This is a genomic window from Solimonas variicoloris DSM 15731 (assembly GCF_000382285.1).
GTDB lineage: Bacteria > Pseudomonadota > Gammaproteobacteria > Nevskiales > Nevskiaceae > Solimonas > Solimonas variicoloris.
In genome coordinates, this window is the sequence record NZ_KB907928.1 from 172212 (window position 1) to 227677 (window position 55466).

The following is a 55466-nucleotide window of genomic DNA, read 5'->3' on the forward strand; positions in this document are numbered from 1 at the left end:
GTCGAGGGCCTGAAGGCGGCGGGCGTGCAGCAGGACATGAGCTTCATCACCCAGCAGGTCGGCATGTTCAGCTACTCGGGCCTGAGCAAGGAGCAGATGCAGCGCCTGCGCAGCGAGTTCGGCGTCTACGGCGTGGACAGCGGCCGTATCTGCGTCGCCGCACTCAACAGCAAGAACCTGGACTACGTCTGCAAGGCCATCGCGGCGGTGATCTGAGCGTCATCGCGGCGGCCCGAAGTCTGGTTCGCTGACACTGGAAAGCCCCGGCCCGGCCGGGGCTTTCGCATTTCCGGCGCGGCGCTACGCTGCGCGGCAGGTTTGTCCTTGCGAGTTCGTCGATGCCCTCGTCTGCTGCCCTTCTTGCGCCGCCCGCCGATCCGCGCGCCGTGCTGCTGGTGATCGACGTGCAGAACGACTTCATGCCCGGCGGGCGCCTGCCGGTTGCCGATGGCGACGCGGTGGTGCCGCTGATCAACCGGCTGGGCGCGCGCTTTGCCCATGTCGTGCTGACGCAGGACTGGCATCCGGCCGATCACGCCTCGTTCGCCAGCCAGCATGCCGGGCGTCAGCCGTTCGAGCAGATCGCGCTGCCATATGGCGCGCAGACGCTGTGGCCGGATCACTGCGTGCAGGACAGCGCCGGCGCGGCGCTGCATCCGGACCTCGCGCTGCCGCAGGCGCGGCTGCTGATTCGCAAGGGCTGCCACCGCCAGGTGGACAGCTATTCGGCTTTCGTCGAGGCCGACCGCCGCACGACCACCGGCCTGGCCGGCTACTTGCGCGAGCGCGGCGTCGATACGGTCTATCTGGCCGGCCTCGCGCTCGATTTCTGTGTGGCCTGGTCGGCGCTCGATGCCCGCGCCGCGGGCTTCACGACGGCGGTGATCGACGACGCCTGCCGGGCGATCGACCTCGACGGTTCGCGCGAGCGTGCCTGGCACGACATGACGGCCGCTGGCGTGCGGCGCCTGCAGCTGCGCGATCTGGCGTCGGCCTGAGCCTGAGCGCCGGTCGCGCGCGCAGCGGGCGGCCGGCGGTTCAGGTGGACTTCATTTTGAGGGGCTACTTTCCCGACCGTTCGCGACTGCTCGCGGACAACCATGACCAGGGATCCAAGGAGAGTCGTCGATGAAGACGTACGGAGTCGCCACCAAGCTCGCGATCGGCCTGACGGCGGTCGTGCTGGCCGGTTGCCATCATTATGTGAAACAGGAGGATTACGACGCGGCCATTGCCGAGCTTCGCGCCAACGACGCGGCGCTGCGCAATGACCTCAATGGCCTGAAGAGCGAGCTCGACAGCCGCTTCGCCGCCTACGACGCCAAGATCTCGCAGCTGCAGGGCCGCGTGCGCGTCGATCTCGGTGCGCACTTCGACTACGACAAGGCGGCGCTGCGCGAGCAGGACAAGCCGGCCCTCGACGAGTTCGCCGCGGTGATTCGCGAGCACCACCCGAACGTGCTGGTCACGGTCGAAGGGTTCACCGATGCCGCCGGCTCGGCCGGTTACAACAAAAAGCTCGGCCTGAAGCGCGCCGAGGCCGTGCGCGACTATCTCGTGCAGACCGGCGGCCTCGACGCCGGCAAGGTGCGCGCGGTCAGCTACGGCAAGGACAAGAACCGTCAGGTCGAGCCGGGCGCCTACGGGGCGCAGGGCGAGGCCAATCGCCGCGTCGCGCTGGTCATCGACCATGCGCCGGCCGACGCGGCCGCGACGAGCGCCGGCGCCGCCGGCTGACGGCCGCGCAGCTCGTGGTACCACGGACCGGCCGCTGGCCGGTCTTTTTTTGTGCCCGGCGCCGGCCGCCTCACAGGCCTTGCGCGGTCCAGCTGTCGGGGCGGCGCCAGCGGCCGGGCGCCGTCTCGATCGGCGCTGCCGCCAGCGGCGCGCGCAGCAGGCCGAAGTTGCGGGCGCACTGCGCGGCCTCCCAGGCCAGCGGCGGGCGCGGGCGGCGGCGCAGCTGATCGAGCGTCGGGGCAGGCATCGGCATTGCGGCCGGGAGGCGAGGATCAGGAGCGATGCGGGAAAGCGGCGGGACGAAAGCGTCCGCGCCAAGCAGGTTGGCGATTTCCATATCGGTTCTCGGGCAGGGACTGCGGTCAGGTGCCGCACGGCGGCACATCGGTCTGGCTGTCGTTGGATGCGGATGGCGGCCGGGCGGTTTGCAGGCCCCGAAGCGCCGAGTCGACAAATGCGCGGCGATCGCGTACTGTGAGTACCGCAGTCGCCTCAAGCAGTGTCATCCGTTGGACATCCGCCACTCCGGTGGCATGAATTTCCCGATGCGTTCCTCTTGACCGTATGCACCCCGCGGGCGGGATGGCCCGTTTATCAATTTGTTGAAAGGAATGTATCCATGAGCAATGTTTCGACCGGCACCGTGAAGTGGTTCAACGACGCCAAGGGCTTCGGCTTCATCACGCCGAGCGAAGGCGGTGAAGACCTCTTCGCGCACTTCAAGGAAATCCAGGGCACGGGCTTCAAGACCCTCGCCGAAGGCCAGCGCGTCGAGTACACGGCGGCTCGCGGCCCGAAGGGCATGCAGGCCACCAAGATCCGCGCGATCTAAGCCGTCCTGAGCTGTAAAAAAACCGCGGCCCCGGCCGCGGTTTTTTGTTGTCCGGCGTTTATGTCCTGGCGTTGGCGAGCGGCAGCCGCACGCGGGCCCGCAGGCCACCACCCGGCGTCTCCTCGAGACGGAATTCGCCGTGATGCTGGCGGACGATGTCGGCGACGATCGCCAGCCCGAGGCCGGAACCGCCACCGTCGAGCGTGCGGGCATGGTCGCGGCGATAGAACGGCTCCAGCACTGCCTCGCGCTCGGCGGCCGGGATGCCGGGACCATGGTCGTCGACCCGCAGCTCAGCCTGCGCGCCGTCGCGGGCGAGATGAATCTCCGCGGCACCGGCGTACTTGAGCGCGTTGCCGACGAGATTGCTGAGCACGCGCGCCAGCCCGAGTGCCTGGCCGGACACGACCAGTGTCGCCGGCGCCTGCAGCGACACCTGACCGCCCTCGGCGTGGCGTTCGCGCCGCTCGCGCTCGGCGAGCGCGACCAGATCGACCGCCTCGGGCGGCGCGTCGCCGGCCGCTTCGGTGCGCGCCAGCGCCAGCGCGTCGCGCAGCAGCTGGTGCATGTCGTGCAGGTCCTGGCCGGCGCGCGTGCGCTGCTCCGGATCGTCGATCAGCTCGACGCGCAGGCGCAGGCGCGTCAGATAGGTGCCGAGGTCGTGGCTGATCGCCGCGAGCAGGCGCGTGCGCGCTTCGAGCAGGCGATGGATGCGCTCGCGCATGCGATTGAAGGCGTCGACCAGCTGGCGCACCTCGCGCGCACCGCTCTCCGGCAGCGGCGTGCCGTCGGCGTTCGTGCCGATGCGCTCGACTGCGCGGGCCAGCGCTTCGAGCGGGCGGATCTGCGCGCGCAGCGCCCACAGCGCGGCGAGGCCGATCGCGCCGACCAGCAGGATCGTCGCCAGCGCGAACGGACGGCCGAGCGTGCGCCGCAGCGTGGCGCCGCGGACTTCGGCCTCGAGCACGCGTCCGTCCTGCAGCGCGACCGCCACGCGCAGTGCGCCACTGCCGTCGCCGTCCTCGTCGCCGGCGCGCTGGCCGCTGACGGACAGCGCGTGGGCGCGCAGCGTGGCGGCGCCGCGCTGCAGCAGCGCCGCCACGCGCGGATGCTCGTCGTGGTCCTGCGCGCCGAGCGGGCCGGGGCGCAGACTGAGCCGGAAGTCGGGCGAGGTCGCGGCGCGCAGGATGCGGTCGCTGTTCGCCGGATCGGCTTCCAGCAGCTCGACGATCGCCGCCAGCCGGCCGGGCAGCGGCGCCAGCGGCGTTCGTCCGGTGTCGCTGGCGCGCTGCAGGTAGAACGCGCCGAGCAGGGTCATCGACACCAGCAGCAGGGTCGTCACCATCAGCACGGTGACGCGGAGCGCTAGACCGATCACGGCGCGACGCGCTCGACCAGCGGCGTGAACAGGTAGCCGCCGTTGCGGACCGTGCGGATCAGGCTCGGATGCGCAGGATCGGGCTCGATCTTGCGGCGCAGCCGCGAGGCGGCGATGTCGATCGAGCGATCGTAGATCTCCCAGCTGCGGCGCCTGGTGAACTCCATGATCTGCTCGCGGCTCAGCACGCGCTGCGGATGGTGCACGAACATCGCCAGCAGGTCGTAGTCGCCGGCGGACAGTTCGATCGGCGTGCCGTCGTCGCGGCGCAGTTCGCGCGCGCCGAGATCGAAGACGTAGCCGGCGAAACGCAGGCACTCGTGGCCGCTCGGCTGCAGCGTCGTCGCCGCGGCGGTGCGGCGCAGCACGGCGCGGATCCGCGCCAGCAGCTCGCGCGGATTGAACGGCTTGCCGAGATAGTCGTCGGCGCCGAGTTCGAGGCCGATGATGCGGTCGAGATCCTCGTCCTTGGCGGTCAGCATCACGATCGGCAGATGGCCCTGCGCGCGCAGGCGCCGGCAGATCGACAAACCGTCCTCGCCGGGCAGCATCAGATCGAGGATCAGCAGGTCGGCGCGCTGGCGGGCGAGGGCGACATCCATCTCGCTGCCGGAGCGCACCCACTCGGCCGCGTAGTTCTCGCGCTCGAGCAGGGCGCGCACCAGCGGGCCGATCTCGCGGTCGTCCTCGACGATGACGATGCGGGCAGCGAGATTCATGCGCGGCGGCTCCGGGACGTACATGCCGCTTTATAGCCGAGCGCAGAGGGCCGCGACACGCTTGTTACACGGCGTCACATGGCGTGCGGCGGCGGACACCTGCGTGCCGACGTCGCGCGGCACTCTGGCCGCACTGTTACCGACCGGAGCCTGCCCATGAACCGCCGTCGTCTGTTGCCCGCCCGGGTGGCGTGGCCCGTCGTCGCTTTGCTGCTCGCCGCACTGGCGCTGCCGGCGGCCGCCCAGCCGCCGGCCGACGCGCCCGGCGGCGCGCGCATGAAGGCCGTCGACACCGACGGCGACGGCGCGATCAGCCGCGACGAGGCCGCGGCCGCGCTGCACGCCGAATTCCGGCGGCTCGACCGCGATCACGACGGCGCGCTGCGCGAGGACGAGTTCGTCGCCGCGCGCCTTGAACGCTTCAGCGCGGCCGACGCCGACGGCGACGGCAAGCTGACGCGCGCCGAACTGCGCCAGCGGGCGCGCGCCGCGCGCGGTTCCTGAGCCATCACGCTTCGATTTTCCCCTTCCCCCAGCGGAGCTTCGCCATGTCCCGTTCCCTTCGTACTCCCCATTTCCTGACCCTCACCGGCGCGGCGCTGTCCGCGGTGCTCGCCTGCAGCGCCGTGCTGCCGCGCGACGCCGAGGCGCGCGAGCGCCAGCACAGCGTCTCGCGCAGCGGACCCGAAGGCCGCACGGCGCAGCGCAGTGCGCAGGTCTCGGCCCAGCCCGGCCACCGCGAGGCCGAGCGCACGCAGCAGGGCCCGAACGGCGCCACGCGCGAGGCCGAGCGCGGCTACGACGCCGCGACCGGCACCGCCTATCGCGACGTCACGGTCACCGGCGCCAACGGCCAGACGGTGACGCGCGGCGGCCAGACCGTCGTGCAGCCGGGCAGCGTCAGCCGCTCGCGCAGCGTCACCGGCCCGCACGGCGAGACCGCCTCGCGCAGCGCCACGCGCAGCTACGACGCGCAGACCGGCGCGCGCTCGGCCGAGGTGGTGAAGACCGGCCCGAACGGCGGCAGCGTGGTGCGCGAGGTCGAGCGCACGCCGGCTTCGGCGCCGTAAGCGGCAGGCCGGTGCGATGTTCGCCTCGTTCGCCGCCGGCGCGTCGCACCGGCCGCTGCTGCCCCTGCTGCTGATGCTGCTCGCGCTCGCCGAGCTGGGCTGGCTGGCCTGGCGCCGCCGCGGCGGCTACGACTGGCGCGAGAGCGCCGCGTCGGCCGCGGTGGCGTTCGGCAACGTCGGCGTGCGCGCGCTCAACGCCGCGCTGCTGGCGCCGCTGTTCGCCTGGGTCTACGCGCACCGCCTGTTCGATGCGGACCTCGGCGGGCCGTGGGCGCTGGCCGGTGTCGTGCTGCTGGTCGACTTCCTCTACTACTGGATGCATCGCAGCAGCCACCGCCTGCGCTGGCTGTGGGCCACGCACGGCGTGCATCATTCGACGACCGAACTGAACCTGTCGGCGGCGTACCGGCTCGGCTGGACCGAGCTGCTGTCCGGCGCCTGGCTGTTCCTGCTGCTGCCGGTGTGGCTCGGCGTGCCGCCGCTCGCGGTGACCGCGGCCTTCGCGCTCAGCCTCGCCTATCAGTTCGCGCTGCACAGCCGCTTGATCGGCCGGCTCGGACCGATCGAATGGGTCTTCAACACGCCGACCCATCACCGCGTCCACCACGCCTGCAACGCCGAACTGCTCGATCGCAATTTCGGCGGCATCCTGATCATCTGGGACCGCCTGTTCGGCACCTTCGCGGCGGCACCGGCGGCGCTCGAATTGCGCTACGGTGTGCCCGGCCGGCCGCCGCGCTACCACCCGTTCGCGATTGCGTTCGGCGAGTGGCGCGCGATGTTTGCTGACTGGCGCCGTGCGCGTGGCTGGCGCGCCCGGCTGAAGGCTTTCGTATGAACGCATTCGCGTCCGCTGCCGTGCAGATCCTGCTCGGGCCGATCTGCGCCGCCGTCGTCGCCTGGTGGCTGCATCGCCGCCGCCGGCAGCGCCGCCGTGCGCGCTCACGCGCGCGGCGCTGGGCGGCGCCGCTGTCGCTGCTGGCGCTGGCCGCCTGCGAGAGCACCGCCGCGCAGCGCGATCTTGGCGACTGGAGCGATGGCGTGCCGGTGCATCCGCTCGCCGTCACCGACGCGCCATGAGACGCGGCCTGCGCCGCGCCGCGCTGCTGCTGCTCGCCGTCGTGTTGCCGGCCTGCGCGGTGACCGCGGACGGCGAGGGGCGCGTCGAGCGCGAGCTGCGCTACACGCCGCCGGACTGGCCGCAGGCCCTGACGCTCGATGTCTACGAACCCGTCGGCGACGGGCCGTTCCCGGCGGTGCTGCTCATTCACGGCGGCGCCTGGCAGCGCGGCTCGCGCGCGCACATGGCGCCGGTCGCGCGCCAGCTCGCCGCGCACGGCTATGTCGCCGTCAATGTCGACTACCGGCTGGCACCCGCGTATCGCTTTCCGGCGCCGCTGCAGGATTTGCAGCAGGCGCTGCGCTGGACGCAGGCGAATGCGGCGCGCTACCGCATCGATCCGCAGCGTCTCGCGGCCTGGGGCTACTCGGCCGGCGCCAATCTGGCCGCCTTGCTCGGCGGCATCGGCACCGCGCCGCCGTACGGCGCGGCGTCGGTGCGGCTGCGCGCGGTCGTCGCCGGCGGCACGCCGGCGGATCTGACGCGCTTCCCCGACAACCGCATGGTCGAGGCCTATCTCGGCGCGCCGTGCTCGCAGGCGGCGGCGCTGTGCCGCGCGGCATCGCCGGCGCTGCAGGTCGACGCGCAGGATCCGCCGGTCTTCCTCTACCACGGCAGCGGCGACCGTCTGGTGCCGATCGCGCAGGCGCAGACCTACCGGCAAGCGCTCGATGCCGCCGGCGTGCCGAACGCGCTGTTCGTGGTGTCCGGCGCCGGCCATATCGGCGCGGTGCGGCATGGCGACGAGGCGGTGCGCGCGGCGCTCGAGTTCCTCGGCCGCCACCTGCGCGGCTGAACGCGCGACCGCCTTCAGTCCGGCGTGCCGGGCGCGTCGGCGTCCGCCGGCGCGTCGCCTGGTTCGCGGTGCAGCTGATCGAGGCGTTTGCGCGCGTCCTCGGCGCGCGCCGCATCGAGCGTCTTCTCGGCCTTGCTGCGGCCGAAGCGCACGCGATTCTCGGCCGCCTGCCGCTCGGCTTCGGCGCGCGCCTTCTTCTTGCGCGCCTTGTTGAAGTTGATGATCTCGGCCATCGCACGCTCGCCGCGGGGGAACGTGCCGAGCATAGCCAAAGACGCCGCCGGCGGCTCGTGCGGCGTCCTACGCGCCCCGTCCGCCGTGGCTGACATCGGTGTCGGGGGCGCCCGCGATGGCGGCGTGCCGCGGCGCGGCAAGAATGCGCCCGGGCCTTCACTTTCCTGCGCGCCGCCATGATCGACCCGCATACCGCCGACACTTCCAGCCGCCCGGCCAGCCAGTGGCCGATCGGTATCCGCCTGCGCTTCCGCCCGGATGCGAGCCTGAATCCGCAGTACGAGCATTTGCGCGGCAAGCCGCTGCTGGTGCTATCGCGCCTGCAACTGCTCGGTCCCAACGAACAGGGCTGCTATTCCTGGCGCCAGCAGATTCTCTCGCTGAGCACCGGTCGCGTCGGTTGGGCGCGCCCCGAGCAGCTGACGCTGCCGATCGACGATCCCGCCGAGGACGACGGCTTCTGAGGTCTGGCGAGGCCGCCGCGCGGCGAGGCGGTCGGAACCGATGGTAGGCTTCGCGTTCCCCCATCGGTTTTCGAGCAAGAGCATGAATGAAGGTCTCTTCCGTCTGCAGACGTCCGCGCAGCTGGCCGTGCTGACCGACGCCGTCGCCCTGCTGCTGGCGGACCACAGCGTCAGTGCCGGCGTGCCGCTGTCGCGCCTGCACGAGGGCATGGTCGGCTATCTGGCCGACGCGGTCCGGGCCCGGGCCGGCAACGACGCCGAAGCGACGCTCGGCCTCGAAGGCATGCTCGAGGAAGCCGCCGACGATCTGTTCTCGCGCGCCGCGCGCATGCTGGCCGAAGCCGCGAACTGAACCGATGCGCGCGCCGGCCCGGCACGTGCGCGGCCTGCGGGCGGCGGGGCTGCCGCCGCGCGCCATGAGCACGCGCTGCGCGCCCGTTCGCGGCGGTGCCGGCCGTCTGCCAGCCGTTTTCCGGTGGTGGTGCGGGCCGCGCTTGATGCGGGCCGCGCTGGCGCCCGTTCTTTGCGCCGCGCTGTCCGCCTGCGGCGGCCCGGCGCGGCTGTCGGTCGAGCAGGGCACGGGGCCCGATCCGCAGCTGCCGGCGCCGGAAAAAGCCCTGCTGCCGGTCGTCAACATCGCGCCCGCGATCGGCTGGCCGGCGGGCGGCAAGCCGACCGCGGCGCCGGGACTCGCGGTGCGTGCTTTCGCCGACGGCCTGGACCATCCGCGCTGGCTGTACGTGCTGCCGAACGGCGACGTGCTGGTTGCCGAGACCAATGCGCCGCCCAAGCCCGAGGACGATGCCGGCCTGCGCGGCTGGGTGGCGAAACAGATCATGAAGAAGGCCGGCGCCGGCGTGGCTAGCGCCAATCGCATCACCTTGCTGCGCGACAGCGACGGCGACGGCGTCGCCGACCAGCGCAGCGTGTTCCTGCAGGGCCTGCAGTCGCCGTTCGGCATGGCGCGGGTCGGCGACACGCTCTACGTCGCCAACACCGACGCGGTGCTGAGCTTCCCGTACGAGAACGGCCAGACGCGGATCGCGGCGGCCGGCACCAAGCTCGTCGATCTGCCGGCCGGACCGCGCAACCATCACTGGACCAAGAACCTCATCGCCAGCCGCGACGGGCGCCGGCTGTACGTGACGGTCGGCTCGAACAGCAACGTGGCCGAGAACGGCGTCGAGGCGGAAGCCGGCCGCGCGGCGATCTGGGAAGTCGACCTCGGCAGCGGCGAGGCGCGCGTCTTCGCGTCCGGCCTGCGCAATCCGAACGGCATGGCCTTGGAGCCGGACAGCGGCGAGCTGTGGACGGTGGTCAACGAACGCGACGAGATCGGTTCGGACCTCGTGCCGGACTACCTGACGTCGGTGCGCGACGGCGGCTTCTACGGCTGGCCGTACAGCTATTACGGCCAGCATGTCGATGCGCGCGTGCAGCCGCAGAAGCCGGCGCTGGTCGCCCAGGCGCTCGTGCCCGATTACGCGCTCGGCCCGCACACCGCCTCGCTCGGACTGGCCAGCGCGCGCGGCAACCGGCTGCCCCCGGCGTACGCCAACGGCATGTTCATCGGCCAGCACGGTTCGTGGAACCGCAGGCCGCTGAGCGGCTACCAGGTGATCTTCGTGCCGTTCGCCGACGGTCAGCCGCGCGGCCTGCCGCGCGACGTACTCGGCGGCTTCGTCAGCGCCGACGGCAAGGCCTATGGCCGTCCGGTCGGCGTCGCCCTCGATGCGCGCGGCGCGCTGCTGGTCGCCGACGACGTCGGCAACACGATCTGGCGCGTCAGCGCCGCATCGCCCTCGGCTGCATCGCCCTGAACGCGCCGCGCGAGGCCGCGAACAGAAAGACGGTCCTCGCGATCTGCTTCTGCGTGGCGCCGCGCTACGGGGCGGTCGCGGCGGCGTCGACTGCCGACTGCAGCACGCGGCCGACGCGCGAGCGCTGCGGATGGTCGCCGACCGGGATGCTCGCGATCTTCTGCTCGCTCGCGTAGTCGATGACGGCGATCGCGTCGTCGCCGGACATCGACACGAAGCAGCGCGTGCCGTCGCCGCTGTTGGTCGCCCAGTACGGCTTCGAGCCGCTGGCGACGATCTTGTACGCGAAGGTCTCGCGCGAGACGACGGCGACGTAGTCGTCCATCGTGCCGGCCACGCAGAGCTTGGTGCCCTGCGGATTCATCGCCAGGCCGTGATGCGCGCTGTCGAGCAGGTACTGCGAGCGCGGCACGTCGGGAATCGCGTTCGGCAGTTGCGCGACGCGCAGGATGCGGTCCTGCGCGAGGTCGTATTCGACGAAGCCGTGGAAGAACGAGAGCTGGAAGTAGAACAGGTTCTCGTCCGGCGCGATCGCCATCGGCCGCACTGCCGCGCTCATGTCCGGATAGCCGGCTTCGGCGAGTTTCTCGCCGATGTCGACCTTGTGCGTCACTTCCAGCGTGCCGGCATCGACGACCTCGAACACGCGCTCGCCCTTGGTGGTGTCGAAGACCGGCGCGTCGGTCGGCGTGAACACGGTGCCGATGCTGGCGTGGAAGATCCGCGAGCCGTCCTTCGAGTAGTTGTTCTCGTGCGGCTGGTCGCCGGACGCGAAGCTGCCGACGATCGTGCCGGTCGCGGTATCGATCACGTGGACCTGCTTCGAGGTCGAGGCCGAGACGGCGAGGCGCTTGCCGTCCGGCGAGATCGCCATGTGATCCGAGCGGTAGCCTTCGACCGGCGTGCGCCAGACGATCTGCCGCGTCGTCAGGTCGAAGGCGACAACGTCGGCGAAGCTCGGCCGCGACACGTACAGGTAGCGGCCGTCCGGCGAGGTGAAACTGTCGTCGACGAACTGGTCGTGGCCTTCGCCGATCAGCTGGCGCACGCCGAGGAACAGGGCGAGGCGCAGCGGGTTGCGGGTGATCTCCGCCATGCGCTCATCCTGGTCCGGGATGATGTCGAGGCGCAGCAGGCGCTCGTAGCTGCGGGTGTCGATGAAGTCGGCGGTGCCGTCCCAGTTGTTGCTGACGACGAGCACTTCACGCGTCTTGCCGGCGGCGGCGCCGGCGCTGTCCGAGCCGCCGCAGGCGGCGAGCGCCAGAACGGAAATGCCGCCCGCGAACAGGCGCTTGAGTGTGCTCATCATGGGCTTTTCCCCGTATCGGTTTTGTAATGCCGACATCGTAGGCATGCAGGAGCATCACGCTGCTAGTAAATAGTGCCCCTGCGCGTCGGCGGTCGGGGTGCGGACAGCGGCGCGCAAGCTCCGGATGTCGGCGTCGGGTGCGAGGGCGCAGGCTGGCGTCTCCCTGCTACTGGAGTCCGCCGTGTCCTTTCGCATCACCGGCCTGCCGGCCGCCCTCTTCCGTCCGCTCTACGGCCTGTCCGACGCGGCGCTGCTCGCGCGCGGTGTGCGGCGCTGCGTCGCCGATCGCCAGCCCGGCTTTCCCGATCGCATCGAGCTGCGCGACGCCGCGCCGGGCGAGACGCTGCTGCTGCTCAACTTCATGCACCAGCCCGCCGCCAATCCGTATCGCGCCAGCCATGCGATCTTCGTGAGCGAAGGCGCCGAGTGCACCTGGGATCGCATCGACGAAGTGCCGGCGCTGCTGCGCTCGAGGCTGCTGTCGGTACGGGCCTTCGATGCCGACGATCTGATGATCGACGCCGACGTCGTCGACGGCGCCGCGCTGGAGACGCTGATCGAGCGCAGCTTCGCCGATCGGCGCGCAGCCTATCTGCACCTGCACTACGCCAGACGCGGCTGCTACGCGGCGCGCGTCGAGCGCGCCTGAGCGCGTCAGCGCGTGCGGACCTCCGGTCCGGCGGTCCAGGCGCTGCCGGATTCCGGCCGCGCGCCGTTCGCGTCCTTCAGTGCGCCATCGGCACGTTGGGCGCCGACGGCATGGCCGGCGCGGTGGTCGACGATACCGGGCAGCCGGGGAGGTCGCCCGGCTGTGGTTCGCGCGCAGTGATGGCGTCCTGATAGGTGTCGCCGAAGCTCTTCCACAGCTGGTCGGCCTCGCCGCAGCGCGCGGCGAAGTCGAACAGCGCTTTCATGTGTTCCGGCTTGAAATCGAGGGCGCCGCCGAAGCGGAAGGCGTTCGGGATCGCGGTCAGCTTGAAGTCCATGCCGTAGTGCCGCGCCGTCGCGAAGGCCAGGCCCAGCGCCGCGCGCGTGCCGTGGGTGAGACTGACGTCGAAGCCGCGCACCAGGATCTTGCGCGCGCCGATGCGCGTGGTGCCCGGTTCGCGGCTGAGCTGGCCGTTGACCAGCGCGTAGACGCGCACGTCGCCGACGCGCGGCACGCCATCGGCGACCAGCGAGGCGATCTCCGGGCCGATGAACAGCGGCACCGAAGCGCCGCCGTCGACATGCATCTCGTCGTAGGTCTCGCCGTTCTCGCTGACGCGGATCATCACCGGCGGGAACACCACCGGAATGCTCGCCGAGGCGACCAGCACGTTGCGGAACAGCAGGCGCGCGTCCGAGCCGCCGCGCGCGGCGATTGCGCCCATGTCCCAGATCACCGCCTCGCCCTTGTCGAGGTCGGTGGTCTCGATCAGCAGCATGCGGCCGCGCTGGTACTCGTGGGCGACGGCGAGCAGCAGCTGGTCGGTGACGAAGCGGTCGACGAGATCGATCAGCGGCTGGCCGCGGTACATCGCCGGCTGGCCGAGCATCAGGCCGGTGAGGTCGCGTTGCAGCAGATCGCTGCTGCTGTCGCCGGTCAGCGCCTCGGTCAGCTGCGCGTCCCAGGCCGGGCCGAGGTAGGCGAGCGGCGCGATCAGCGCGCCGACGCTGACGCCGGTGACGAGCTGGAATTCCGGCCGCCGGCCGCTGCGGCTCCAGCCGACCAGCGCGCCGGCGCCGAACGCGCCGCCGGCGCCGCCGCCGGACAGCGCGAGGATGTTGATCGGGCCGTCGCCGGCGGCCGCTTTCATCCGTTGCAGGTTCTGCGCCGAGTGCTGGCGGAAGCCGTCCGGGCTGTCGTAGGCGAAGCGCACCGGCGCGTCGAATCCGAGCGGCAGCGCGGTGCTGAGCTTGCCGGGCGGTGCCGGCAGGCGCTCGATCGAAACGCAGCCGGCGAGCAGCACGAGGCTCGCGGTCGTCAGCAGGGCGGGGAGGCGGCGTCGGTCCATGGCAGGCCGTGTAAGCGGGAAAGGCCCGCGCACACTACCGAGTTTCGACGGCGCGAAAAAGGCTGCGCGTCGCGTGCGGTGCCGGCGGGCGCGAGTCGCGAGCGGTGATACGCTCGCGCCCCTCGTATCGCCATCCGCCATTGCCGTGAAGATTCTGCTGACGCCGTTCGCGCAGGCACGCCTGTTCCCGAAGTCCGGTCGCGCCAATACCCTCCAGGACACGACGCCGGAAGATTTCGAGCGCCATCTCAACGAACATGCGCCGTTCAAGGTGCTCGACGGCTACGCGCCGTTCTGCAAGCTGCACGTGCATCGCAACTGGACCTCGACGCGCTGCCTGACGGTGCCGATCACCGACGACAACCGCCACCTGCTGCGCTCCGCCTACGAGGCGCGCACCAAGCGCGAGCTGCCGGTGCTGGTGCGCTGGTTCGAAGGCCTGGAGGCGCCGGTCGCGAGCTACCTGGTCGTGATCCTCTACAGCCGCGAGCAGATGGCGCGCGAGGGCACGCCGATCGACGCCGACTGGGGCGTGGTCGGCTGTCTGGCGACGGCCGCGCCCGAGGAGATTCCGATGGCGCCGATCACGATGATGCGCAACGCCCTCGGCGTCGACGAAGGCGGCTCCGGCGTGCCGCTCGACCGCGAGGCCTATCGGCGCAGCGTCGAGTTCTGGGAGCGCAACGCCAACTGGCGGCCGTGACGCACGGGCGCTAGCGCGGATCGCCGCGGCGCGACATGACGCGGGTCATGGTGCGCGGCGGCCGTGCTGCCGAGACTCGTGCGCCCGAAGCCACGAGAGCGAATGCCGATGAGCGATCCCACGCCCTATGACCTGATCGGCGGCGAGAGCGGCGTGCGCGCCCTCGCGGTCGCGTTCTATGACGCCATGGATCGTCTGCCGGAAGCGGCGACGATCCGCGCCATGCACGGCGAATCGCTCGACGGCATCAAGCAGAAGCTGTTCGAGTTCCTGTCCGGCTGGCTCGGCGGCCCGCGGCTCTACTTCCAGAAATACGGCCACGTCTGCATCGGCAGCGCGCATGGCCCGTATCCGATCGGCGAGGCCGAGCGCGACCAGTGGCTGCGCTGCATGGACATCGCGCTCGACGAGATCGGCGCCAGCGACGAGGTTCGCAACATTCTGCACGCGCCGATGTTCCGCATGGCCAACGCCATGCGCGATCGCTGAGGCCGACGCCGTCGCGCGCCCTCGTGCCGCGGCGCCGGCGCGCGGCGTTTCACGGCGGCGCGGCGGGCGGCGCCGGGACCGGGCCGGCATCGAGACGTTCGGCGAGCGCGCGCAGGTGCCGCGCGAACGGCATCACCGTCTTGACGCTGCCGAGCGTGACCAGCACGCCGTAGCGGCCCGAGGCGCGGTCCAGCCACGGATAGGTGCCGAGCGCGCCGGCGCTGCTGACGCGCGTGCAGCGGCGCCCGTCCTGCTGCTCGCACCACAGGCCGAGCCCGTACGACCACGCCGGATCGATGCCCGGCGGCCGGAAGTTCTGCACCAGAGCGCTGCTGTAATCGGTGTCGATCGTGTCGATCGAGGCCTGCGACAGCAGCGTGCCCGGGCGCTGCAGCGCGATCAGGAAGCGGACGTAATCCTGCGCCGAAGTGTGCAGGCCGGCGGCGACATTGGCGCTCGGCAGGTCCGCGCCCTCGCGATACCAGATCGGGTGCGCGTAGAAGCTCGACGCCATGCCGGCCGGCGTGGCGACCTCGTCGACGAACAGCGTCGTCCAGCGCCGGCCGCTGACGCGCTCGGCGAGGTGGCCGCCGATCTGCATGGCGATGCCGCCGTAGGTGAAGGCGGTGCCCGGCGCATCGTGCATCGGCAGCGCGACCAGACGCGTGAACAGCTCGGCGGCCGGCATCTCCGGCGAGTAGTTCAGCGCGTGGCCGAGATCGGCGCCGGCGGTATGGCTGAACAGCTGGCGTGGCGTCGTGCGCGCCCAGGGGCCGCCGAGTTCCGGCAGATAGGCCGACAGCGGCCGGTCGAGGTCGAGCCGGCCCTGCTCGACGAGCCGCATCAGCACGACGGCGGACACCCATTTGCTCGACGAGGCGACCGGCACGACGCTGTCGAAGCCGATCGCGCCGACCTGCACGCGCGCCTGTTCGGCGCCGTCGCGGCCGACGATCAGCGCCGCGCCGTCCAGCTCCAGCGCCGTCGTCATCTGCTGCAGCGCCGCGCGCAGATCCTCGACCGACGCGTGCGCCGGCAGCGCCGGGTCCGGCAGGCCGCGTGTGTGCATCCGGATGCGCAGATTGCCGAGCAGCGCGCTGCTCGAGAAGCGCAGCAGCTCGGCGCCGTCGAGGCTGCCGTCGCCGTCGCGGTCGAACTGCGCGAAGTGCCGGCGCAGCAGCGGTCCGGCCTCCTCGGGTTCGAGCCGGCCGTTGCGATTGAAGTCGAGTTCGGCGGCGAGCGTGCGGGTCATCCGCCACTGCCAGAACAGCAGACCGCCGCCGGCGACGAGCGCCAGCGCGAGGACGGCGAGCAGGATCTTCTTCATCGCGGCGCTCCCGTTCGCGGCACTCGCATCGCCTGCGGCTGCGGCGCGCGCGGGACGTCCTGCGCGGCGGCGCGATGCGCGACGTGCGCGCGTGCTGTCCGGTGTTTCATGCCTGGTTCTCCTCCCGGTGCATGGTTGACGGTCTTGCCGTATTTATTGTGCACAATGTATGCGCATTTGCGGTCTGCGCGCCACTCCGTGTTCAGGCGCTAGCCCCTGCGGATTCCCCAGGTAGTTCGGATGTAACGTTCTGTTTTGCGGTCGTCCCGGAAACGGTGGCGGCCATTGACAAGCGAAGTTTTCCGGAAATATTGTGCACAAAAATTGGCAGGACCATGAGCCTGCCGGGAGGAGAGAGATGCTGGGTAATGCTCGCAACGGTGTTCGGGCGTGGCGCCGATGATCGACCGTCGTGCCTTCCTGCTGGCCGGGCTCGGCTTCGCCGGCGGCTGCGCCGGCTGGCGGACGCGGCCGGCCGCCGCCGCGCGCCGTGCCGAGGAATGGCCCTGCTACGCGGCCGACAACGCCGCCAGCAAGTATTCGCCGCTCGACGCGATCCATGCCGGCAACGCCGGCCGCCTGCGCGTCGTCTGGGAATGGGAATCGCCCGATGCGGCGATCCTCGACGCGCATCCGCAGCTCGGCCCCGGCGAGTTCCAGGCGACGCCGATCATGATCGGCGGCGTGCTCTACACCTCGACGGCGATGAGCCAGGTCGCCGCGATCGACGCGGCCAGCGGCCGCACGCTGTGGGTCTACGATCCCGGCACCTGGCGCCGCGGGCCGACCACGATCAAGGGCTTCCAGCATCGCGGCGTCGCCTGGTGGAGCGACGGCGAAACCTCGCGCATCTACATCGGCACCGGCGACGCGCGCCTGATCGCGCTCGACGCGCGCAGCGGCCGGCCGGTGCCCGGCTTCGGCCGCAACGGCGAGATCGACCTGCGCAGCGTCGGCCTGAGCCGGCCGGTCGAGCGTGATCCGGCCGATCTCTACGGCTGCACGTCGGCGCCGCTGGTCTGCCGCGACACGCTGGTGATCGGCGGCTACATCCACGACCGCGCGCTCAAGGACCCGATGCCGCCCGGCGACGTGCGCGGCTTCGACGTGCGCACCGGCGCGCTGAAGTGGAGCTTCCGCACCATCCCGCTGCCCGGCGAACACGGCGCCGACACCTGGCCGGACGGCGCCGCCGCGCGCATCGGCAACGGCAACATCTGGGCGCCGATGAGCGCCGACGACGAACTGGGCATCGTCTACCTGCCGGGCAGCTGCGCGACCGACAACCTCTACGGCGGCCTGCGTCCCGGCGACAACCTGTTCTCCAGCAGCCTGATCGCGCTCGATGTCGAGACCGGCGCGCGGCGCTGGCATTTCCAGACCGTGCATCACGACGTCTGGGACTACGATCTGCCGTGCGCGCCAAATCTGGTCGATCTCGACATCGGCGGCGCGCGTGTCAAAGCCGTCGCGCAGGTCACCAAGCAGGGGCTGTGCTTCGTCTTCGACCGCGTCAGCGGCACGCCGCTGTGGCCGATCGAGGAGCGCGCCGTGCCGCAGAGCACGATCCCCGGCGAGCGCAGCGCGCCGACCCAGCCGTTCCCGACGCGGCCGGCGCCGTTCGAGGCCAACGGCGTGACGCCGGAGATGCTGATCGACTTCAGCCCCGAGCTGCGCGCCGAGGCGCGGCAGATTCTCGAAACCTACCGCTACGGCCCGCTCTACACGCCGCTCGACCGCCGGCCGACGATCGTGCGGCCGAGCTGGCTCGGCGCCGCCAACTGGCAGGGCGCGGCGGTCGATCCGGACAGCGGCGTGCTCTACGTGCCCTCGCAGTCGGCGGCGACCGCGCTGGCGCTCGACGAGCATGGCGCGCCGGCGCTGCCGGACGGCGCGCGCGATACCGAGATCGCCGGCGCCTCGGTGGTGGTGCGCGGTCCGCGCGGCCTGCCGCTGTTCAAGCCGCCGTACGGCCGCATCAGCGCGATCGATCTGCGCCGCGGCGAGCTGTTGTGGACGCGCCCGAACGGTCCGGGCGCGACCGACAGTCCGGCGCTGGCGCCGTACCGGCTCGGCTGGATCGGTTCGCAGCAGCGCGCCGCGCCGCTGCTGACGCGCAGTCTGCTGTTCGTCGGCGAGGGGCCGCACGACCGGCGCTACGCGCAGAAGGTGCTGCGCGCCTACGACAAGCGCAGCGGCGAGGTGAAGGCCGAGATTGCGCTGCCCGGCCACACGCTCGGCGCGCCGATGAGCTACGCCGTCGGCGGCCGCCAGTTCATTGTCTACGCGATGGGCTTCCGGCAGCGGCCGCACAAGCTCGTCGCGCTCGCGGAGGTTTGATGATGATGACGTTCCCGCGATTCGCTGCGTTCGTCCTGGCCTTCGCCCTGCTCGGCCTCGGCGCCGCGCGTCCGGCGGCGGCCGAGGCGGTCAAGTTCTACATCATGGTCGACGTTCCGGACCCGACGCAGCTGCTCGCGCTCGACCGCTGGTACCTGCGCTATCACGGTCCGGAAATGCATCGCGCGATGAAGACCTGGCAGCGCAACTACGTTTCGTACCGCAGCGTCGCGGTGCCGGCCGAGGCCGAGCGCTACGGTGCGATCTGGCGCGGGCGCCTGACCGAAATCCAGTACGAGCGGCTCGAAGATTTCTACGAAGGCCGCCGCAACAATCCGTATCTCGATCTGCTGACGCCGCCGCCCGGCGGCTGGCGCAAGACCTTCTTCCGCACCGAGACGGCGACGCTGCCGATCAATCCGCCAGAGAACTATCTGGCGCCGGAGCCGTCCAGCGGCGTCGATCGCGGCTGGGTCGACCGCCCGCCGGCGACGCCGCCGAAGGACACGCCGTACCTGCGCTGGGTGCTGTTCCTGCGGCCACCGGCGGGCGTCGACGCCGAAGCCGCCGAGCGCTGGTTCCGCGAGGTGCACGTGCGCGAGGTCGCGCGCCTGCCGGGCCTGCGCCGCTACGTCGGCTATCGCAGCGTCGGCCGCGAATCGCGCTATTCGCGCGTCGTCGAGCTGTGGTTCGACGACTACGCCGCCTGGCGTCAGGCCTTCATCGAAGCGGCCCCGACTTTCACCGCGCCGCCCTGGGGCGGCACGTTCCCGTTCATGGATTCGGTGTCGACGTTCATCGGCGAAAACCCGGACGTCGATTTCATCAACGACCGGCGCGTCATTCCGTAGCGGCCGCCGGCCACAAGCGCAGATCCCGGACCACCGGGACAGCAAAGAAGGGGGAGAACATGGCTGGACAAGTGCCAGGGATGAGGCTGGCCGCCGCAATGGCGGTCCTGATGGCGGCGGGCGCGCTGGCGGCCTGCGGCGGCAGCGGCGGCATCGACGAGGCGCGCGCCGCGGCGGCGGCGACGCCGGTCGATACCTGCGTCAGCGCGCCGTCCGACGGCTACGGCGGACCGGGACCGTACGCGGTCGCCGTGCAGAGCGTCGCCAATCCCGAGCGTCGCGGCGCGGAGGTCACCGTGTTCAGCCCGCAGGACGCCGGCACCGCGCCGCGGCCGGTGATCTTCTTCGCGCACGCGTTCGCCGCCGGCGAGCTCGACACCTACATCGAGCTGCTGGAGCGGCTCGCCTCGCAGGGCTGGATCGTCGTGCACTCGCCGTACGGCTTCCTGGAATCGTTCCAGCTGCTGTCGCCGGGCAAGGTGCCGCCGGCCTACGACCAGCTGTGGGCGGGATTCGAGGCGGCCGTGACGCGCTATGGCGCCGAGCTGCACATGGACACCTCGCGCATCGGTTTCATCGGCCACTCGTTCGGCGGCGGTGCGTCGCCGGCGATGCTGACGCGCGCACTGGCGCGCGGCTGGGGCGGCAACGCGCGCTTCGTGTTCATCATGGCGCCGTTCCGCGTCTACGAGATCACGCCGGACGACTACGCGCGCTGGCCGTCGGATACGCGCGCGCTGATCGAGGTCTACGACGACGACGACACCAACGATCACCGCTACGCGATCGACGACATCTGGGCGCACCTCGGCACGATTCCCGACGCGCGCAAGGACTATCTGCTGCTCGGCAGCGCCACGCACGGCAGCTGCACGCTGCCGGCCGACCACGCGGTGCCGATGGCGCGCAACGGCCGTTACGGCCAGCTCAACGGCTTCGATCCCTGGGCGGTCTGGCGCCGCGCCGACGCGCTGGCGCGCTGCACGTTCGATGGCGACGCCACCGGCTGCGCGATCGCACTCGGCCGCGGCGATGCCCGGCAGGCCGACATGGGCAACTGGCTCGACGACGGATCGCCGCTGCCGCCGATCCAGAGCTTGATTCCACCGCAGCCGCGCAACTGCGGCGAGGGCGAGCGCTGCACGTTCCGACGCGACTAGAAGGCGCGCGGTTCCGACCATAACGACAGAAGGGGGAGAGTCATGCGCATCGAAACGATGAGCGTGCTGCTGCTGGCGTGCCTGTGTGCGGCGCCGGCGCTGTGGGCGCAGGATGGGGACGCCTCGGCCCCGGCGCTGTACGCGACGCTGCCGGTGCCCGACGCACCCGAGCCGCCGCCGGCGCTGGGGCCGGCGCCTGACGCGCCGCCGGCGCTGGAGGAAATCGTCGTCACCGCCGAGAAGCGTTCCGACCGCCTGCAGCGCGTGCCGCTGGCGATCACCGCGATCACCGCCGACCAGCGCGAGGAGCGCGGCATCAAGAGCGTCAACGACATCGCCGACGTCACGCCGGGGCTTTCGTACGACAAGGGCACCGGCAGCGATCGCATCAGCGTGCGCGGCATCGGCCGCCTGACGTCGGCGATCGGCACCGATCCCGGCATCGCCGTCTACAACGACGGCGTATTCACCGGCAGCGGCACGCAGATCCAGAAATCGCCGCTGTTCGTCGATCGCGTCGAGGTGCTGCGCGGGCCGCAGGGCACGCTCTACGGGCAGAACTCGATCGGCGGCGCGATCAACGTCGTGTCCAAACGGCCGTCGTCGCAGTTCGACGCGCAGGCGCGCGGGGCCTATGGCAGCTACGGCGCGTTCGAGCTCGAAGGCTTCGTCTCCGGGCCGCTGCGCGACGGCCTGCTCGGCCGGCTCTCGCTGAGCCAGACCGGGCAGCAGGATGCGCAGTTCGACAACGAAGGGCCGGCCGACGGCCTCGGCCGCGAGCAGCATCGCCTAGCCGAGGCGCAGCTGCAGTTCGGCGACGGCGCGCCGTGGCAGGTATGGACGCGCTTCTCGTACCGCGAGTGGGACGACCGCAAGCCGACCGCGAATCTGGTGACGCCGTACGTGCGCGATCAGTTCAGCAATGCCGTGTATCCGAATCCGGCGTACCGGTACGAACAGGAGAACCCGGGCGTCGGCAACTTTCACCGGATCAACACCAACCGCGACAGCGTCTACCAGATCAACGAGAACTACGCGGCCGTGCTCGAAGCGAGCTACGAGCTGGGCGCGGTGCGCGCGAAGTATCTCGGCGGCTGGCAGACGCTCAAGCTGCCGCTGCGCGGCGACTTCGATCGCACCTCGCGCGGCGACTTCCGTGTCGGCCTGCCCGGCGATCCGCAGACCTTCACGCTGCTCGATCCCGACGGCTACACGATCTCCGGCGACATGCGCAGCCAGACCGACGTCGACAAGACCTACTGGTCCAACGAGCTGACGTTCTCGGGAGAGGACGAGCGTCTGCGCTGGATCGCCGGGCTCTACGAATCCGGCGATCGCAGCACCACGGTCGGGGTGCTGCGCAATCCCGGCCAGCCGCAGTACGAGCAACCGCTGACGCAGGCTTCCGTGCTCGGCGTGCCGAGCGCGGCGCTGCCCAATCCGGCGCGCGACGTGCTGCGCACGGCGGCCGATCTCGACGTGCGCTCGTACTCGGGCTTCGGCCAGCTCGACTGGCATCTGAGCGAGCGCGCCAAGCTCAGCTTCGGCCTGCGCTACACGCGCGACGAGAAGAAGGCGCGCGAGCAGCTGCGCATCGTGCTGTGGAGTCCCAGCAACAATCCGCTGGTCAGCGGCCTGTCGCTGCATAACCTCGGTGCGACGATCAGCGATCAGCTCGACAGCCTGATCGGCCTCAATCCCGGACTCGATACCGGCGCGCTGCCGCCGACCGATCCGCTGTGCTGCACCGGGCGCGGCGACAACGAGCCGGCCTACGACATCACGCCGACGCTCAGTGGCGCGCCGGCGAGCACCAGCGGCCCCGCGGTGCGCCACCTGGACCGCTCATGGACCGGCCGCACCGGGCGTCTCGCGTTCGACTACGCGGCCAGCCGGCGCGCGCTCGTCTACGCCAGCTACGCGCGCGGCTACAAGGCCGGCGGCTTCCGGCTCGGCGGCTTTTCGCAGGACTACGACGTCGGTCCCGAGCATGCCGACGCCTTCGAGCTGGGCCTGAAGAGCGACTGGACGCCACTGCTGCGCACGAATCTCGCGCTGTTCTACACGCAGTACCGCGACGCGCAGGTGCCGCTGCTGTTCGACAACGGCGTCACCGCCGACAACCTGTTCATCAACCTCGAACGCTCGCGCAGCTACGGCGCCGAGCTGGAGAGCCAGTGGATCGCGCTGCGGGGCCTCAGCTTCAATTTCAGCTACAGCTGGCTGGTCGCTGAAATCCAGTCGGCGTGCTGCTTCGTCAATCTCGAAGTGCCGCCGGAGCAGCGCAGCCCGCAGGCGCTCGACGGCAATCGCCTGCCGTTCGCGCCCGAGCACAAAGCTTCGCTCAACGGTCTTTACCGCTACGGCTTCGAGCGCGGCGACCTGCTGCTGTCGGCGACTTACTCCTGGCGCGACAAGACCGACTATCAGGTCTTCAACGATCCGCGCGCGCGGGCCGACGCCTACGGCACGCTCGGCGCGCGCCTTGCCTGGATCGACCGCCGCCTGCCGGTGCAGCTCGCGCTGTTCGGCAGCAATCTGCTCGACGAGCAGCAGGTCACCAACATCGAACTCGGCACCGGCGCCGGCGTGGTGGGCTACGGCAAGGTCGTCAGCGTGTCCGATCCGCGGCTCGTCGGACTCGAAATGCTCTGGTACTTCCAGTGACGCCGGCCGGCCGCTGAGCCATCGCCCGGCCGCGTCCAAGAGACCGGGCGCGGCACGCATGCATCGGGCACGCTGCGCATCACTCGGGACGTGCCCCGACGCGAGCCGGCGCGGCGGGGCGCCGGCCGTCCTACAACCCCAGCGCACTCAGGCCCGGATGGTCGGCGGGACGCGGCGCGCGGCGGTCCCAGTGGAACAGGCGTTCCTCGGCACGGATCGGCCGCTCGTTGATGCTGGCGTGGCGATGGGCCATCAGGCCCCGCGCGTCGAACGCCCAGTTCTCGTTGCCGTAGGCGCGGTACCACTGACCGGAATCGTCGCGGTACTCGTAGGCGAAGCGCACCGCGATGCGTGCGCCGTCGTGTGCCCAGACTTCCTTGATGAGCCGGTAGTCCAGCTCGCGGTTCCACTTGCGGGTGAGGAACGCCACGATCTCGTCGCGGCCCTGGAAGATCTCGCTGCGATTGCGCCAGCGGCTATCCGCCGTGTAAGCGAGCGAGACGCGCTGCGGGTCGCAGCTGTTCCAGGCGTCCTCGGCGGCGCGCGCCTTCTGCGCGGCGGTTTCGGCGGTGAAGGGCGGCAGCGGCGGGCGGCTCTGCATGGCGGATTTCCTCGGGGTGGGCGATCAATGTAGACAAGTCTGTCTACATCGCCACTGTGGCAGGTGTAGACAGGTTTGTCTACCATGCGTCGCATGACGACCATCGCCCAGCTCGCCGCCATCCCCGAGGCAGAACGCGCCGCGCTGCCGCCGCGCGAGCGCATCCTGCAGACCGCCTATGCGCTGTTCTACCGGGATGGCATCCGCGCCACCGGCATCGACCGCGTGATCGCCGAATCGGGCGTCAGCAAGGTCACGTTCTACCGTCAGTTCCCGAGCAAGAACGACCTGATCCTGGCTTTCCTGACGCTGCGCCACGAACGCTGGATGGCCTGGTTCAGCGACGCGCTGCAGCGCCACGGCGCGAAGCGGCCGGGGCTCGACGCGCTGGTTGCCGCGCTCGGCGAGTGGTTCGCGTCCGAGGACTTCCGCGGTTGCGCATTCCTCAACAGCGTCGGCGAGCTGGGCCACACGCTGCCGGAAGTGCTGGAGGTGACGCGCCAGCACAAGGCCGACATGGCCCGGGCCATCGAATCGCTGCTGCCGGCGGGGGCGGGGAGAAAGCAGATCGCCGCCGCGGCCGTACTGGCGGCCGACGGTGCGATCCTGCATGCGCAGTACGAGCCGGGTGCTCAGGCTGCACTCAGGCAGCTCACCGCCATCGTCCACGGTCTGGGCGCATAGCGCGCGGCCGGACGGCGGCGCCGTCGCATGTTTCACGCGGGGCGCGACGCTACACTGCGCGGCCCTTCCCAAGCCAAGGCCTGCCAATGTCCGTCGATGCTTTCCTGAAGCGCCTGCGCGAAGCGCCCGAGCAGATTGAATTCTCCGAGACCATCGCCGTGATCGACGGCGCCTACGACTACACCCCGACCGCGTTCCGCAATGGCGATCTCCGCAACGAAGCCGGACAGAACGCCGGCTCGTGCAAGCTGTTCTCGTTCGCCCAGCTACAGGGCCTCACCGAAGCCGAAACGCTCGCCTGCTTCGGCCGCTACTACCGCGACGACGTCCTGAAGAATCCCGACGGCACCGATCACCAGAACATCCGCAATTTCATGCGGACGGGGTGGGCGGGCGTTTCGTTCGCACAGCTTGTGCTGCAGACGAAGCTGTAGAGGCGATACGGCGGCAGGGACTACGGCTCACAACCTCTGGGTCAGGCCGAGGCTTGTTGGCGGTTGATGCCCTCAAGGAAGCGAAGCGGCGCGGATTTCTTGCAGCTACATTGCGCGCCCTTACTCGCAGCTCGCGATGCGCCGCGAACCACTGAGCGCCGAAGGGCAGCAGGCGGAAGAAATTCCCAAAAATATTTACTCCGCCCCCTTTTCTCGCACCGCTGTTAGTTCAGAAGTAGCTTGTGCATGAACGCAGAAACTTCTGCATGTAATTCGGGCTTGTAACGGATTAATGCCTTGCAGGCTTCTTTCCAGACGTAACCTTGATCTTCGCCAAGGCGTTCTGCTAGGACGAATAGTTCTTCATGGGCGCCGTGCACAACGGCAGCAGCCACTGCTTCGGTGGCCGTATCTTCTGGGACAAATGAAAAGGCTTCTGCAATTGCATGATCGCCTAAGGCCTCGAGTGCCGTTAAGACGTATCGTTCTGGTGAGCTCTCCCCGGGTAAAAAATTCGTACGTTGGGCGAACCAGTCGGCCGCTTGAACATGATCTCGTTGTGCTACTAAGCCCTTGAATCTTGCCTCATGCTTAGAAAAAGTCGGCCTTTGATCGCCGTCTAAGAAGGCACAGACCCTGGCCGTAGGATCATCGGTAAAACGCGCTGCAAGTCGACTAATTACTGCTGAATGAGAGCCGACCGCGACAATTCTGGTGCGTGCCGAAAATGAGAAACCCAATGTGGCTTTAAGTAAGCTGGCTGCCACGTCGTCTTCCACATATGCGGTTATCTCGCCGCTGTTTCTATCTGCAAGGCGGCCTGCTGCGTATGCGGCCGCTACGCCAGTCAAAATTGATGTCTTCTCGTTTGACGCTGTGACTAAGAAACGGCCCTCCGGAGGAAGGCAGGAAAGGATAGTTGCAGAATGTGTGGTGCAGATGATTTGTATCTTGCGTACTAGTGCAAGCCGCGAGAGTTCGCGAATGAGATTGCGCTGCGCGGATTCATGAAGGCCTAGCTCTATTTCGTCGACAAGAAACAGAGTGCCTTCGGGTGCTGCCCATATCGCGGCAAAGAGCTCAAAGAGCGCTTTTTCGCCCGCGCCCATGTTGAACCCTGTATAGCTATTTCCGTTGCATTTAACCGCCGGCAGTCGGTACTTTCCGTAGTTGTGGATCTCAAAGTCGTCGTAGGGCAGGCTGAGTGTCCTCGACACCGACGTCCGCGTGTTGTCTTCCCAGCCAGCGCGTTCGTTTTTGGAGAAACGGTAGCGATAGCTTTTGTACACACTTCGCTCGGAGGGAGGGACGATCCGCTCTATGCCGAGATATGCAACTGGCCGCCGGACCCTTTTATCGTAGTCGTTCCATTTTCCGGCCCGCTTCTTTGAACGGACTTGCCTAAGAGCTCCGACACCATCTGGCGCCTGCGGATGCGGCTTCCAGCGGTTGTGGAATATTTCGTATTCGATCTCTATGCCATCGATAGCCAATTCGCTTCCCGACTGTATAAAGAAGTCCGAGAAGGTGTAATAGGGCAACCGACGATCAGGCAACTTCCAGCCATTTTTTCCGTTGTGGAATGCGCAAGCGGCAGCCGCGAGCAGCGTGCTTTTGCCGCAGCCATTTTTCCCGGCAATTGCTGAAATCGGATATTGAAACCTGATCTCGCAGGGTTTGAGTCCGCGGAGAGAGCCAGTCTTAAGTGTTACGGCGAAAAGGGAGGCCCGCGAAGGATCGCTAGTGAACCAGCCTAGGTTTTTCCGCTCCACATCAGAATAGCGATGGCTCATCGTCACGGCTTTTATGTGCGATAGGCATCCTTGCCGAGGGCTTCCCGTGGATTACAAAGTTGCCGAGTTATTTCACTAAAAATGCGTGAGCTGTGCGAGCACAGCCCACTATGGAGAGTGAATTTACCGTATGTTTGGCGGCTGAATTAGCTCCGCGCCGGACTTAATCCCAGCTTAAAGCCCCACCCGTCTGATACTCCGTCACGCGCGTTTCGAAGAAGTTCTTTTCCTTCTTGAGGTCGAGCACTTCGCTCATCCACGGGAACGGATTTTCGGCGCCGGGGTAGAGGGGCTTGAGGCCGATCTGGGCGCAGCGGCGGTTGGCGATGAACTTCATGTACTCGTTGAACATGCTGGCGTTCAGGCCGAGCACGCCGCGCGGCATGGTGTCGTGCGCGTAGCGGATTTCGAGGTCGGTCGCTTCCCGGATCATCTTCAGCGCTTCTTCCTGGAAGGCCGTCGTCCACAGGTGCGGGTTTTCGATCTTGATCTGGTTGATCACGTCGATGCCGAAGTTCATGTGCATCGCTTCGTCACGCATGATGTACTGGATCTGCTCGGAGACGCCGACCATCTTGTTGCGGCGGCCGAAGCTGAGCAGCTGCACGAAGCCGACGTAGAAGAAGATGCCTTCGAAGACGACGTAGAAGGCGATCATGTCGCGCAGCAGGCGCTGGTCGGCTTCCGGGGTGCCGGTCTGGAACGCCGGGTCGCCGAGCGACTGCGTGTACGGCAGGGCCCAGGCGGCCTTGTCGTGGATGCTCGGGATCTCGCGGTACATGTTGAACACTTCCGCTTCGTCCAGGCCCAGCGATTCGATGCAGTACTGGTAGGCGTGCGTGTGGATCGCTTCTTCGAAGGCCTGGCGCAGGATGTACTGGCGGCATTCCGGATTGGTGATCAGGCGGTAGACCGCCAGCACGAGGTTGTTGGCGACCAGCGAGTCGGCGGTGCTGAAGAAGCCGAGCGAGCGCTTGATGATGGTGCGCTCGTCCTCGGTCAGGCCCTGCGGGTCCTGCCACATGGCAATGTCCGCGGACATGTTGATTTCCTGCGGCATCCAGTGGTTGTTGCAGGCGTCGAGGTACTTCTCCCAGGCCCACTTGTACTTGAACGGCACCAGCTGGTTGAGGTCGGCGTGGCAGTTGATGATCTTCTTGTCGTCAACGCGGATGCGGCTGGCGCCCATCTGCACGTCTTCGAGGCCGGTCGCGCCGGCCGCCGCGGAATGTGCGGCATGCGTCATCGGCGGCACCGGCATCTTGGCGGCCGGGGCAGCGGGGGTGTTCGTGGCGGGGGTATCGTCCCAGGTCAGCATTTCTTCTCTCCATGTGCCGGGCAGCGTTGCCCGGTGGTCCGGTTGTTTGTTCGTGGCGCTTTGGCTGCGCCTGCGGCTTGTTAGGCCCTGAATGCCGGCATTTGCCGGCTTTTCCCCGGCCGGACACCGCAGGGCGAAGGCCAGCTTCGCGCGGGTGTGGCGGCAGCTAAGAGTGCTCCGCGGTCCCGGGCGAGTCAAGCAAAAAATACTACGGGTTGTGGCTCGACCCCACTTCGGCTTCTACATATTGTGATTGGTCACAAGTTTTCCCGGCCTTGCCCCCAACTTGTGCACAGCTTTGTCCTCAGGCGCCAGAATGGGGCGCCGGCGGAAGGGCAGGCTGCAAGACGGGGCGGGCGCGGGCGGATCGGCCGCCCCCGGGCTCAGGCCGGGCCGCCGTAGCCGCGGGCGACGAGCACGATCAGCAGCGTGATGACGGCGATCGCCGTGAGCTGCACATGCACCAGCACGCGCGTCGAGCGCAGCTCGGTCTCGGCGGGCAGAGCGCCACTGGCTTCCAGCGCGCGCCGCCAGCGGATGAAGCGCACGGTCGGCAGCAACGAGAGCAGGGCGGCAAGCACGAACAGGCCGACCATGCCGTGGAACAGGCCGTTGTGCCAGTAGTAGTCGGCGCCCTTGGCGCCGTGCCAGACGCGCGCCAGCCCGGTGATGAAGACGAGCGCGGCCATGATGCCGTACAGGCGGTCGACGCGCGGCAGCAGGCGCACGGCGTCCGGCGTGCCGCCGATCTTCAGCAGATACAACTCGGTGACGGCGGCGCCGGTCATCATCCAGACGGCGAGGTAGTGCAGCCACGGCAGGGCGACGGTGCTGGCCATGAAAGGCTCCGGTTGGTGGCTCGTCGAGTCTGGAAGGCCTTATGGCGGCGCGGAAGCGCGGGGCCGGAAGGCGCTGGCACAATGCGGTACGGGCCGCTGCGGCCGTTATGGAGATGGTACGTGAAGAATCTGCGGAAGTCGGCGTGGTGCTGGACGCTGGGTGCCGCGCTGGTCGCCGGCGGCGCGCATGCGGCCGACGCGACCGTGTCGGTCGCGCCAGTGACGGCGGCGCAAGGCGTGTCGATGCCGGCGCTGCCGAAGCTGCAACAGCCGGCGCCGCGGCTGTGGATTTCCGGCCAGCCGGCCCCGGCGCAGTTCGAGCAGCTGCCGGCCTCGGGCATCCGCCGCGTCATCAATCTGCGGCCGGCCGGCGAGACGCCGGATTTCGACGAGGCCGGGGCCGCGCAACGGCTGGGCCTCGTCTACCGCAGCCTGCCGATCGCCGGCGCCGACGATCTCTCGCTCGTCAACGTCCGCGCGCTCGATGCGCTGCTGGCGGAAGCCCCGGACACGCCGACGCTGTTGCACTGCGCGAGCGGCAACCGGGTCGGGGCGTTGATGGGGTTGCGCGCCGCCTGGCTGCAGGGGCGCCCGGTGAGCGATGCGCTGGCGATCGGCCGTGCGCATGGTCTGGCGTCGCTGGAACCCGTCGTTGCGCAACTGCTCGCGCGCGGCATCCAGACCGCGCCCTGAACACTTGCGCCGAGTCGGCGCGTTCGTCGCTTCGCCGGTTGTTTCAGCGTTGCGCTTTCGCGCAGGCCCGGGCGAGGGACGCCGCAGCGCGGTAACGCTGGCGCCGCGATCGGCCATGAAAAAGGCCGCCCCGAAGGGCGGCCTTTTCGTTTGCAGCAGGCGCTTCGACAACGCGCTTACTGGCAGGCCTCGCAGTCCGGATCGAGGATCGAGCAGACCTTGGCGCTGCCGGTGCCGGCTTCGAGTGTCGGCAGCACGATCGGCTCGGCATCGGCCACGACCGGCTTCGGCGCGGCCGGGGCGGACGGCTTGGCGGCGATGCCGCCGCCGGCGCCGGCCTTGCCGACGGCGTTCAGGCGGTTGTCCTGGATCGTCGTCTTCTCGGCGTGCGTGGCGCCCAGCGTGCGCAGGTAGTACGTGGTCTTCAGGCCGGACAGCCAGGCGTGCTTGTAGAGCTCGTCCAGCTTCTTGCCCGAGGGCTGCGCCATGTACAGGTTCAGCGACTGCGCCTGGTCGATCCACTTCTGGCGGCGGCTGCCGGCATCGACGAGGCGCTTGGCGTCGACCTCGAACGCGCACTTGTAGATCTCCTTCAGCTCCTGCGGGATGCGGTCGATCTTCTGCACCGAGCCGTCGAAGTACTTGAGGTCGTGCGCCATGACCTCGTCCCACAGGCCGAGCTTCTTGAGGTCGTTGACGAGGTATTCGTTGACGACCGTGAACTCGCCCGAGAGGTTCGACTTGACGTAGAGGTTCTGATACGTCGGCTCGATCGACTGCGACACGCCGGTGATGTTGGCGATGGTCGCGGTCGGCGCGATCGCCATCGTGTTGCTGTTGCGGATGCCGGTGGCGCGGATCTGCCCGCGCAGCGCGTTCCAGTCGAAACGGCCGGACTCGCGGGTGTCCTGCTGCAGGTACTGCTCGCCGCGCGCCTTGGCGAGGATCCGGATCGAATCGATCGGCAGGATGCCCTGATCCCACAGCGAGCCCTTGAAGCTCGAGTACGCACCGCGCTCGATGGCGAGGTCGGCCGAGGACTTGATCGCGTAGTAGCTGATCGCTTCCATCGACTCGTCGGCGAACTGGATCGCCGCTTCCGACTCGTACGGCAGGCGCAGCTTGTAGAGCGCGTCGTTGAAGCCCATCACGCCGAGGCCGACCGGACGGTGGCGCAGGTTGGAGTTACGCGCCGTGGCCACCGAGTAGTAGTTGTAATCGATGACGTTGTCGAGCATGCGCATCGCGGTGCGCACGGTCTTCTCCAGCTTGACGAGGTCGAGCGTGCCGTCAGCGCCGATGTGCGACGGCAGGTTGACGGAGCCGAGGTTGCAGACCGCGATCTCCTGGCCGGCCTTGGTGTTCAGCGTGATCTCGGTGCACAGGTTCGACGAGTGCACGACGCCGACGTGCTGCTGCGGCGAGCGCAGGTTGCACGGGTCCTTGAACGTGATCCACGGATGGCCGGTTTCGAACAGCATCGACAGCATCTTGCGCCACAGGTTGAGGGCGGGGATGCGCTTGAAGTTCTTGATGCGGCCCTCGTCGGCGAGGCGCTCGTACTCCGTGTACTTCCTCTCGAAGGCCTCGCCGATCAGATCGTGCAGGTCCGGCGTCTCTTCGGGCGAGAACAGCGTCCACGGGCCTTCTTCCATCACCCGCTTCATGAACAGGTCCGGCACCCAGTTGGCCGTGTTCATGTCGTGCGTGCGGCGGCGGTCATCGCCGGTGTTCTTGCGCAGTTCGAGGAATTCCTCGATGTCGCGGTGCCAGGTTTCCAGATACGCGCACAGCGCGCCCTTGCGCTTGCCGCCCTGGTTGACGGCGACGCAGGTGTCGTTGGCGACCTTGAGGAACGGCACCACGCCGTTGCTCTTGCCGTTGGTGCCCTTGATCCAGCCGCCCATGCCGCGCACCGGCGTCCAGTCGTTGCCGAGGCCGCCGGCAAACTTGGACAGCATCGCGTTGTCGTGGATCGCGCCGAAGATGCCGTGCAGGTCGTCCGGCACCTGCGTCAGGTAGCAGCTCGACAGCTGCGGACGCAGCGTGCCGGAGTTGAACAGCGTCGGCGTGCTCGACATGAAGTCGAAGCTCGACAGCAGCGTGTAGAACTCGATCGCGCGCGCTTCGCGGTCGATCTCGTTGATGGCCAGGCCCATCGCCACGCGCATGAAGAACGCCTGCGGCAGCTCGAAGCGCGTCTTGTTGCTGTGGATGAAGTAGCGGTCGTACAGCGTCTGCAGGCCGAGATAGTCGAACTTGCCGTCGCGGTCGGCGAGCAGCGCCTTGCCGAGCGCGTCGAGGTCGTAGAGCGCGAGCTTGGGGTCGAGCAGTTCGAGCTCGACGGCCTTGTGGATGTAGGCGCGGAAGTAGTCCGGGTAGATCGCCTTCATTTCCTCGAAGGTCGGCCGCGTCTCCGGCATGCCGAGGAACTTCAGCGCCTCGTGGCGCATGGCGTCGAGCAGCAGGCGCGAGGAGACGTAGGTGTAGTTCGGCTCCTTCTCGATGCGCGCGCGGGCGGCGAGCGTCAGCGCCTGGCTCAGCTCGGCTTCCGGAATGCCGTCGTAGAGGTCGCGCAGCGCGGCGACGACGATCTCCTCGGCGTTGACGTTGGCGAAGCCGGCGCAGGCCTCGCTGACGAGGCGGTGCATGCGGGCCTCGTCGAGCGCCACGACGCTGCCGTCGTCGCGCTTGACGCTGATCGCCGGCTTGGCGGCGTCGGCCGGCGCGGCCTTGGCGGCTTCGGCGGCGCGCTTGCGGGTCTGTTCCTCGCGGTACAGCACGTAGGCGCGCGCGATCTTGTGCTCGCCGGCGCGCATCAGCGCCAGTTCGACGTGATCCTGGATGTCCTCGATATGCAGCGTGCCGCCGCCGGCCATGTTGCGCGTCAGCGCGGCCTGCACCGACTGCGTGATCTGCTCGACCTTCTCGCGCACGGCGGCCGAAGCCGCGGCGGCGCCGCCTTCGACGGCGAGGAAGGCCTTGGTGATGGCGACGGAAATCTTCTTGGCGTCGAAGCTGGTGAGCTTGCCGTTGCGGCGGATCACCTTGATACCGCCCGGCGCGGTCGCCGCGACTTCCGCGGTGCTGACCAGCGTGTCCGGCGGGGTGCGGTGGCTTTCGACGGGCGAGGCGGTGGTTTGTGTCAGCATTTTTTGTGTCCCCTTCGAAATGAATCGGTCCCGGCCTGGGTTCCAGAGCGGGTGCCAGGTGCGCGCGTTCCTCGCTTATTTCCGTGGGAGCAGGGTGACGCGTGGCAGTGTCGCAAGACTAGGCTGCGCGCCTACGAGCGTCAACCGATTTTTCAACATGTTGTGTCTGGCCGAGTCATGAACCCCAATGGCTTGTGTCATCGCGGTGCAATACAGGTTCAAAACTTGTGCATAAGCTCGGGACAATCCGGCTTTGCCGACCGCAAACAGATACTTAGCGGCGCACGCCGGGCGCCGGGCCAGCGTCGATGCGGAATCGGCCGGCAAAAGCCCGGTTCCATGCGCGTTCCACTGGCTGCAGTGATGTGACAATAGATCGATCATCGTTGCATTGAATGTCAGTAAATCTCCGACGCCGGCGGTCTTGGGCGGCGAAACTCGCGTTCTCGGTCACAGGCTTCGCCCCGATACGGCGTAACGGCCGGTCGTTCCTTTCGTGACGCAGATCGCGCGGAGAAAGATCACGAGGCGCCTGTCGCGCAGATGGCGCCGGCGGCCAGGCGCGTGGCGGTCAGGGTCGCGGCCTGCCGCCACTGCACGCGACGACGGGTTCCCGCGGAACTGGCGTGCCGGCGGTGTCGCATGCCGGCACGGTGCGCGGCCGCACGGTCCAAACGTCGGGCGGTGGAGGCGGTCCGGCGGTCGCGCCGGGGGGAGAACGCCCCGGCGGCCGGCGCTCCTGGCGGGCTACGGCGCTGTTCGCCGGCTCAGGGCGCGGCCTGGCTGACGACGGCCTGGCTGACCACAGTGCTGGCCGGCGCGTCGCCGCCGGCGCTCGACCAGCCGCCGCCGAGCGCGCGGATCAGCGCGACGCTGGCGCGCAGGCGGCTGGTTTCGAGCCCGACGCTGTCGCGCTGCGTCGACAGGGCCGCGGTCTGCGCACTGGTCACTTCCAGATAGCTGGCGGCGCCTTCGCGGTAGCGCGTCATCGCATAGTCGACCGACTGCTGCGCCGCGGCGACGGCCTGCGCCTCGTCCTCGGCGGCGGTGCGGTAGCGCGACAGCAGCGCGAGGTTGTCCTCGACCTGCGCGAACGCGGCGAGCGCAGTGGCGCGGTAGCGGGCGCCGGCTTCGTCGAGCGCGGCGCGCGCCTGACGCACCTGCGCCTCGCGCAGGCCGCCGTTGAACAGCGTCAGCGCCAGATTCGGCCCGGCCGACCAGAACAGATTGGAGGCCTTGAACCAGTCGGTGCGCTCATAGCTGGCGTAACCGATCGTGCCGCCGAGGCTCAGCGTCGGGAACCAGGCGGCGCGGGCGATGCCGACGCCGGCATTGGCCTGCGCGGTGCGGCGTTCGGCGGCGGCGATGTCCGGGCGGCGCTGCAGCAGCGTCGCCGGCACGTCGGCCGGCACGTCCGGCAGGCTCAGGTGCGCGGTGCGCGGCGCGATCGCGAAGCTCGACGGCGAGGCGCCGACCAGCACGGCGATGGCGTGTTCGAGCACGGCACGGCGTGCTGCCGTGGTCGAAATCTGCGCCCTTGCGGTCTGCAGCTGGGTGCGGGCGCGGGCGACGTCGAGGCCCGACGCGGCGCCGGCGGCCTGCCGTGACTGCGTCAGCGCCAGCGCCTTTTCGTAGGCGACGACGGTGTCCTGCAGCAGCTGCTGCTCGATGTCGAGGCCGCGCAGCTGGATGTAGCTGTCGGCCAGCTCCGCCTGCAGCGACAGGCGCGCCGATTCCAGATCCGCGGCGGCCGCGGCGAGGCTGGCGTCGCCGGCCTTCACGGTATTGCGCACACGGCCCCAGAGATCGAGCTCGTAGCTGGCCGACAGACCGAGCGTGTTGTTGCCGTAGTAGTCGGGCAGCGCGCCGGTCGGCGGTTGCAGGTCCGAACTGCGGTCGCGTTCGACTTTGCCGCCGAGCGAGAAGCTCGGGAACAGCGCGGCACGCGACTGGTCGCGATAGGCGCTGGCCTGCTCGTAGCGCGCCAGCGCCGCGGCGAGGTCCGGGCTGTTCAGGGCGAGGCGTTCGGCCAGCGCGTTCAGCTCGGCGTCGCCGTAGCGCGTCCACCAGGCGCCGCGCGGCAGGTGATCGGCCGGCGCGGCCGGCGTCCAGCCGTCGGCGGCGACTTCCTTGTAATGCTCGGCGAGCGGCACGGCCGGCACTTCGTACTTCGGCGCGAACGAACAGGCGGCGAGCGCCGCCAGGCCCAGCGTGACGACGGCCGGGCGCGCGGCGGCGGGCGGGCGGCGCATCGCGCTCAACCCTTCTTCGCGGTGCCGGCCGGCGCCGCGGCCTTGTCGTCCGCCGGCTTCTCGGCGACGCGCACGGGGTCGCCTTCGAGCAGCGAGTCGGGCGGGCTGTCGATGATGCGGGCGCCGTCGTCGAGACCGGATACCTCGACGACCTTGCCGAGGTCGCGGGTGATCGTCACCGGCTTCATCGCCACCTTGCCGTCGGCGCCGAGCGTCGCGACCTGCATGCCGTCGGCGTTGAAGATCAGGGTGCTCGCCGGAATCGTCGCGCCGACCGCGCGGCCCGGCAGTTCGAGGCTGACGTCGGCGTAGCCGCCCGGCAGCAGCGCGCCGTCGGCGTTGTCGACCACCATCTGCACCAGCGCGCCGCCGGACGTGGCGCTGACCGCGCGCGCCATGCTCTCGATGCGGGCGTCGAAGTGGCGGCCGGGCTGTTCCGGCACGCTCAGCGTCGCGGCCTGGCCGATCTGGATCGACGGCACGTAGACCTGCGGCACCTGCGCGTACAGGCGCAGGCGCTGCGTGTCGGCGACGATGAACAGCGGGCTGCCGCCGCCGGCCGTGATCAGCGCGCCGACGTCGGTGTTGCGCGCGGTGACGACGCCGTCGAACGGCGCGACCACGCGCTTGAAGCCTTGCGTGGCGACCAGGCGCTCGAGATTGGCGCGCGCCGATTGGGCGGCCGCGTCCTTGACCGCAGCGTCGCCGGTCTTTTCGTCGACTTCCTGCTTCGATACCGCGTCGGTGCCGAGCATCGACTGCCAGCGCTTGGCGGTGCTGCGCGCCAGCTCGGCGTCGGCCTCGGCCTTGGCGAGATCGGCGCGCGCCTGCGCGAGCTGCTGGTCGAGTTCCGGCGTCTCGATTTCGGCGAGCACCTGGCCGGCCTTCACCGGCGCGCCGATGTCGACGGTCCAGCGCTTCAGGTAGCCGCTGGCGCGCGCGTACAGCGGCGCCTGCGCGTAAGCCTCGAGGCGGCCCGGCAGCTGCAGCGCGGCGGCGGCGCCGAGCGGCTGCGGCTGCACGACGGCGACCGTCGGAATGGCGTTCTCGGCGGTCCAGGCGCGCAGCTCGCTGGCGCTGCGCGCGCGCGTCGTCAGGCCGATCGCGACGATCGCCAGCAGCACGATGGCCGCGACGATCGCCGCGGTGCGCAGGCCGCGCGGCGCGGCGGGGGCGGTGTTAAGGGGCGACATGGGCTACTCCCGCAGGTGCGGACGGTGAGGGCGTGGCGCGGCCGTGGCGCGCGTGGACGATGCTGAAGACGACCGGCACGAAGATCAGCGTGGCGGCGGTGGCGAACATCAGGCCGCCGATCACGGCGCGGCCTAGCGGCGCGTTCTGCTCGCCGCCCTCGCCGAGGCCGAGCGCCATCGGCGTCATGCCGATGATCATCGCCAGCGCCGTCATCAGCACCGGGCGGAAGCGCACGAAGCCGGCTTCCAGCGCCGCCTGCACGGCGTCGCCGCTGTGGGCCAGGCGCTCGCGCGCGAAGCTGATGACGAGGATCGAGTTGGCGGTCGACACTCCCATGCACATGATCGCGCCGGTCAGTGCCGGCACCGACAGCGTGGTGTGGGTCGTGAACAGCATCCAGACGATGCCGGCGAGCGCGGCCGGCAGCGCCGTGACGATGACGAAGGGATCGGACCAGGACTGGAAGTTGACGACGATCAGGAAGTAGATCAGCACCACGGCGCCGAGCAGGCCGAACAGCAGGCCGGAGAAAGCCTGGTTCATCGTCTGCACCTGGCCGCGCAGCGTCACGGTCGTGGCGCGCGGCGCATCGCCGGCCGCGGCGTCGACGAGCTTCTGGATGTCGGCGGCCACGGCGCCGAGGTCGCGGCCCTGCGGCGTCGCGTAGAGGTCGACGACCGACATGATGTCGCGGTGCGAGACCACGGCGTCGGTGGCGCCGCGCCGGATCGTCGCCAGGCTGCCGAGGATCTGCGTGCCGCTGCCGGTCGCGATCGGCAGCGACTGCAGGTCGGACAGCGAGTCGAGCCGGTACTGCGGCACCTGCGCGACGATCGGATAGGACACGCCGTTCTGCGGATTCAGCCAGAAGGTCGGCGAGACCTGATTGGTGCCGACCAGCGAGATCACCATGCTGTTGGTGACGTCGCGGGCGGTCGCGCCGAGCTGCTGCGCGCGCGAGCGATCCATCGCGAGTTCCAGCGTCGGGTAGCGCTGCGACTGCTGGATGCGCGCGTCGGCGACGCCCGGCACCGCACGCAGCTGGCGCAGCAGCGTGCGCGCGTAGGCGTAGTTGGCGTCGCTGTTGGGGCCGCGGATCTGCAGGTCGATCGGCGCTGGCGCGCCGAAGTTGAGGATCTGGCTGACGATGTCGGCCGGCAGGAACGAGAAGGTCACGCCCGGGAACTGCCGCGGCAGCGTCTCGCGCAGCTGCTGCACGTATTCGGCGGTCGGGCGGTGTCCGGCCTTCAGCGCGACCTGGATGTCGCCGTCCTGCGGGCCGATCGTGCCGGTGTTGTTGTAGGTCACGTTGATGCCCGAGATCGGCAGGCCGACGTTGTCGGCGATCGCCGCCAGTTCGTCGGGCGGGATGATCTTCTTGATGGCCTCGGCGATGTGCGCGAAGGTCTGCGATGTCTCTTCCAGGCGCGTGCCGATCGGCGCGCGGGCGTGGATCAGGATCGCGCCGGAATCGACTGACGGAAAGAAGTTGCGGCCGAGCAGCGGTACCAGCAGGAACGACAGCGCGATGAAGGCGAGGAAGCCCGGCACGAACACGCGGCGCTGCCGCAGCGCCAGCGCCAGCAGACCGTGGTAGCCGTCGCGGAAGCGCTCGAAGCGCGCCTCGAAGCCGCGCTGGAAGCGCACCAGCGGATTGCGCGACGGCGGCAGCGCGGCGTCGTTGCCGTGCAGGTCGGTGTGCGGCGCGTGCGGCTTGAGCAGGTACTTGGCCATCGTCGGCACCAGCGTGCGCGACAGCAGGAACGAGCAGACCATCGCGAACATCACCGCCATCGCCATCGGCACGAACAGGAAGCGGGCGACGCCTTCGAGGAAGAACATCGGCACGAACACGATGCAGATGCACAGCAGCGACACGAACGCCGGCGTGACGATCTGCTGCGCGCCGTCGAGGATCGCGGTTTCGACGTCCTTGCCCTGTTCGAGATGCCAGTTGATGTTCTCGATCGTCACCGTGGCATCGTCGACGAGGATGCCGACCGCCAGCGCCAGGCCGCCGAGCGTCATGATGTTCAGCGTCTCGCCGGCCAGCGACAGCAGCGAGATCGCGCCGAGCACCGACAGCGGGATCGACACGGCGATGATGGCGGTCGAGCGCCACGAGCCGAGGAACAGCAGGATCATCAGGCTGGTCAGCGCCGCCGCCAGCGCGCCCTCGTGCAGCACGCCGTTGACGGCTCCGCGCACGAACAGCGACTGGTCGCCGATCAGGTCCATCTTCAGCCCGTCCGGCACCAGCGATGCCAGCGAGCCGACGCGGGCGCGAATGCCGTCGACGATGTCGAGCGTCGAGATCGCGCCGTTCTTGAACACGGTCAGCAGCACCGAGCGGCCGCCGTTGACGTGCACGATATTGGTCTGCACGGCGTTGCCGTCGTGCACCAGGGCAACATCGCGCATGTAGACGTTGGTGCCGCCGACCGCCTTGATCGGCAGGTCGTTCAGCTCGTCGAAGCCGAGCGGCGCGTTGTTGAGCTTCACCGTGTAGTCGAAGACGCCGATCTTCTGCGTGCCGACCGGCAGGATCAGGTTCTGCGCGGCGAGTGCGTTCGACACGTCCTGCGGCGACAGGCCGCGCGCCTGCAACTTGGCGTTGTCGATGTCGATCATGATCTGGCGCGTCTTGCCGCCGAACGGGAACGGCACTGCCGCGCCTGGCACGGTGACCAGCTGCGTGCGGATCGTGTTCATCGCCAGGTCGCCGAGGTTCTGCTCGGAGAAGCCGGCGCCGGACAGCGCGAGCTGGATGATCGGCACCGTCGAGGCGTTGTAGTTGAGGATCAGCGGCGGCGTGACGCCGGCCGGCATCTGCTTGAGCAGCGTCTGCGCGATCGCCGTGACCTGGGCGTTGGCGGTCTGGATGTTGACCGTCGGCTGGAAGAAGATCTTGACGATGCCGAAGCCGACCATCGAGTTCGATTCGATGTGCTCGATGTCGTTGACGGTGGTCGTCAGCGCACGCTCGAACTGCGTCGTCATGCGGCCCGCCATCTGGTCCGGCGGCAGGCCGGAGTACTGCCAGACGACGGCGATCACCGGAATGCGGATTTCCGGGAAGATGTCGGTCGGCGTGCGCAGGTAGGACAGCGGCCCGACGATCAGGATCAGCAGCGCCAGCACGACGAACGTATACGGGCGCGACAGTGCGATTCTGACCAGACCCTGCATGAGGTGATCCGTGTAGAGGCGGGCGGGCCCGGCAGTATGGGCGCGGGGCCTTAGCGCAGTCCTGTCCCGTTCATGAAGAAAAAGTCATCTGTGCGACGGCTCGCGCGGGTGACGCCAGACCGGCGCCGGCGCCGTTGCCGGCGCTGCACCGCGCGTCAGGCGGCGCCGGAGAGGTCGCGCGGCACGCAGTACAGCGACACGCGGGCACCGCCGTGCTCGCTTTCGCCGATTTCGAGGCGGAAGCCGTGCAGGCGCATGATCGCCGAGACGATGCTGAGGCCGAGGCCGGAGCCGGGCAGGTGGCGCATGCAGTCGCTGCGATAGAAGCGCTGCAGGACCGCTTCGCGTTCGCCGGGCGGAATGCCGGGGCCGCTGTCGACCACGCAGAGTTTGGCGCCGCCGTCGTAGGGGCGCAGGCGCATGCGGATCGCGCCGCCGGGCGGGGTGAACTTGACGGCGTTGCTGAGCAGATTGCTGATCGCCTCGAACAGCAGCTCGCGGTCGGCGGGGATCGCCGGCAGGGCCTCCTCGATCTCGATCTGCAGCTGCACGTCCTTGTCCTCGGCCAGCGGCGCGTAGAGCTCCTGCAGCTCGCGCACCGTCGCGGCGAGATCGACGTGGCCGAAGCCGGCGCGGCGGCGCAGGTCTTCCATCTCCGAGATGCGCAGCAGCGCGGCGAAGCGGGCCAGCAGCGCGTCGACGTCGTCGATGCAGCGCTCGATGGTCGCGGCGCGCGCATCGGCCGGCGCGGTCTGCGTGCGCAGCCGGTGCAGCTGCGCACGCAGGCGCGTCAGCGGCGTGCGCAGGTCGTGGGCGATGTTGTCGCAGACGCCCTTGACCTCGCCCATCAGGTGTTCGAGCTCGGCGAGCATGGTGTTGACGATCGTCGCCAGCAGATCGAGCTCGTCGCGGCGGCGGCTGACCGGCAGGCGCGCGTCGAGTTGTCCCTGCATGATCGGCTGCACGGCGGCCTCGATCGCGCGCACCCGGCGCAGCGGGCCGCGGCTCAGCAGGTAGCCGCCGATCAGGCCGGGAATCAGCGTCAGCGACAGCGCCCACAGCAGACTCTGGCGCAGGATCAGTCCGACCTGCTCGATGACGTTGGTGCCGCGCGCCAGCACCATCAGTTCGCCGCTCGGCAGGTACAGCGCGAGCGCGCGGGCCGGAAACTCGCCGTCGCGATCGCGCCGCTCGATGCCGTGCGCCAGCAGACGGACGCGGCCGTCGGACGGCAGGCCCTGCGGCGGTCGTCGCAGGTTGCCGCTCAGATAGCGGCCGTCGGGCATGAACAGCCCGTAGGCCATGACGCCCTGCAGATCGATGGCGCTGGCGGCCTTCATCGCCTCCGGCAGGCGCTCGCGTTCGAGGGTCGCGAAGTAGTGGGCGCGCTGTTCGAGGATCTGGTCGACGACCGTCGACAGATAGCTGCGCGTCTCCCAGTGCACGACGCCGATCAGCACCGCGCTCCAGACCACGAACAGCGCGCCGTAGATGACGATCAGCCGCGTCGTCGACGAGCGCCACGACAGGCTCAGCTCGATCGGCGCATCGCTGCCGGATTGTGCCGCCGGCGTGGCCGCGGTCGGTGCGCGCGCCGCCGCGGCCGTGGCGGCGCCGGTCTGCGACGCGACGCTCGCGGCCGGTTCAGCCGGCATCGGCGATCATGTAGCCGGAGCCGCGCACGGTGCGGATCAGCGGCGGCAAGCCGGGGTGGTCGACCTTCTTGCGCAGGCGGCCGATGTGCACGTCGATCAGGTTGGTGCCCGGATCGAAATGGAAGCCCCACACCGTCTCGAAGATCATCATCCGCGTCAGCACCTGGCCGGAGTTGCGCATCATGAATTCCAGCAGGCGGAACTCGGTCGGCAGCAGCTCCAGCTCGTGGCCGGCGCGCCGGGCGGTGCGCGTCATCAGGTTCAGTTCGAGGTCGGCGACGCGCAGCTCGGTGGCCGGTGCGGCGCTGCGCCGGCGGCGCATGAGCACCTCGACCCGGGCCGCCATCTCGTCCGGCGCGAACGGCTTGGTCATGTAGTCATCGCCGCCGGCGCGCAGGCCGCGCACGCGTTCGTCGACATCGGACAGCGCGCTGATCATCAGCACCGGCGTCTCGATGCCGACCTGGCGCATGGTGGTGACGATCGCCAGGCCGTCGAGGCCCGGCAGCATGCGGTCGAGGGTGACGGCGTCGTAGTGCGCACCGACCGCCTTGACGAGGCCGTCGCGACCGTTGTCGACCCAGTCGACCTGGATGCCATGCGCGCCGAGTTCGGCGATGATCTCGCGCGCCGTGACCTCGTCGTCTTCGATCGTCAGAACCCTGGACATGGTAGAAACTGCGTTGCCGGCCGAGACCTTACCCGAAGCCGCGCCGATTCCCAAACACGATCCGCATCTCTCCCGCCGCGCATGACCCAGCCCGCAGCCGACCCGACCGCCGATTCGAGCGGAGCCACGCGGCCGTCACGCAAGCGCGTGGCGGTGCGGCGCTGGTGGACCGGGCTGCCGGACGCCGCGCAGCGCAGCGCCGCGCTCGATGCGGCGATCGAGCGCCTGCGCGCCGCCGGCGAAGCCGAGCGGCTGGACGCGCTGCGCGGGCTGGTCGCCGCCGTGCGTCCGGCGCGTCCGCAGCAGGGCAACGTCGCGCGCGCGCAGCTGCTGAACCTGACGCAGCGCGTGCGCGAGGCGCCGCCGGCGCGCGCCGCGGTGCGCGACGCGCTGCTGTGGCTGCTCGGAACGCGCCAGCCACTGCGCCTGTTCACCGAATCCGGCGTGCTGCCGCAGGAAGGTCTGTTCGCCGGTCTGTGGCGGCGCCTGACCGACCGCCTGCTGCCGGAGGAATGGCAGCCGAACGAACTCAAGGATTGCCTGCATTACCTGTTCGACCGCGAGACCGATTACCTGTGGGTCGACGCGGTCGACGATGCCGTCTGGGTCGCGCTGCTCGACGCGCTCGACTTTTCCGCCGCCGGTCCCGAGCGGCCGACGATGGCGATGCCGATCCTCGAGGCGCTGCAGGTGGTCTCGTATCGCATCGCCGCGATCGGCCTCGAGCCCGAGCTGGTGCGCAACCACCCGGCGATCGAGCGCTACGAATCGCCGTTCCTGATGCAGAACGTCGAACTGCGCGACTACCTGGAGGAGCGCAAGCGGGCGCTCGCCGAGCAGCGCGCGCCGGCGCTCGACGACCGCCACCTGCTGGTGCTGCTCGAACAGTGCGGCGAGATCGTCGACAAGGTCCGCAAGCAGGCGGCGCAGAGCGGCGCCAGCGTCAGCCTGACGGTGCTGCTGGTGCGGCTGGCGCAGAACCTCGAGCGCCTGCGCCTGCTGCTGCGCCTGCTCGAAGCGCAGCAGGCGCACGATCTCAACGTGCTGCGCGTCGGCTTCTTCAAGGTCCTGGTGTGCGCCGAGAATCAGCGCAACAGCGTCGCGCAGACCTGGCGGCAGATCATCGAGCTGCTCGCCGCGCGCATCACCGAGAACGCCAGCAAGACCGGCGAACACTACGTGACCGCGTCGCGCCGCGAATACTTCGGCATGCTGCGTTCCGCGCTCGGGGCCGGCTTCATCGTGCCCTTCATGGCGATGCTGAAGATCGCGATGGGCGCCGAACCGCACTCGCCGCTGGCGACGGCCGTGCTGTACAGCCTCAACTACGGCCTCGGCTTCGTGCTGATCTACCTGCTGCACTTCACGATCGCGACCAAGCAGCCGGCGATGACGGCCTCGTACCTCGCCGCCAGCATCGCCAGTGCCGAGGGCCGCGACCGTTTCGGGCCGCTGGTCGAGCAGATCGTGCGCACGCTGCGCACGCAGTTCGTCGCGATCTTCGGCAACGTGCTGTTCGCGTTCGCGATCCCGGTCGCGGTGGCGACGGCGATCGAGCTCAACACCGGCCAGCACTTCCTGGCGCCGGAAGAAGCCCGACACCTGCTGCATAGCCAGAATCCGCTGGCGAGCCTGGCCTGGCTGCACGCGGCGATCGCCGGCGTCTGCCTGTTCCTGGCCGGGCTGATCTCCGGCTACTTCGACAACAAGGCGGTCTACAACCGCATTCCGCAGCGCCTGCAGCAGAGCCGCGCGCTGCACCGCTGGCTCGGCGCGGCGCGGCTGGCGCGGCTGGCGGCGTACCTGGAGAACAATCTCGGCGCGCTGGCCGGCAATTTCTTCTTCGGCTGCATGCTCGGTTCGATGGGCACGCTCGGCTTCATCCTCGGCCTGCCCCTCGACATCCGCCACGTGACTTTCTCGTCGTCGTACGTCGGCTATTCGCTGGTCGCGCTCGACTGGTCGGTCGGCTGGAAGTACGGCCTGCTGCTGGCGGTCGGCGTGCTGGGCATCGGCCTGATCAACCTGACCGTCAGCTTCGGTCTGGCGCTGTGGGTCGCACTGCGCGCGCAGCGCGTGCATTTCGACGATCGCCGCGAACTGCTGCGCCGGCTGTGGCGGCGCTTCCGCGCGCGTCCCAGCGAATTCTTCTGGCCGCCGAAGGACGCCGATGCGGCCCGTCCGCCGCACTGAACGGCGCGCGTCCTGACGGGCGCGCGCCGTTCAGTGCGGCGCCGCGTGCAGCCAGAGCAGGCCGAGCATGATCGTGGCCATCGCGGTCGGTGCGTGGCGGCGCAGCGGCGGCAGCGGCAGCCGCTGCACAGCGAACCCGAGCCCGCGCAGCGCCAGCAGCGCCACGCTGGCCACCGACCAGTAGCCGAACGCCGTGACCGGGTCGCGCGCGGCGTTCCACAGCACGAGTGCGGCGGCGTGCAGCAGCAGCGCGGCGAGGCCGCGTTCGAGGCGCGACGACGCGTCGGCGCCGCCGGGCAGGCACACGCCGGCGGCGGTGAGGCCGAGCGCGGCCAGATCGACGGCGCTCATGGCGTCGCTGCGGGCGGTGCGGGGAAGCGGGGGATCGACACGGCGGACCTCGCAGGCAGCGGCGCGCGCTGCAGCCGAAAAGGAGGCTGCCGGCGGCGCAACGGCCGCGAGGTGGCGAAAGCCGGGAGGAGGCCCGGTCGCAAAGATGATAACGATTTTCATCTGCGAGGCAAGCGGGGCGATGCGCTGACCGCCGTGCCGGCACGACGGCGCGCCGACGGCGAATGCCCGGCCGCGGTGCAGTGGCTATGCTCGTCAACAACGGAGGAATGAAGCCATGAGCCTAGCCGCGCAGTTTCTGACGCACAGCGTCGACAACCAGGCCCCACCGCTGGTCGACTACAACGCCTATCTGACCGACCCGGCGCTGCGCGAGGCGGTCGCCCGCGAGGGCGGCGGCTGGGCCGAGGCGCATCTGTCGGCCTATGGCGCCGTCGCCGGCGGCGAGCTGATCGCCCTCGGCTTCGCCGCCAACGAGAACAAGCCCAAGCTCAAGGCTTACGACCGCTACGGCCATCGTATCGACGAAGTCGAGTTCCATCCGTCGTATCACCGCGTGATGCAGCTCGGCATGCAGTACGGCGTGCACGCCTTTGCGTGGCGCAATGCCGACAAGGCCGGTGCGCACGTCGCGCGCGCGGCGATTTCGTATCTGCACAACCAGGCCGAGTCGGGCACCAGCTGTCCGCTGACGATGACGCATGCGGCGGCGCCGGCGCTGCTGCACGAACCGCAGCTGGCGCAGCGCTGGCTGCCGCTGATCCATTCCTACGAATACGATCGGCGCGTGCTGCCGGCGGCCCAGAAGAAGGGCTGCACGATGGGCATGGGCATGACCGAGAAGCAGGGCGGCTCGGATGTGCGCGCCAATACCACGAAGGCCTATCCGCTCGGTGGCGGCGTCTACGAGATCGTCGGCCACAAATGGTTCTTCTCGGCGCCGATGTGCGACGCCTGGCTGGTGCTGGCTTATGTGGAGGCGGGGCTGAGCTGCTTTCTGGTGCCGAAGCTGCGGCCGGACGGCTCGCGCAATCCGATCCGCATCCAGCGCCTCAAGGACAAGCTCGGCGACTGGAGCAACGCGTCGAGCGAAGTGGAATTCCTCGGCGCCTATGCCGAGCGCGTCGGCGAGGAAGGCCGCGGCGTGGCGACGATCCTCGAGATGGTCTCGCTGACGCGGCTCGACTGCATGATCGGTTCGAGCAGCCTGATGCGGCAGGCGCTGGTGCAGGCGGTACATCACGCCCGCTATCGCAAGGCCTTCGGCAAGCGCCTGATCGAACAGCCGCTGATGCAGAACGTGCTCGCCGATCTCGCGCTCGAGACCGAGGCGGCGACGGCGCTGACGATGCGTGTCGCGCGCGCGGTGGACGCCTCGTCGCGCGATGCCGGCGAAGCCGCCTTCGCGCGCATCGCCACCGCGATCGGCAAGTACTGGGTCTGCAAGCGTTGCCCGCCGCTGGTCAACGAGGCGCAGGAATGCCTCGGCGGCGCCGGCTACGTCGAGGAAACCAACCTGCCGCGGCTCTATCGGCAGGCGCCGCTGAACTCGATCTGGGAAGGCAGCGGCAACATCCAGTGCCTCGACGTGCTGCGCGCGCTGACCAAAGAGCCGGAGTCGCGCGAAGCGCTGTTCGCGGAACTGCTCAGCGCGCGTGGCGAGCACGCCGATCTCGATCGCGAGATCCACTGGCTCGGCCAGGCCTTCGACGATCGCGCGACGCTGGAGCTGCGCTCGCGCATGGTCGTCGAGCGCACCGCGCTGGCGCTGCAGGCGGCGATCCTGCTGCGCGCCGGCCTGTCCGACGTGGCGGCGACCTGGTGCAGCAGCCGCCTCGGCGGCGAGCACGGCCTCAACTACGGCACGCTGCCGGCGCAGGCGTCGTTCGGCTCGCTGATCGAGCGCGCGTTCCCGGGCTGATCGTTGCGCCGTCTGCTGTCGCGCGGCGGCACTCGTGCGCTGCGCGATGGTCCGCGCGGCGGAGCGCCGACGCCGGCTGTTAAAGCGGCGGCCCAAAGAAAAACCGCGCAAGAGCGCGGTCATCTGGACGGCGTTGGACGCCGTTGCGGGATTAATGGTCGGGGCGAGAGGATTTGAACCTCCGACCACTTCCACCCCAAGGAAGTGCGCTACCAGGCTGCGCTACGCCCCGACGCGAGGCTTGAAACGGGAAACAGCGGGGCGCGCAGTGTAACGAAGGGCGCTCCGGTTTTGAAGGCGAGCGGGCGCCTTATTCCGGGAACAGCCGCAGCAGCGATTCGAGCTCGTCGCGCAGATTCTTGATCTCCTGCACGCGGGCCGGCATCGCCACCTCGATCGTGCGCGGCTTGCCGACCGCGACGACGGTGGTCGTGGTGCGCACGCCGTCATGGCCGTTGCGCGGCATTTCCTTGAGGCGCTGGCGCGCGCCGCCGATCGTGAAGCCCTGTTCGTAGAGCAGGCTGCGGATACGACGCACCATCTGCACGTCGTCCTGCTGGTAGTAGCGGCGGTTGCCGCGCCGCTTCACCGGCTTGAGCTGCGGGAATTCCTGCTCCCAGTAGCGCAGCACGTGCGGCTTGACGTCGCACAGTTCGCTGACCTCGCCGATCGCGAAGTAGCGCTTGCGCGGGATCTCCGGAAGGGCGGCGAGCGGCTTATCGGCGGGTCGCATCGGCTTCCACTCGCAGGCGCAGCTTCTGTCCGGGGCGGAAGGTGACGACGCGACGCGCGGAGATCGGAATCTCCTCGCCGGTCTTCGGATTGCGGCCCGGGCGCTGGTTCTTCGAGCGCAGCTCGAAGTTGCCGAAGCCGGAGAGTTTGACCTCCTTGCCGGCTTCGAGGCGCTCACGGATTTCTTCGAAGAAAAGATCGACGAATTCCTTTGCCTCGCGCTTGTTCAGCCCGAGATCCTCGAACAGCGCTTCCGCCAGTTCGGCTTTCGTCAATGCCACGAACTTCTTCCCCTTGTTCACTACTGTCGAATCGTGGCCCCCAGATCACGCGCCAAAGCTTGCGTGATCGTAGCGCTCGCCGTATCGATCTCTTGCAAAGTTAGGGTGCGCGAGGCGTCATTGAAAAGCAAGCCCAGCGCAACACTTTTGTCGCCGTCGGCGAGACCCTTGCCGCGGTAAATATCGAAGATTGTCGCCTGCGTCAGGAAGGTGACGCCGGCGCCACGGACAGAGGCAAGAATCCGATCGGCAGCGACCTCTTCCGGCACGACGATCGCGAGGTCGCGGCGCGACGAAGGGAACTCGGACAGCGGTGCGGCCCTGGGCACGCCGACGTCGCGGATCGCTTCCCAGTCGAGCTCATAGACGAGCGGCGCTTCCGGCAGATCGAGGTTCTGCACCAGCTGTGGATGCAGTTCGCCGATCCAGCCGCAGACCCGCTCGCCGCGGCGGATACGCGCCGCGCGACCCGGGTGCAGGGCCGGATGGCTCGCGGCCTCGAAGCGGTATTCGGCGGAGGCGTTGCCGAGCAGGGCGAGCACCTCGGCCTTCACGTCGTAGAAGTCGACCGGGCGTGCGGCGCTGGCCCATTGCTCGGGCAGCGCGCGTCCGGCGGCAAGGCCGGCCAGGCGCGAAGTCTCGACGATTTCGCCGTCGCGCTGCGTGAAGCAGACGCCGGCCTCGAACAGGCGGACGCGATCCTGCTGGCGCGCGCGGTTGTAGAGCCAGGCCGGGATCAGGCCCGCCCACAGCGTCGTGCGCATCACCGACAGGTTGTCGGCGATCGGGTTGTCGAGCGCGATCGCCGTGACGTCCGGATTGAGCGCCTGCTGCAGCGACGGCTCGACGAAGGCCAGCGTCACGACTTCCTGCCAGCCGCGGGCGGCGACCTGCTCCTTGACGCGCTGCAGCGTGCGCTGCGCTTCCGGCGGACGCGACGGCGCGAGCTGGGCGGCGTAGGGCCTGGCCGGGATGCGGTCGTAGCCGTACAGGCGACCGACTTCCTCGATGAGGTCGGCCTCGATACGCAGGTCGTAGCGGTAACTCGGCACGCGCGCGATCCAGGCGTCGCCGACTTCGGCGCGCAGCATGATGTTGAGGCGGCCGAGCAGGGTCTCGATGTCCTTGGCGCCGACCTCATGGCCGAGCACCTGCACGAGGCGCGAGCGGCGCAGGCGGATCGACACGGTTTCCGGCTGGCTGCGGCCGGCGTGCGTGACCGGATGCGTCTCGCCGCCGCAGATCTGCAGCACGAGCTGCGTCGCGCGCTCCAGCGCCTGGCGCTGCAGGCCCGGATCGACGCCGCGCTCGTAGCGGAACGAGGCATCGGAGAACAGCTTGTGGCGACGGCCGGTGCCGGCGACCGCGGCCGGCGCGAAGCAGGCGGACTCGAAGAAGATGCGCGTCGTGCCGCCATGCACCGACGTCGACTGCCCGCCCATGACGCCGGCCAGCGCGATCGGACCGGAGTCGTCGCAGATCAGCAGTTCGCGGTCGCGGCATTCGACGAGCTGCTCGTTGAGCAGGCGGATCTCTTCGCCGCGCTGCGCGCGGCGCACGCGGATGTTGCCCGACAGCTTGTCGGCGTCGAAGGCATGCATCGGCTGGCCGAGCTCGAGCATCACATAGTTGGTGATGTCGACGACCGGGTGGATGCTGCGGATGCCCGAGCGGCGCAGGCGCTCGCGCATCCAGTCCGGGGTACGCGCCTTCGTGTTCAGGCGCGAGATCACGCGGCCGGCGTAGCCCGGGCAGTCGTCGAGGTTCTCGAGCTCGACCTTGAGCTGCTGGTGGCCTTCGACCACGGTCTGCGGCAGATTGGGGCGCTTGACCGGCGCGCCGTACAGCGCCGAAATGTCGCGCGCCAGGCCGAGCACCGACAGGCAGTCGCCGCGGTTCGGCGTGATTTCCAGATTGAGGATCTTGTCGGCGAGCTGCAGGTGCTCGGTGATCGGCATGCCGGGCCGGGCGTCGGCATCGAGCTCGAGCAGGCCCTCGGACTTGTCGGACAGCGCCAGCTCCTTGGCCGAACACAGCATGCCGAAGCTGTCGACCCCGCGCAGCTTGGCCTCGGTGATCGCCAGCCCGCCCGGCAGCACGGCGCCGACCAGCGCGCACGGCACCTTGATGCCGACGCGCGCGTTCGGCGCGCCGCAGACAATCTGCAGCAGCCGGCCCTCGCCGGCGTCGACCTCGCAGACCTGCAGGCGGTCGGCCTGCGGATGGCGCTCGGCCTTGACGATGAGGCCGACGACGACGCCCTCGATCGTTTCGGTCATCGCCGGCTCGATCTCGAGTTCGAGGCCGCCCATCACCAGACGCTCGGCGACCTGCTCGATGGTGGCTGCCGGGTTGACCCATTCGCGCAGCCAGTTTTCGCTCAGTTTCATGATCTCGATCCTGTGTTCTTCGTTGGCGACGGCACTTCAGCGGAACTGCTCGAGGAAGCGCAGATCGTTGTTGAAGAACAGACGCAGGTCGTCGACGCCGTAGCGCAGCATCGCCATGCGTTCCATGCCCATGCCGAACGCGTAGCCCGAATATTTCTCGGAATCGATGCCGACGGCTTCGAGCACCTTCGGATGCACCACGCCGCAGCCGAGCACCTCCAGCCAGCGCCAGCCGCCGTCGGGCAGCGTCCACTTGATGTGCACGTCGGCGCCGGGTTCGACGAACGGGAAGTACGACGGACGGAACAGGGCTTCGACGTCGCGCTCGAAGAAGCGCGACAGGAAGTTCTGGATGTCGTACTTGAGGTCGGCCAGCGATACCTTCTCGGCGACGTAGAGGCCCTCCATCTGATGGAACATCGGGCTGTGCGTGCGATCCGAGTCGACGCGATAGACGCGGCCCGGGCAGATGATGCGGATCGGCGGCTGCCGCTTCTGCATCGTGCGGATCTGCACCGGGCTGGTGTGCGTGCGCAGCAGGCGCGCGCCGTTCAGCACGTAGAAGGTATCCGCCATCGCCCGCGCCGGATGCGCGTCCGGAATGTTGAGCGCGCCGAAATTGTGGAAGTCGTCCTCGATCTCCGGGCCCTCGACCATCTCGAAGCCCATCTCGCCGAAGATTTCGGCGACGCGGTTGATCGTGCGCGTGATCGGATGCAGGCCGCCGCCGGCTTCGCCGCGACCGGGCAGGGTGACGTCGATGCGCTCCGAAGCCAGGCGCGCTTCGAGTTCGGCGCTGGCCAGCGCCAGGCCGCGCGCTTCGAGCGCCGCGGCCAGCGTTTCCTTGGCGCGGTTGACGCGCTCGCCGTAGGCCTTGCGCTCGTCGGGGGCCATGCCGCCGAGTTGCTTGAGCAGCTCGGTGACGCGGCCCTTCTTGCCGAGCAGGTCGACGCGCAGCGCCTCGAGCGCGCGACCTTCGCCGCAGGCGGCGATGTCGGCCTGCGCCTGCTGCACCAGTTCTTCGAGTTGGTCAGTCATGTCCGGGTTCTTGAAAACGAAAAAGGGGAACGGCAGGGCGCCGCTCCCCTTTCGCAACAGCTTTGGTCAACGACAGAAGGCTGTGCTTAGGCGACGCCGAGCTGGGCTTTCGCCTGGGCCACCAGAGTCGCGAACGCCGCCTTGTCGTGAATCGCCATGTCCGCGAGGACCTTGCGATCGAGGGCGACGCCGGCCTTGGCGAGCCCGTTGATAAATCGGCTGTACGACAGGCCGAGTTCCTTGGCCGCCGCGCCGATGCGCACGATCCACAGCGAACGGAATTCGCGCTTCTTGACGCGACGGTCGCGGTAGGCGTACTGGCCCGACTTGATGACCTGCTCCTTGGCGGAGCGGAATTGGCGCGATTTGGCGCCGTAGTAGCCCTTGGCCTTCTTCAGGACTTTCTTGTGCTTGGCGCGGGCGGTAACACCACGTTTGACGCGTGCCATGTGCTATCTCCTCGCTTAAGCGTACGGCAGCATGATGCGGACTTCGCGGACGTCCGACGCGTGAATCTGCGCCTCGCCACGGAGCTGACGGATGCGCTTGCCCGACTTCTTGGTCAGGATGTGGCGCTTGTGCGAGTGAGAGCGCTTGAAGCCGCCCTTACCAGTCTTGGAAAAGCGCTTGGCCGCGCTCTTCACGGTTTTCATCTTCGGCATGACTAACTCCTTTTCTCGAACCACATTGCCGGTTTCACGTCCTTGCCAGGGAGCTGACCGGGCCTTCCCCGACGGGGAAGGACTTTTTCTCGAGTTCGGGCCTGGCTGCGACCCTGTCCCGCTTCATCGGGGATGACTCCCCGCTGATCGTGCGGGCCGGCGTGCCGGCCCGCGTGTTCTCACTTCTTCTTCGTCGACATGACCATCACCGACTGGCGGCCTTCCATCTTCGGATGCTGCTCGACGGCCGCCAGCTCGGCGAGTTCCGTCTTCAGGCGTTCCATGACCTGCATGCCGAGTTCCTGGTGCGCCATCTCGCGGCCGCGGAAGCGGACCACGATCTTCACCTTGTCGCCTTCTTCCAGGAAGCCCTTGATCTGGCGCAGCTTGGTCTGGAAGTCCGCGTCCTCGGTGCCGGGCCGGAACTTGATCTCCTTGATCTGGATCTGCTTCTGCTTCTTCTTCGCAGCGTGCGCGGCCTTGTCCTTCTGATAAAGGTACTTGCCGTAGTCCATGATCTTGCAGACCGGCGGCTCCGCGTTCGGCGAAACCTCGACCAGATCGAGACCGGCTTCCTCGGCCTTGGCGATGGCGTCGCGCGTCAGCATGATGCCGACTTGCTCACCATCATCCGCAATCACGCGGACCCGCGGCGCCGTGATCTGGTGGTTGCGCCGATCTTCACGTTCAAAAGCGATGCGACATCTCCTGATGTATCCGCCCACCGGGGACGGACCGGATACTCGTGCGGTGGACAGGAAATGCCCATCCGGTTCGAGGACAAGGGCGCGCATTCTACGGACCTGCGGTCCTTCTCTCAAGGGCAATCAAGCGCTTCCGCCTTGCCGCTCGTGCTCCCTGATGGCGGCCATCAGCCGGCCGGCGGCCTCAAGCGCGGCGGCCGGCGGGCCGCTAAGAGGGCATGCGGTACGGGTCGGGACGGCATCAGGATGGGTGCCGCCGCAGCCATTTTCGACAAGGATCATCGGGATATCCGGCTCTTGCGCCCCAGAACCCCCTCCTGGCTCGTCACCTTCCTGGTGGCCGTCGTGCTGCCGCTGCTGGCCTGGACGCTGTGCCTGTGGCTGGCGCTCGGGCCGCTCGCCGCGCCGCTGCATGATCTCGATCAGGCCCTGCGGCCGCCGGCGCCGGCCGCGCAACGGGGCGCGCCATAGGCAGTGCGGAGCGGGCGTGCGACGATCGCCGCCTCACTTGCACGTCCGAAATGCCATGAACGATGTCATTGTTTCCGCCCGCCTCCCGGCCTCGTTGCCGCACAACGAAGTGCAGGTGGTCGAGGCCGGCGAGGGCAACTACGTACGTCAGCTGCGGATGGGCTCGCACTTCGCGCTCGCCGACGAGCCGCTCGACGTCGGCGGCCGGGACGCCGGTCCCAATCCGTACGAGTATCTGCTCGCCGCGCTCGGCAGCTGCACCAGCATCACGCTGCGCATGTATGCGGATCTGAAGAAGCTGCCGCTGACGCGCGTCACCGTCCAGCTCAAGCACCGCAAGATCCACGCGCGCGACTGCGCGGAATGCGCCGGGCAGGCGGCGCCGAATGCCAAGATCGACGAGATCGAGCGGCACATCGTGCTCGAGGGGCCGCTCAGCGACGAGCAGCGCCAGCGCCTGCTGGAGATCGCCAACCGCTGCCCGGTCCATCAGACGCTGATGTCGGACATCCGCATCACCACGGCGCTCGTCGCCGAGTTCTAGGCCGGACGCACGGGCAGCAGGCCGCCGACGAGCAGGCCGGCCATGCTGAGCAGATAGCCGAGCGCCACATGGCGCGCCGCGGTGCGGCCGCCGATGCCGGCGACCAGGCCGAGCTTGAAGATCAGGTTGGCGCCGAACGCGGTCAGCACGACGCCGAGCGCGGTTGCCGCGGCGACCTGGCCGCCGCCGAACAGGCGCAGCGTCGACAGGGTGATCGCATCAACGTCGGTCAGTCCGGAGATCGCGGCGACCGCGTAGAGACCGCCGGTGCCGAAGCTGTGATGGGCGGCGGCGGTGACGACCAGGACCAGCGCGAACAGCGCCGCGAAGCCCAGCGCCGCCTTCAGCTCGGCAGGATTGGTCACGCTCATCGCCACCTCTGGCTGTTCGGCCGGCAGGCGCCGCCACAGCCACAGCGGCGCGATCAGGCCGCCGGCGAGTCCGCCGGCGATGACTGGCAGCAGCGACGGCAGGATTGCCGGCGCGGCGATGCCGGCCAGCACGGCGAGCCGCAGCAGCACGGTCTGGTTGGCGAGCAGGATGCCGAGCGCCGCCAGTTCCGGCGGCACGCCGGCGCCGCGCGTCTGGCGCGACAGCGCCAGGGTCGTCGCGGTGCTCGACACCAGGCCGCCGAGCAGACCGGTGATCGCGACCGCGCGGTGATCGTCGAACAGGCGCAGCGCGGCGTAGCCGCACAGGTTCATCGCGCAGATCAGCACCGCGAACTGGCCGACACGCGCCGGATTGACGGCCGCGAACGGCCCGAAGCCGCGATCCGGCAGCAAGGGCAGCGCCACGAAGGCGAGCACCGCGAACTGCAGGAACGACAGCAGCTCCTCGCGCGTCAGGCGGTGCGTGATGCCGTGCAACTCGGTCTTGAAGTAGAGCAGCAGGGTCACGACCACCGCGATGGCGACGGCGATGTAGGTGGCGTGATAGACGAGCATCGCGCCGAGCAGGAAGCACAACACGAAGGCGATGCCGGTCGTCGTGCCGGGGTCGCGGGCGTGCTCGGGATCGCGCAGGTCGGCGGCCAGCCACAGCGCGACGACGCCGAGCAGCGCGACCGGCAGCAGCCACGGCGTTCCGCTCTCGCGCGCCAGCCAGGCCGCGGTGGTGCCGGACAGCGCGATCAGCGCGAAGCTGCGCAGGCCGGCGCTGCCGGCGTCGGCGCGCTCGCGCTCGACGCCGATCAGCAGGCCGATGCCGAGGCTGATCAGGTACGCGCGAAGGATCGCAGGGTCGTCCACGAGCGGGCCTTCTCGGGCGGGACTTCGAGCACCACGCGCACGCAGCCCGGGTCGTCCGGGTGGCGTTCGCGGTGGAAGCCGAGGCTGTGCGAGAGCGCCAGCATCGGCGCGTTCTCCAGCAGCACGTCGCCGTAGATGCGGCGGATGCCGCGCTGCGCGCCGTAGTCGAGGATCGCGCGCATCAGCTGGCGACCGAGACCGAGGCCGGCGAAGTTGTGGTGCACCAGTGCCGCGAACTCGGCTTCGCTGCCGGTCGGATCGGACACCAGCGTCGAGACGCCGGCGAGCTCCCCGGGCCGCGAGTCGGCTTCGGCGACGAAGGTCATCTCGCGGTCGTAATCGATCTGCGACATGCGTGCCGCCATCGTGTGCGTGAACTGGCGGATGTAGCGGAAGAAGCGCAGGCGGATTTCCTCCGGGTCGAGCTCGGAGAGCATGCGGATCAGCGCCGGTTCGTCGGTCGGCCGGATCACGCGCAGCAGCATCTGGCGCTCGCCCTTGAGCGGGGCGACGCGCGCCAGCGCGCTCGGGTACGGCGCCAGCGCCAGGCGGTCGCGCTCGCTCGGCGGTTCGGCTTCGGCGACCAGGCGCGCGTAGCCGATCTCGGCGATGCCGTCGGCCGGCAGCAGGCGCACGTCGGCCTCGAGCAGGCGCGGCTGCTCGACGGCGAGCTGCGACAGGCGCGCGACCGCGGTCGCGTAGTCCGACGCGCGCAGGCCGAGCGGCGCGTTGACGCGCGAGCCGAGGCCGATCTCGCCGAGCATCGTCGTCGCCAGCACGTCGTCGACCGGCGGCAGGGCATAGGTGGTCGGTGCCGCCGCCGACGCCGGGTCGAGGCGGACCTCGATGTAGACCCCCATTTCCGGATGGCGCTTGAGCTTGACGCGCAAGCCGCGGCCGGCCGCTTCGGCCCAGGCGGCCGGCTGCAGGCCGTAGCCGCTCAGCAGCTCGGCGGCATCGGCGGCCGGCAGTACCCAGCTGCCCTTGAGCTTGGCCGGCACCGGCAGCGCCGGCGGCTCGCGGCCGTGCGCGAGCGGGTCGAGCGTCGGCGTCCGCATCAGCAGTTCCTGCGTGCGGCGATGCTCACGGCGGTAGCGCAGCGCGCGCGCCGCGGCCTCGACCGAGGCGAACGCGGCGATGCCGCCTTCGGCGCAGCGGCGCAGCGCCGGCGCGGCGCGGGCCTGGCCGAGGAACACGACGACCAGGCGCTCGCGCAGCCGCGCCGTGACCAGGCGCTGGGCGAAGGCTTCGTCGTCGCGGCCCGGTGCCGGGCTGCGCACGAACATCACCATGTCGACGCCGGGCGCGGCCAGCGTCGCGCGCAACGCGTCGAGGGTCTGTTCGTCGGAGGCGAGGCCGACGTCGAGCCACTGCGCGCCGCTCTGCACTTCAGGCAGAAGCTCGCGCAGCTGGGTCCAGGCGCCGTCGCTCGGTGCTGCCGG

The 55466-nt window shown here is 69.3% G+C and carries 53 protein-coding genes and 1 tRNA gene (2 of these 54 cut by a window edge); 26 read left to right on the plus strand and 28 right to left on the minus strand.

Annotated elements, in window-relative coordinates:
• From H149_RS0107030 to H149_RS0107040, 3 genes are all read left to right on the plus strand, one after another.
• On the plus strand, positions 1–216 hold the end of the coding sequence (locus H149_RS0107030) for an amino acid aminotransferase (protein WP_020649038.1). It extends 981 nt beyond the left edge of the window; the window shows 216 of its 1197 coding nt (coding positions 982–1197); its start codon lies beyond the left edge, outside the window; the stop codon is at positions 214–216.
• 122 nt (positions 217–338) lie between these two features.
• Positions 339–998: a bifunctional nicotinamidase/pyrazinamidase gene (pncA, locus tag H149_RS0107035; protein WP_026352952.1), complete on the plus strand. Its 660-nt coding sequence runs from the start codon at positions 339–341 to the stop codon at positions 996–998.
• A gap of 130 nt (positions 999–1128) precedes the next feature.
• Positions 1129–1737, plus strand: coding sequence for an OmpA family protein (locus H149_RS0107040; protein ID WP_020649040.1), 609 nt, complete (start codon positions 1129–1131; stop codon positions 1735–1737).
• Positions 1738–1807: 70 nt separating this feature from the next.
• Here H149_RS0107040 and H149_RS0107045 read toward each other — a convergent pair whose 3' ends face one another.
• Positions 1808–2074 (minus strand): hypothetical protein, encoded by a 267-nt coding sequence (locus H149_RS0107045; protein WP_154654676.1) that lies wholly within the window; start codon positions 2072–2074, stop codon positions 1808–1810.
• Between the two features lie 282 nt (positions 2075–2356).
• Here H149_RS0107045 and H149_RS0107050 point away from each other — a divergent pair, with 282 nt between their 5' ends.
• Positions 2357–2569 (plus strand): cold-shock protein, encoded by a 213-nt coding sequence (locus tag H149_RS0107050; RefSeq protein WP_020649042.1) that lies wholly within the window; start codon positions 2357–2359, stop codon positions 2567–2569.
• 58 nt (positions 2570–2627) lie between these two features.
• Here H149_RS0107050 and H149_RS22065 read toward each other — a convergent pair whose 3' ends face one another.
• Entirely contained in the window at positions 2628–3947 is a 1320-nt protein-coding gene (locus H149_RS22065) for an ATP-binding protein (protein ID WP_020649043.1), read from the minus strand.
• Positions 3944–4666: a response regulator gene (locus H149_RS0107060; RefSeq protein ID WP_026352953.1), complete on the minus strand. Its 723-nt coding sequence runs from the start codon at positions 4664–4666 to the stop codon at positions 3944–3946. Before H149_RS0107060 ends, H149_RS22065 begins: the two co-directional genes overlap by 4 nt.
• A 78-nt stretch (positions 4667–4744) precedes the next feature.
• Between H149_RS0107060 and H149_RS23120 the strand changes: the two genes are divergently transcribed.
• The 5 genes from H149_RS23120 to H149_RS0107085 are packed head-to-tail and all read left to right on the plus strand — an operon-like array spanning position 4745 to position 7652.
• The gene (locus H149_RS23120) at positions 4745–5170 is read left to right on the plus strand and encodes an EF-hand domain-containing protein (protein WP_154654677.1); all 426 of its coding nucleotides are present in this window, start codon (positions 4745–4747) and stop codon (positions 5168–5170) included.
• A 44-nt stretch (positions 5171–5214) separates the two neighbouring features.
• Complete coding sequence (locus tag H149_RS0107070) at positions 5215–5736, plus strand: hypothetical protein (protein WP_154654678.1); 522 nt, start codon at positions 5215–5217, stop codon at positions 5734–5736.
• A gap of 16 nt (positions 5737–5752) precedes the next feature.
• On the plus strand, positions 5753–6574 hold the full coding sequence (locus H149_RS0107075; protein ID WP_020649047.1) for a sterol desaturase family protein: 822 nt from the start codon (positions 5753–5755) through the stop codon (positions 6572–6574).
• Complete coding sequence (locus H149_RS0107080; RefSeq protein WP_020649048.1) at positions 6571–6816, plus strand: hypothetical protein; 246 nt, start codon at positions 6571–6573, stop codon at positions 6814–6816. Before H149_RS0107075 ends, H149_RS0107080 begins: the two co-directional genes overlap by 4 nt.
• Positions 6813–7652, plus strand: coding sequence for an alpha/beta hydrolase (locus H149_RS0107085; protein WP_020649049.1), 840 nt, complete (start codon positions 6813–6815; stop codon positions 7650–7652). Before H149_RS0107080 ends, H149_RS0107085 begins: the two co-directional genes overlap by 4 nt.
• A 14-nt stretch (positions 7653–7666) precedes the next feature.
• On the opposite strand, the gene H149_RS0107090 is transcribed toward H149_RS0107085, so the two are convergent.
• Positions 7667–7885 carry a DUF4169 family protein gene (locus tag H149_RS0107090; RefSeq protein ID WP_039748415.1) on the minus strand — a complete coding sequence of 73 codons (219 nt, stop codon included), beginning with the start codon at positions 7883–7885 and terminating at the stop codon, positions 7667–7669.
• A 177-nt stretch (positions 7886–8062) separates the two neighbouring features.
• Between H149_RS0107090 and H149_RS0107095 the strand changes: the two genes are divergently transcribed.
• The 3 genes from H149_RS0107095 to H149_RS0107105 all read left to right on the plus strand — a co-directional run bounded on the left by H149_RS0107095 (position 8063) and on the right by H149_RS0107105 (position 10170).
• Positions 8063–8350 (plus strand): hypothetical protein, encoded by a 288-nt coding sequence (locus H149_RS0107095; RefSeq protein ID WP_020649051.1) that lies wholly within the window; start codon positions 8063–8065, stop codon positions 8348–8350.
• Positions 8351–8432: 82 nt separating this feature from the next.
• Positions 8433–8702: a hypothetical protein gene (locus H149_RS0107100; RefSeq protein WP_020649052.1), complete on the plus strand. Its 270-nt coding sequence runs from the start codon at positions 8433–8435 to the stop codon at positions 8700–8702.
• 145 nt (positions 8703–8847) lie between these two features.
• Entirely contained in the window at positions 8848–10170 is a 1323-nt protein-coding gene (locus H149_RS0107105; protein WP_020649053.1) for a PQQ-dependent sugar dehydrogenase, read from the plus strand.
• A 64-nt stretch (positions 10171–10234) separates the two neighbouring features.
• On the opposite strand, the gene H149_RS0107110 is transcribed toward H149_RS0107105, so the two are convergent.
• On the minus strand, positions 10235–11479 hold the full coding sequence (locus tag H149_RS0107110; protein ID WP_020649054.1) for a YncE family protein: 1245 nt from the start codon (positions 11477–11479) through the stop codon (positions 10235–10237).
• A 181-nt stretch (positions 11480–11660) separates the two neighbouring features.
• Here H149_RS0107110 and H149_RS0107115 point away from each other — a divergent pair, with 181 nt between their 5' ends.
• Positions 11661–12128 carry a DUF1203 domain-containing protein gene (locus H149_RS0107115; protein ID WP_020649055.1) on the plus strand — a complete coding sequence of 156 codons (468 nt, stop codon included), beginning with the start codon at positions 11661–11663 and terminating at the stop codon, positions 12126–12128.
• Between the two features lie 76 nt (positions 12129–12204).
• Here the strand turns inward: H149_RS0107115 and H149_RS20105 are convergent, their stop codons facing one another.
• Positions 12205–13476 (minus strand): patatin-like phospholipase family protein, encoded by a 1272-nt coding sequence (locus H149_RS20105; protein WP_020649056.1) that lies wholly within the window; start codon positions 13474–13476, stop codon positions 12205–12207.
• A gap of 145 nt (positions 13477–13621) precedes the next feature.
• Here H149_RS20105 and H149_RS0107125 point away from each other — a divergent pair, with 145 nt between their 5' ends.
• On the plus strand, positions 13622–14179 hold the full coding sequence (locus H149_RS0107125; RefSeq protein WP_020649057.1) for a DUF3228 family protein: 558 nt from the start codon (positions 13622–13624) through the stop codon (positions 14177–14179).
• Between the two features lie 102 nt (positions 14180–14281).
• A complete protein-coding gene (locus tag H149_RS0107130) occupies positions 14282–14668 on the plus strand; it encodes a group II truncated hemoglobin (RefSeq protein ID WP_020649058.1) in 387 nt (128 codons plus the stop codon).
• 49 nt (positions 14669–14717) lie between these two features.
• Here H149_RS0107130 and H149_RS0107135 read toward each other — a convergent pair whose 3' ends face one another.
• Positions 14718–15995 (minus strand): serine hydrolase, encoded by a 1278-nt coding sequence (locus H149_RS0107135; RefSeq protein ID WP_020649059.1) that lies wholly within the window; start codon positions 15993–15995, stop codon positions 14718–14720.
• A 399-nt stretch (positions 15996–16394) separates the two neighbouring features.
• On the opposite strand from H149_RS0107135, the gene H149_RS20110 reads away from it, so the two are divergent.
• The 4 genes from H149_RS20110 (at position 16395) to H149_RS0107155 (ending at position 23013) form a co-directional block, all read left to right on the plus strand.
• Complete coding sequence (locus H149_RS20110) at positions 16395–18335, plus strand: outer membrane protein assembly factor BamB family protein (RefSeq protein ID WP_154654679.1); 1941 nt, start codon at positions 16395–16397, stop codon at positions 18333–18335.
• A 5-nt stretch (positions 18336–18340) separates the two neighbouring features.
• Positions 18341–19186, plus strand: a complete 846-nt coding sequence (locus tag H149_RS0107145; protein ID WP_154654680.1) for an EthD domain-containing protein — start codon at positions 18341–18343, stop codon at positions 19184–19186.
• 80 nt (positions 19187–19266) lie between these two features.
• Positions 19267–20346 carry an alpha/beta hydrolase fold domain-containing protein gene (locus tag H149_RS0107150; RefSeq protein ID WP_169518322.1) on the plus strand — a complete coding sequence of 360 codons (1080 nt, stop codon included), beginning with the start codon at positions 19267–19269 and terminating at the stop codon, positions 20344–20346.
• Positions 20347–20388: 42 nt separating this feature from the next.
• The gene (locus H149_RS0107155) at positions 20389–23013 is read left to right on the plus strand and encodes a TonB-dependent receptor (RefSeq protein ID WP_020649063.1); all 2625 of its coding nucleotides are present in this window, start codon (positions 20389–20391) and stop codon (positions 23011–23013) included.
• Between the two features lie 130 nt (positions 23014–23143).
• On the opposite strand, the gene H149_RS0107160 is transcribed toward H149_RS0107155, so the two are convergent.
• Entirely contained in the window at positions 23144–23614 is a 471-nt protein-coding gene (locus H149_RS0107160; RefSeq protein WP_020649064.1) for a nuclear transport factor 2 family protein, read from the minus strand.
• 93 nt (positions 23615–23707) lie between these two features.
• Between H149_RS0107160 and H149_RS0107165 the strand changes: the two genes are divergently transcribed.
• Positions 23708–24298: a TetR/AcrR family transcriptional regulator gene (locus H149_RS0107165; protein WP_020649065.1), complete on the plus strand. Its 591-nt coding sequence runs from the start codon at positions 23708–23710 to the stop codon at positions 24296–24298.
• A gap of 86 nt (positions 24299–24384) precedes the next feature.
• Positions 24385–24732: a HopJ type III effector protein gene (locus H149_RS0107170; protein WP_020649066.1), complete on the plus strand. Its 348-nt coding sequence runs from the start codon at positions 24385–24387 to the stop codon at positions 24730–24732.
• 224 nt (positions 24733–24956) lie between these two features.
• Here the strand turns inward: H149_RS0107170 and H149_RS22645 are convergent, their stop codons facing one another.
• From H149_RS22645 to H149_RS0107180, 3 genes are all read right to left on the minus strand, one after another.
• A complete protein-coding gene (locus H149_RS22645; RefSeq protein WP_083930861.1) occupies positions 24957–26525 on the minus strand; it encodes an ATP-dependent nuclease in 1569 nt (522 codons plus the stop codon).
• Positions 26526–26688: 163 nt separating this feature from the next.
• The gene (locus H149_RS0107175) at positions 26689–27843 is read right to left on the minus strand and encodes a ribonucleotide-diphosphate reductase subunit beta (protein ID WP_083930862.1); all 1155 of its coding nucleotides are present in this window, start codon (positions 27841–27843) and stop codon (positions 26689–26691) included.
• 383 nt (positions 27844–28226) lie between these two features.
• Complete coding sequence (locus H149_RS0107180) at positions 28227–28682, minus strand: DUF2214 family protein (RefSeq protein ID WP_020649068.1); 456 nt, start codon at positions 28680–28682, stop codon at positions 28227–28229.
• A 120-nt stretch (positions 28683–28802) separates the two neighbouring features.
• Between H149_RS0107180 and H149_RS0107185 the strand changes: the two genes are divergently transcribed.
• Positions 28803–29375 carry a protein tyrosine phosphatase family protein gene (locus H149_RS0107185; RefSeq protein WP_020649069.1) on the plus strand — a complete coding sequence of 191 codons (573 nt, stop codon included), beginning with the start codon at positions 28803–28805 and terminating at the stop codon, positions 29373–29375.
• A 176-nt stretch (positions 29376–29551) separates the two neighbouring features.
• Here the strand turns inward: H149_RS0107185 and H149_RS0107190 are convergent, their stop codons facing one another.
• From H149_RS0107190 to H149_RS0107215, 6 genes are all read right to left on the minus strand, one after another.
• On the minus strand, positions 29552–32527 hold the full coding sequence (locus H149_RS0107190; RefSeq protein WP_020649070.1) for a ribonucleoside-diphosphate reductase subunit alpha: 2976 nt from the start codon (positions 32525–32527) through the stop codon (positions 29552–29554).
• Between the two features lie 767 nt (positions 32528–33294).
• Positions 33295–34779, minus strand: coding sequence for an efflux transporter outer membrane subunit (locus tag H149_RS0107195; protein WP_020649071.1), 1485 nt, complete (start codon positions 34777–34779; stop codon positions 33295–33297).
• Between the two features lie 5 nt (positions 34780–34784).
• Positions 34785–35972 carry an efflux RND transporter periplasmic adaptor subunit gene (locus H149_RS0107200; RefSeq protein ID WP_020649072.1) on the minus strand — a complete coding sequence of 396 codons (1188 nt, stop codon included), beginning with the start codon at positions 35970–35972 and terminating at the stop codon, positions 34785–34787.
• Positions 35959–39162 carry an efflux RND transporter permease subunit gene (locus H149_RS0107205; RefSeq protein WP_020649073.1) on the minus strand — a complete coding sequence of 1068 codons (3204 nt, stop codon included), beginning with the start codon at positions 39160–39162 and terminating at the stop codon, positions 35959–35961. Before H149_RS0107205 ends, H149_RS0107200 begins: the two co-directional genes overlap by 14 nt.
• 155 nt (positions 39163–39317) lie before the next feature.
• Positions 39318–40817, minus strand: coding sequence for a sensor histidine kinase (locus H149_RS0107210; protein WP_020649074.1), 1500 nt, complete (start codon positions 40815–40817; stop codon positions 39318–39320).
• Entirely contained in the window at positions 40807–41487 is a 681-nt protein-coding gene (locus H149_RS0107215; RefSeq protein ID WP_020649075.1) for a response regulator transcription factor, read from the minus strand. Before H149_RS0107215 ends, H149_RS0107210 begins: the two co-directional genes overlap by 11 nt.
• 81 nt (positions 41488–41568) lie before the next feature.
• Here H149_RS0107215 and H149_RS0107220 point away from each other — a divergent pair, with 81 nt between their 5' ends.
• Positions 41569–43680 (plus strand): site-specific recombinase, encoded by a 2112-nt coding sequence (locus H149_RS0107220; protein ID WP_154654682.1) that lies wholly within the window; start codon positions 41569–41571, stop codon positions 43678–43680.
• 30 nt (positions 43681–43710) lie between these two features.
• Here H149_RS0107220 and H149_RS0107225 read toward each other — a convergent pair whose 3' ends face one another.
• Positions 43711–44031 carry a hypothetical protein gene (locus H149_RS0107225; protein ID WP_020649077.1) on the minus strand — a complete coding sequence of 107 codons (321 nt, stop codon included), beginning with the start codon at positions 44029–44031 and terminating at the stop codon, positions 43711–43713.
• A 277-nt stretch (positions 44032–44308) separates the two neighbouring features.
• On the opposite strand from H149_RS0107225, the gene H149_RS0107230 reads away from it, so the two are divergent.
• On the plus strand, positions 44309–45952 hold the full coding sequence (locus tag H149_RS0107230; protein WP_020649078.1) for an isovaleryl-CoA dehydrogenase: 1644 nt from the start codon (positions 44309–44311) through the stop codon (positions 45950–45952).
• Positions 45953–46107: 155 nt separating this feature from the next.
• On the opposite strand, the gene H149_RS0107235 is transcribed toward H149_RS0107230, so the two are convergent.
• From H149_RS0107235 to infC, 8 genes are all read right to left on the minus strand, one after another.
• Positions 46108–46184: transfer RNA gene (locus H149_RS0107235), tRNA-Pro, on the minus strand.
• Positions 46185–46262: 78 nt separating this feature from the next.
• The gene (locus tag H149_RS24345) at positions 46263–46685 is read right to left on the minus strand and encodes a MerR family transcriptional regulator (protein WP_020649079.1); all 423 of its coding nucleotides are present in this window, start codon (positions 46683–46685) and stop codon (positions 46263–46265) included.
• Positions 46669–46965 carry an integration host factor subunit alpha gene (locus H149_RS0107245; RefSeq protein ID WP_026352958.1) on the minus strand — a complete coding sequence of 99 codons (297 nt, stop codon included), beginning with the start codon at positions 46963–46965 and terminating at the stop codon, positions 46669–46671. The genes H149_RS24345 and H149_RS0107245 overlap by 17 nt, the downstream gene beginning before the upstream one ends.
• A 20-nt stretch (positions 46966–46985) precedes the next feature.
• Positions 46986–49355, minus strand: a complete 2370-nt coding sequence (gene pheT / locus H149_RS0107250) for a phenylalanine--tRNA ligase subunit beta (RefSeq protein WP_020649081.1) — start codon at positions 49353–49355, stop codon at positions 46986–46988.
• A gap of 36 nt (positions 49356–49391) precedes the next feature.
• Positions 49392–50393: a phenylalanine--tRNA ligase subunit alpha gene (locus H149_RS0107255; RefSeq protein ID WP_020649082.1), complete on the minus strand. Its 1002-nt coding sequence runs from the start codon at positions 50391–50393 to the stop codon at positions 49392–49394.
• An 86-nt stretch (positions 50394–50479) separates the two neighbouring features.
• Positions 50480–50842, minus strand: coding sequence for a 50S ribosomal protein L20 (gene rplT, locus H149_RS0107260; protein ID WP_020649083.1), 363 nt, complete (start codon positions 50840–50842; stop codon positions 50480–50482).
• 15 nt (positions 50843–50857) lie between these two features.
• Positions 50858–51055 carry a 50S ribosomal protein L35 gene (gene rpmI / locus H149_RS0107265; protein WP_020649084.1) on the minus strand — a complete coding sequence of 66 codons (198 nt, stop codon included), beginning with the start codon at positions 51053–51055 and terminating at the stop codon, positions 50858–50860.
• 179 nt (positions 51056–51234) lie between these two features.
• Positions 51235–51768, minus strand: a complete 534-nt coding sequence (gene infC / locus H149_RS0107270; protein ID WP_366507659.1) for a translation initiation factor IF-3 — start codon at positions 51766–51768, stop codon at positions 51235–51237.
• Between infC and H149_RS23995 the strand changes: the two genes are divergently transcribed.
• Positions 51673–52230, plus strand: coding sequence for a hypothetical protein (locus H149_RS23995; RefSeq protein ID WP_245540483.1), 558 nt, complete (start codon positions 51673–51675; stop codon positions 52228–52230). The genes infC and H149_RS23995 overlap by 96 nt on opposite strands.
• Positions 52231–52285: 55 nt before the next feature.
• Positions 52286–52774: an OsmC family protein gene (locus H149_RS23795; protein ID WP_020649087.1), complete on the plus strand. Its 489-nt coding sequence runs from the start codon at positions 52286–52288 to the stop codon at positions 52772–52774.
• Here H149_RS23795 and H149_RS0107285 read toward each other — a convergent pair.
• The gene (locus tag H149_RS0107285) at positions 52771–54024 is read right to left on the minus strand and encodes an MgtC/SapB family protein (RefSeq protein WP_020649088.1); all 1254 of its coding nucleotides are present in this window, start codon (positions 54022–54024) and stop codon (positions 52771–52773) included. The genes H149_RS23795 and H149_RS0107285 overlap by 4 nt on opposite strands.
• A protein-coding gene (locus H149_RS0107290; protein ID WP_020649089.1) for a bifunctional acetate--CoA ligase family protein/GNAT family N-acetyltransferase crosses the window boundary here: on the minus strand, positions 53991–55466 show its 3' portion. It continues 897 nt past the right edge of the window; only the last 1476 of its 2373 coding nucleotides appear in the window; its start codon lies beyond the right edge, outside the window — the gene reads right to left on this strand; its stop codon occupies positions 53991–53993. Before H149_RS0107290 ends, H149_RS0107285 begins: the two co-directional genes overlap by 34 nt.

Excerpts from the sequence above, each read along its gene's own strand:
- H149_RS0107200 (WP_020649072.1), bottom strand. The coding sequence starts at position 35,972 with ATGTCGCCCCTTAACACCGCCCCCGCCGCGCCGCGCGGCCTGCGCACC.
- H149_RS22645 (WP_083930861.1), bottom strand. The coding sequence starts at position 26,525 with ATGAGCCATCGCTATTCTGATGTGGAGCGGAAAAACCTAGGCTGGTTC.
- H149_RS0107080 (WP_020649048.1), top strand. The coding sequence starts at position 6,571 with ATGAACGCATTCGCGTCCGCTGCCGTGCAGATCCTGCTCGGGCCGATC.
- H149_RS0107210 (WP_020649074.1), bottom strand. The coding sequence starts at position 40,817 with ATGCCGGCTGAACCGGCCGCGAGCGTCGCGTCGCAGACCGGCGCCGCC.
- H149_RS0107105 (WP_020649053.1), top strand. The coding sequence starts at position 8,848 with ATGCGGGCCGCGCTGGCGCCCGTTCTTTGCGCCGCGCTGTCCGCCTGC.
- H149_RS20105 (WP_020649056.1), bottom strand. The coding sequence starts at position 13,476 with ATGGACCGACGCCGCCTCCCCGCCCTGCTGACGACCGCGAGCCTCGTG.
- H149_RS0107095 (WP_020649051.1), top strand. The coding sequence starts at position 8,063 with ATGATCGACCCGCATACCGCCGACACTTCCAGCCGCCCGGCCAGCCAG.
- pheT (WP_020649081.1), bottom strand. The coding sequence starts at position 49,355 with ATGAAACTGAGCGAAAACTGGCTGCGCGAATGGGTCAACCCGGCAGCC.
- H149_RS0107150 (WP_169518322.1), top strand. The coding sequence starts at position 19,267 with ATGAGGCTGGCCGCCGCAATGGCGGTCCTGATGGCGGCGGGCGCGCTG.
- H149_RS0107175 (WP_083930862.1), bottom strand. The coding sequence starts at position 27,843 with ATGCTGACCTGGGACGATACCCCCGCCACGAACACCCCCGCTGCCCCG.
- H149_RS0107110 (WP_020649054.1), bottom strand. The coding sequence starts at position 11,479 with ATGATGAGCACACTCAAGCGCCTGTTCGCGGGCGGCATTTCCGTTCTG.
- H149_RS0107050 (WP_020649042.1), top strand. The coding sequence starts at position 2,357 with ATGAGCAATGTTTCGACCGGCACCGTGAAGTGGTTCAACGACGCCAAG.
- H149_RS24345 (WP_020649079.1), bottom strand. The coding sequence starts at position 46,685 with ATGCGACCCGCCGATAAGCCGCTCGCCGCCCTTCCGGAGATCCCGCGC.
- H149_RS0107255 (WP_020649082.1), bottom strand. The coding sequence starts at position 50,393 with ATGACTGACCAACTCGAAGAACTGGTGCAGCAGGCGCAGGCCGACATC.
- H149_RS0107135 (WP_020649059.1), bottom strand. The coding sequence starts at position 15,995 with ATGAAGAAGATCCTGCTCGCCGTCCTCGCGCTGGCGCTCGTCGCCGGC.
- H149_RS0107165 (WP_020649065.1), top strand. The coding sequence starts at position 23,708 with ATGACGACCATCGCCCAGCTCGCCGCCATCCCCGAGGCAGAACGCGCC.
- H149_RS23120 (WP_154654677.1), top strand. The coding sequence starts at position 4,745 with ATGGCGTGCGGCGGCGGACACCTGCGTGCCGACGTCGCGCGGCACTCT.
- H149_RS0107130 (WP_020649058.1), top strand. The coding sequence starts at position 14,282 with ATGCCGATGAGCGATCCCACGCCCTATGACCTGATCGGCGGCGAGAGC.
- H149_RS0107170 (WP_020649066.1), top strand. The coding sequence starts at position 24,385 with ATGTCCGTCGATGCTTTCCTGAAGCGCCTGCGCGAAGCGCCCGAGCAG.
- H149_RS0107215 (WP_020649075.1), bottom strand. The coding sequence starts at position 41,487 with ATGTCCAGGGTTCTGACGATCGAAGACGACGAGGTCACGGCGCGCGAG.
- H149_RS0107225 (WP_020649077.1), bottom strand. The coding sequence starts at position 44,031 with ATGAGCGCCGTCGATCTGGCCGCGCTCGGCCTCACCGCCGCCGGCGTG.
- H149_RS0107155 (WP_020649063.1), top strand. The coding sequence starts at position 20,389 with ATGCGCATCGAAACGATGAGCGTGCTGCTGCTGGCGTGCCTGTGTGCG.
- H149_RS0107070 (WP_154654678.1), top strand. The coding sequence starts at position 5,215 with ATGTCCCGTTCCCTTCGTACTCCCCATTTCCTGACCCTCACCGGCGCG.
- rplT (WP_020649083.1), bottom strand. The coding sequence starts at position 50,842 with ATGGCACGCGTCAAACGTGGTGTTACCGCCCGCGCCAAGCACAAGAAA.
- H149_RS0107040 (WP_020649040.1), top strand. The coding sequence starts at position 1,129 with ATGAAGACGTACGGAGTCGCCACCAAGCTCGCGATCGGCCTGACGGCG.
- H149_RS0107205 (WP_020649073.1), bottom strand. The coding sequence starts at position 39,162 with ATGCAGGGTCTGGTCAGAATCGCACTGTCGCGCCCGTATACGTTCGTC.
- H149_RS0107230 (WP_020649078.1), top strand. The coding sequence starts at position 44,309 with ATGAGCCTAGCCGCGCAGTTTCTGACGCACAGCGTCGACAACCAGGCC.
- H149_RS23795 (WP_020649087.1), top strand. The coding sequence starts at position 52,286 with ATGAACGATGTCATTGTTTCCGCCCGCCTCCCGGCCTCGTTGCCGCAC.
- H149_RS0107075 (WP_020649047.1), top strand. The coding sequence starts at position 5,753 with ATGTTCGCCTCGTTCGCCGCCGGCGCGTCGCACCGGCCGCTGCTGCCC.
- H149_RS0107085 (WP_020649049.1), top strand. The coding sequence starts at position 6,813 with ATGAGACGCGGCCTGCGCCGCGCCGCGCTGCTGCTGCTCGCCGTCGTG.
- H149_RS0107090 (WP_039748415.1), bottom strand. The coding sequence starts at position 7,885 with ATGGCCGAGATCATCAACTTCAACAAGGCGCGCAAGAAGAAGGCGCGC.
- H149_RS0107060 (WP_026352953.1), bottom strand. The coding sequence starts at position 4,666 with ATGAATCTCGCTGCCCGCATCGTCATCGTCGAGGACGACCGCGAGATC.
- H149_RS0107100 (WP_020649052.1), top strand. The coding sequence starts at position 8,433 with ATGAATGAAGGTCTCTTCCGTCTGCAGACGTCCGCGCAGCTGGCCGTG.
- H149_RS0107180 (WP_020649068.1), bottom strand. The coding sequence starts at position 28,682 with ATGGCCAGCACCGTCGCCCTGCCGTGGCTGCACTACCTCGCCGTCTGG.
- H149_RS0107190 (WP_020649070.1), bottom strand. The coding sequence starts at position 32,527 with ATGCTGACACAAACCACCGCCTCGCCCGTCGAAAGCCACCGCACCCCG.
- pncA (WP_026352952.1), top strand. The coding sequence starts at position 339 with ATGCCCTCGTCTGCTGCCCTTCTTGCGCCGCCCGCCGATCCGCGCGCC.
- H149_RS0107195 (WP_020649071.1), bottom strand. The coding sequence starts at position 34,779 with ATGCGCCGCCCGCCCGCCGCCGCGCGCCCGGCCGTCGTCACGCTGGGC.
- H149_RS0107160 (WP_020649064.1), bottom strand. The coding sequence starts at position 23,614 with ATGCAGAGCCGCCCGCCGCTGCCGCCCTTCACCGCCGAAACCGCCGCG.
- H149_RS0107045 (WP_154654676.1), bottom strand. The coding sequence starts at position 2,074 with ATGGAAATCGCCAACCTGCTTGGCGCGGACGCTTTCGTCCCGCCGCTT.
- H149_RS0107145 (WP_154654680.1), top strand. The coding sequence starts at position 18,341 with ATGACGTTCCCGCGATTCGCTGCGTTCGTCCTGGCCTTCGCCCTGCTC.
- H149_RS20110 (WP_154654679.1), top strand. The coding sequence starts at position 16,395 with ATGATCGACCGTCGTGCCTTCCTGCTGGCCGGGCTCGGCTTCGCCGGC.
- rpmI (WP_020649084.1), bottom strand. The coding sequence starts at position 51,055 with ATGCCGAAGATGAAAACCGTGAAGAGCGCGGCCAAGCGCTTTTCCAAG.
- H149_RS0107220 (WP_154654682.1), top strand. The coding sequence starts at position 41,569 with ATGACCCAGCCCGCAGCCGACCCGACCGCCGATTCGAGCGGAGCCACG.